Origin of the sequence: Legionella sp. (genome assembly GCF_047605385.1) — a bacterium.
Lineage (GTDB): Bacteria > Pseudomonadota > Gammaproteobacteria > Legionellales > Legionellaceae > Legionella.
Genome location: NZ_JASGFU010000003.1, coordinates 1 through 57,671 on the forward strand (window position 1 = coordinate 1; position 57,671 = coordinate 57,671).

The following is a 57,671-nucleotide window of genomic DNA, read 5'->3' on the forward strand; positions in this document are numbered from 1 at the left end:
CAAGGCCCAACCTACAACTCTATTTAAAAATCCTTAAGTTGACGCCATTACGTGAACTCTTTTCTTTATAGATAAGAGCTCACAATACTCATATTGCTTATTCTGGCCAATATTATCCTTGCGTAAACACACCCCATGGAGGAAATTCCACAATTCTATCTAAGCGTTTTGTGTTTTTTATACACAATCATGATCATAAAGATTGAGTATAAGCCTCAAGATCTATAATTTAATGTCGATACATTAGGCACAATGCTTATAAAATGTATGTAACAACAATAAGAAAAGGATCTTGTAATGGATAAAGTTGCTCAATTTAATATCGGAGATCTAGTAATCCACAAACACAGTCGTTATAGAGCGATTGTTATTGATGTTGACCCCTTATTTCAAGCTTCTGGCCGTTATAATCCACAAGCCCCGAAGCGCGAATTCGCTACACGACACCCTTGGTATCGCTTATTGGTCGATGACAGCAGTCAAATGACTTACGTTGAAGAATGCATGCTTATTGCCGATACCAGTAAATTGCCAATTAGCAATCCACATATTACCATGTATCTAAAAGAGAAAGGTGGATTTTATCAGAATCCGAAAATGAAACATTAATGGCTGTATTTATGTACTTCGCAAGCCAATCACCATTAATGCGATAAAACCAATCAAAACCAAAGCCAACACCCCCATGGTGAAAAAGCTTTTGCTTAAATTTTCACGGCTAAATTGATCCGGATTACCCTTAATTGACCGGTATAAAATAAATAAAATTAATCCTGCACCAATCAAACCAAGAATTTCATAAAATGTCTGCATGAAATAGCTCCTTATTTCATTTCAAAATTAAATGCATCAGAAAATAAATTTTCTACAGGCACACCATGTGCAACCAAAGCATCGCGGGTACTGTAAACCATATCAAAAGGACCACTAATCACTATTTGCCAATCCTCTAAATCCTTAAGGTGTCTTGCTAGAACAAAAGAAACCAAAGGCTCTGTGTTTTCTGTCGATAATGAAGAAAAATATTTAAAGCGACTCACATGTGCTTGCCAGCTGTTGACCTTTTCATCCATATACAAATCATTTTGCATGCGCGCACCCCAATACAATTCAAAAAGACGCTGATCGCCATTGGATAACAACTGCTCTACCATTGCTTTAATAGGAGCAAATCCAGTACCACCAGCAATAAATAAGATGGGTTTATACGCATCCAGACATTCTAGACTACACTCACCAAAGGGTAAACTAATGGTGACACTGCCATATTCTTTAATATGGGCAAACAAACGTTGGTTGTAAGGATTTTCAATACTATGCCGAATATGTAACTCATATTTATGCGAGCCCAAAGGAGCATTAGCAATCGAATAACTAAATGCCTCTTCCCCAAAGAGAACCTGCAAATATTGCCCGGCATGATAATTCACATATTCTTCTGGTGCTAACACCAATTGCATGATGCTGTCTGTTAACGGTGCAATTTGCTCCACATGCGCTTTAATGATTTTTTCACTCATTACTCTAACCCCAAGGCAGACCAATACTCATCCACTTTTTTTAAGATCTTTTCATCCATCACAATGGGATTACCCCATTCACGCTGAGTTTCACCAGGCCACTTATTCGTTGCATCCATCCCCATCTTCGAGCCTAAACCAGAAATCGGAGAGGCAAAATCAAGATAATCAATCGGCGTATTGTCCATCATTACTGTATCTCGTGAAGGATCCATACGCGTAGTCATTGCCCAAATTACATCCTGCCAATTACGTGCATCAATATCATCATCGCAAACAATAACAAATTTGGTGTACATAAATTGTCGTAAAAATGACCACACCGCCATCATGATACGCTTTGCATGCCCCGGGTATTGTTTTTTAATTGTTACTACCGCTAAACGATAAGAACAACCTTCTGGTGGCAGATAAAAATCAACAATTTCTGGAAATTGCTTTTGCAATAAAGGAATAAATACTTCATTTAAGGCCACACCTAAAATCGCTGGTTCATCCGGTGGGCGTCCGGTGTAGGTGCTATGATAAATCGGTTGTTCACGATGAGTGATACGCTCCACAGTAAACACAGGAAACGATTGGATTTCGTTATAATAACCCGTATGATCCCCATAAGGCCCTTCAGGAGCCTCTTGTCCTGGCTCTAAATAACCCTCCAGGACAATTTCTGCACTGGCTGGTACATGCAAGTCACTGCCAATACAACGAGTTAAACGTGTACGCTGGCCCCGTAATAAACCGGCAAAAGCATATTCAGACAAAGTATCCGGCACAGGCGTTACTGCTGCAAGAATTGTTGCCGGATCTGCACCTAACGTCACCGCAACTGGAAAACGCTCGCCAGGATAAGCTTGCTGCCACGCTTGATAATCTAAAGCGCCACCACGATGCGATAACCAACGCATAATCAGCTGGTTTTTATTTAACAGCTGCTGGCGATAAATCCCCATATTTTCTCGGGTCTGATGCGGGCCTTTAGTAGTCACGAGTCCCCAAGTAATCAAAGGTGCTACATCTCCAGGCCAACAGGTTTGAATGGGTAGCGTCGTTAAATCCACCTCATCTTTTTCCCAAACATAAGATTGGCATTCCGCGCCACTGACATATTTTGGTGCCATATTGAGTGCCTGTTTGAGCAAGGGTAATTTATTAAAAGCGTCCTTAAATCCCTTGGGAGGATCCGGTTCTTTTAAGGCAGCTAATAATTTACCTACTTCTCTTAAGGCAGTAATACTTTCTTCACCCATCCCCATAGCAACACGCTCAACGGTACCAAATAAATTGGTTAAAACCGGCATTTTAGAATTTAGGGTATTCGTGAAGAGAAGGGCCGGGCCACCAGCACGTAAAACCCGGTCACTGACTGCTGTCATTTCAAGATGAGTTGATACAGGATAAGTGATGCGCTTTAGTAAATTGCGCGACTCCAATTGCGCGATAAAGTCTCGTAGATCGGAGTATTTCATTAATCACTCCTCATAATATCTCAGATCGTCAATGTGTAAGAAAAACCTCTCCCAGGACGGGAGAAGCTATTGTTTAGAAGACTTCTATTCCTGGCGCTTCATGGCATCGAAGAATTCAGCATTGGTTTTGTGATTCTTCATGCGCTCAAGTAAAAATTCAATCGCATCGCACTCATCCATCGATTGGAGAATCTTACGTAAAATCCAAGTACGTTGTAATTCTTCTGGGCTTAATAAGAGATCTTCACGGCGAGTACCTGAGCGGTTGATATTGATCGCTGGGAACACTCGACGTTCAGCAATATTACGACTCAAATGGATTTCCATGTTACCAGTTCCTTTGAATTCTTCGTAAATTACCTCATCCATCTTAGAACCCGTATCAACCAGCGCTGTAGCAATAATCGTCAGGCTACCACCTTCTTCAATATTACGTGCCGCACCATACAGACGCTTTGGTCTTTGTAAGGCATTTGCATCCACGCCTCCGGTTAATACTTTACCTGAAGAAGGAATCACCGTGTTGTATGCACGCGCTAAACGAGTAATCGAATCAAGTAAAATAACTACATCACGTTTGTGCTCCACCAAACGCTTGGCTTTTTCAATCACCATTTCAGCCACTTGTACGTGACGATTTGCAGGTTCATCAAAGGTGCTTGCTACGACTTCACCTTTCACCGAACGTTGCATTTCGGTTACTTCCTCGGGGCGCTCATCGATTAATAATACAATGAGGTAACACTCTGGGTAATTTTTTTCAATAGAGCGTGCAATATTTTGCAGCATTAAGGTCTTACCTGCTTTTGGAGGGGATACAATCAAACCACGCTGCCCACGGCCAAAAGGTGCACATAAATCGACAACGCGAGCTGTTAAGTCTTCAGTACTACCGTTACCCTGCTCCATGACTAAACGCTCAGTAGCAAATAAAGGAGTAAGGTTTTCAAATAGAATCTTGCGCTTGGCACTATCTGGAGAGTCGTAATTGATTTCATCAACCTTCAATAAGGCAAAATAACGCTCGCTGTCTTTAGGTGGACGAATTTTTCCTGAAATTGTATCACCTGAACGCAAACCAAAACGTCTGATTTGGCTTGGTGAAACATAAATATCGTCGGGACCAGCCAAATAAGAGCCATCAGCAGATCGTAAGAAACCAAAACCATCAGTCAGGACTTCTAAAACACCATCACCATGAATATCTGCCCCTTTTAAGGCATGAGCCTTTAAGATAGCAAAAATAATTTCTTGTTTACGCATACGGGAAGGGTTTTCAACACCAATCTCTTGAGCAATATTAAAAAGATCGGCAATAGGCAATTGCTTAAGTTCGCTAAGATTCATACTTCTCACTTGATTTGTTATTTAGAATAGAGTTATCCGAAGAAAATTTATATTTAAGAACAGCAGCTAAGGATTCTGCTGCCTATGTAACATTTTATAGCTCAAGATGTCACATAAGGCAAACATTATCACAGCTTTACGTTAAGATCCAATATTTTTATTAAAGAATAAAAATATTTTAATTGTGGCTTTCAATAAAAGCACTTAACTGAGATTTAGTTAATAATCCTATTTTTACCGCTTCTACCTGGCCATTTTTGAATAAAATCAATGTAGGTATGCTCATTACACCAAACTTGGCAGGTACTTGTGGATTTTCATCGATATTAATTTTTGCAAAAGTAATTTCTTCTCCATGACTAGTTGCCATTTCTTCCAAAATTGGAGTTAATGCACGGCAAGGACCACACCACTCAGCCCAAAAGTCAACTAAAACGGGCTTGTTGGAATTAATTACTTCTTCATCAAAGCTCGCATCTGTTATTGTTTTAATATGATTGCTCATGGTAAACCTCTGTTATATAAAATTACGTTGACTAGGGCCTGTTGTTATTTTACCTGGTTAAGAAAAAATAACAAAAAGCTCCAGCCCAATTTACTATTATAGATCACCACCTACCGCTTGCAAAACACTTAGTGCCGTTATTGCTGCAGTTTCTGTACGTAAGATTCTTGGTCCTAAAGACAGGGGTTGAAAATCTTGACTTAGTGCTAATTGTACTTCAGCTTCACTAAATCCGCCCTCAGGCCCTATGAGTAGGGCAATCGTATTTTTTTGCACGTCATAAGCACGCCAATTGTTATCGGTTTCAGGTTCCAGAATGAGTTTTAAATCAGCCTGAGCTTCCTGCAAATACTCTTGCAAATATACTGGCTGATGCACTTTAGGGACAGTATTGCGCCCACACTGTTCACAAGCAGCGATGACAATGGCTTGCCATTGATGTAATTTTTTTGCCATCCGCTCTTTATCGAGCTTAACCACACAACGTGTAGTAATTATAGGGCGAATAGTGGCAACACCTAATTCGACTGCTTTTTGCATCACCCATTCCATCCGTTCGCCTTTAGAAATGGCTTGACCTAAATGAATGCTCAGTGGTGATTCAATGTTTATTGTAGTCACTGTCTCTACCATGACACTGACCTGCTTTTTTTTCACTGCAATAATGGTTGCGCCAAATTCACGATTATCCCCACAAAATAAAGTGAGCCTTTCCCCCACTTGCATACGTAAAACGACCCCCACATGTTGACTGGCTTCTGGAGATAATTCCAGCAATTGGCCACATTGGTATTCCCCAGGTTGATAAATACGAATTGTTTTCATAGTGATCTCTAAATGATTCAGCGCAAAAAACTCCATTATCACATGCCTTGGTTTATCAATGAAGACAACTGCTTAATCTGTTCCCACTGTGTAACATGCATAAAATAACAACATATAAAAATCTGCTACACTATTTTTATACCTTTTAGAAATAGAAAATCATGAAAATAGAAAATTTAGATGATGCACATCAAGCGTGGAATCGATTACAAAAAAAATATGAACATCTGGCTAATTCTTTATTTAAAGATAAACCTTTAAATAAAGAAAAAGTTCAACCAGCAGATTTAGAAAACAAACATCAAGCTTATGAGTTAGCTGCAAAAAAAATTCAACGATATTATCGTCAATTTAATGAAGAGCACCATTATTATACTAAAGTTAATCCTAAGGGCAGCCATTCTTCTCTATTTTTATATTTTTTAAATCCACAAAAAGAAAAAAAAGTCAATAAATTAATTGAGCCTACGTTACAAAAGCAATTATTGGAGAAGCTTGAAAAAGGTGATTTGAAAAATATTCCTTCTTATAAATACACACTAGCAGTCGCATTAGCTCTTTATGATTCTAATAAAATATCTATGCAGCAATTTTTTACTATTTTAGAGCGATATCAGCTATGCGAGATTCATCGTATATTACCTATTGAAAATACATATCCTATTTTAGATGCTCATGGCCAATTTACCCAAGAAGCAAAAAATTATCTACTTCCGCATTTTACTCAAGATCATACAAGAAGATCACCCAGAGACTTTATTAATAGACAACTAAAAACAAAGGAAGATATGGAAGCTTTTAGATTATTACTCTTAAAATTACCAAAATCCGAACAAACATTTAACCTAATAAAGGGAGAGGGTTTTAAACAACTAAACAGCTTAGATATTAATATAAATGAGGGCCGGTTAGCATTTGAGTTAGCAAAGAGGCAGACGATTTCTCATGACCCAGATACTCATCAAGTTATTCATTTATCATTTGGTGCCAGAGATGCATTAGGAATGGCAGAATATGGGGATCACTACGCACCTATTTTTCCGCGGTTAAATGAACAAAGCATTAATGATATAGAACATGGGGTACGGCATGGAATTAGGCCATCAGCAATGTTTTTCCCCCACACAATTCCTTACAAAAATATCCATGATTATGAAGCGATGACAAATTTTGAGGCCACTGAACATGATTACTATCATGCTCAAGGGCTTTCCTCATTAGATCCCGAAGTGAGAAAAGCGTTATTATTTACAGTGGATAGTTTACGTAGTTATATCAATTCTAAATGGTCAAAAGAAATATGGCTCTTGATTGATGCAGACTTTCTTCATCTCAAAGATAAAGATAAAAATACTCAATTTTATGATATAGTTGAATTTGTTTTTAACTGCCAAAAAACCTTAACTATTGCAGGAATTATTCTTTTAAATGATTTTCTAAATAATAAAAAATGGGAAGAAATCAATTTACCAATAGTTGCAATGTCTTCCACTCTTAGTGGAGAAAGCTTTCCATTCATAGAGTCAGTACTTAAGGGCGAAGATGATCTCATGATAAAAATAGTTAAGTGCCATATATTATCAACCTTTAAAGATTCACTATCTGAAAAAGAAATGGAAGCTATTGTTCAAACAAATTACTTAAATCCACAGAAACTTACTTTGGGTAAGTCCAAGAGTAGTGAAAATAAGAATGCTGTAATTATTCAAATGAATGGCCAAGAATTAAATTTAACTGAAATTAAAGATAATATTCTCCGCAATATTGAAATGTCGTCAACTCTCAGGTCTTAATGAATTGTCAACACATCTGAGATTTTAAGCTTCTATTTTACATGTAACATAAGAATTCAATGTGCTAAAATCCTTTCTTTTCTTAAGGAATCAAACAACCATGAGCACAACACGTATTGAATCAGACAGTATGGGAGAAATTGCTGTCCCTGCGAATAAATACTGGGGCGCACAAACCGAACGCTCGTTACATCATTTTAATATTGGTAAAGACCTTATGCCACGCGAAGTCACCCATGCTTTTGGTATTCTAAAAAAAGCAGCAGCCTTAACGAATCTTGAATTAGACAAGCTTTCTAAGGATAAAGCAGATTTAATCGTTAAAGCTGCTGATGAAGTCAGTAAAGGCTTGCTAGATAACCATTTCCCTTTGCATGTCTGGCAAACTGGCAGCGGTACACAATCAAATATGAATGCCAATGAGGTAATTGCTAACCGTGCCATTGAATTAGCCAATGGACAATTGGGAAGTAAGACACCCATTCATCCTAATGATCATGTAAACATGTCACAATCTTCTAATGACACTTTCCCAACAGCCATGCATATTGCTGCAGCGCTTGCCTTTAATGAAAAATTAATCCCCGCGATTAAAAATTTACGCGATACTTTTGCAGCTAAAATGATCGCGTTTAAAGACATCGTTAAAATTGGTAGAACCCATTTGCAAGATGCAGTACCTATTACTTTAGGACAAGAATTTTCCGGCTATGTCGCTCAATTGGATGCCTGCTTAAAACGCTTGCACGAGGTATTGCCCGAATTATATGAATTAGCTGCTGGTGGTACTGCCGTAGGAACGGGTTTAAATACTCATCCTCAATTTGCTGCCAAAGTAGCGCAACATATCGCCAACATTACGCAATTACCTTTTGTCACCGCCGAAAATAAATTTGCCGCTCTAGCAGCACATGAACCTTTAGTGCATGCCCATGGCGCCATGAAAACTTTGGCTTGCGCCTTAATGAAAATTGCCAATGACATTCGCTGGCTTGCTTCTGGTCCTCGTTGTGGTATTGGTGAGCTGATTATTCCTGAAAATGAACCAGGCTCCTCCATCATGCCCGGAAAAGTAAACCCCACTCAATGCGAAGCCATGACTATGGTTTGTACTCAAGTTTTAGGTAATGATACCGCTGTAGGTATTGCCGACAGCCAAGGAAATTTTGAACTAAATGTGTTTAAACCAGTAATCATTTTTAATGTTTTGCATTCATTAAATTTATTAACTGATAGTTGCCGTTCATTTCAAGAGTTCTGTGTTGAAGGAATTGAACCGAACCATAAGGTAATTGATTATTATTTACATCATTCGCTCATGCTAGTTACCGCCTTAAATCAGCATATTGGCTATGATAAAGCGGCAAAGATTGCTAAAACAGCGCATCATGATGATATTTCTTTGCAAGAAGCTGCTGTTAAATTAGGTTACTTAACGGCAGAACGTTTTGCTGAATTGGTTAAACCTGAGGAAATGATTGCACCCCAGTAAATAATTACATCGTTGTGGTTACCGCGGCATAATGGTAACCACAAACTTTAATCACCACGCCATAAATTCGTTTTCATCAGATCAAGAATCGCATCACCTTGACCATTAATAATCGCTTTCATCATATATAAGCTAAAACCCTTAACTTGCTCAGCAGCAAACTTAGGTGGCAAAATAAGCTCATTGCGATGTACTGCGACATCCATAACGATTGGCCCTTCATAGGCAAAAGCTTTATGTAACTCGACCTCTAAAGCGGAAGCACTCTCTATGCGAACCCCTTTAATACCAACTGCTTCAGCCATAACCGCAAAATTAGGATTATCCAACGTTGTACCATACTCTAACATGCCACCTACATGCATTTCCATTTCCACAAAACCTAAAGTTCCATTATTAAAAATGATCACCTTAATTGGCAATTTATGTTGCGCTAAAGTTAATACATCACCCATCAACATCGAAAAACCACCATCGCCACATAAGGCAATGACTTGCCGCTCAGGATATGCTGCTTGTGCGCCAATAGCTTGCGACAGGGCACTGGCCATGGAACCATGGTTAAATGAACCAAGCAAACGTCGTTTGCCATCCATACTCAAATAGCGTGCTGCCCATACCGTAGGTGTACCAACATCTACCGTAAAGATTGTGTCATCGTCGGCAACTTCACTGATTGTTTTTGCTAAAAATTGCGGATGTAGTGGCTTATTATCTTCCGTCTTATTAGCCAATGAATCTAATCCCTGCCGTGCTTTTTGATAATGAGCTCTGGCATTATCTAAATGACTGCTGTCTTTCTTCGTCTCAAGTAAAGGTAATAATGCTTTAATAGTACAGGCAACATCCCCAGTCGCCCCCACAGTCAAATCGACACGCTTGCCAAGTTGTTCTGCGTGCAAATCAATTTGGATGATTTGCGCTTTGTTGGGATAAAACTGACGATATGGAAAACTGGTACCTAATAGCAATAAGGTATCGCATGCCTCCATAGCATGATAACCTGAAGAAAACCCAATAAACCCTGTCATACCTACATCATAAGGATTATTCGGTTCAATAAATGGCTTGCTGCGTAAAGTATGGATGACTGGTGACTTCAAGATGTGACATAACTGCATCAATTCCTCATGCGCATTTGCAGCACCAATACCACAAAATAACGTTACATTTTTCGCTGCATTTAAACGATTCGCAATGTCTTTTAAAACGGGCATAGGAGGCACACTGTCAGACTGAACATAAGATAAGCCCGCACTCACAGCAGGATATATTGCTTTTTGCAAAGCCACATCACCAGATAAGACTAAAACGGCAACTCCTGATTTTGCTTTAGCTGCTTGTATGGCAATATTTAACAAGCGCGGCATTTGCTCTGCGCAGGTTACCACCTCACAAAAACAGCTGCATTCTTTAAATAAAATATTAGGATGTGTTTCTTGAAAATAATCGCTACCCACCTCAGGGCTAGGAATATGTGCTGCGATGGCTAATACCGGTGCCCCACTGCGATGAGCGTCGTAAAGACCATTAATCAAATGTAAATTTCCGGGCCCACAACTACCTGCACACACACTGAGTTTCCCAGTTAATTGCGCTTCAGCACCAGCGGCAAATGCTGCTGCCTCTTCATGGCGGACATGAATCCATTCAATTTCCTGATATTTTTGCAAAGCATTGGTAATACCATTTAAAGAATCACCCACAATCCCATAAATACGGCGAACACCCATATTATTTAATGTGTCAACCAACACTTCCGCAACATTTGCCATCCCAAGCTCCCTATGTCCTGTATTTTTATAATTTCAGTATAAAACAAAAAAGGAACCTTACTGCACTCCCACAGTTTGTGGGAGTATCAATGGATAAATTATTGAATTACTGGCAACTGGGGTGCCGCTTTACGCACTGGACCTGGTGTTGCTTTTTGAGTAGGATCCTTAGAAGCATAAGTTTTTTGTACTACCTTTTTCTTGTTTACAACTACCTCCTGAGATTGTGGTTTGTGGTGCTGATAATGCATATCAACATAATTTGAACGTGGTGTATTCCATAGACTGCAAGAGGTTAAACCCAAAGCTAAAGCCGCCCCCGCACACCATTTAACTGATTTATAATTTATCATATTTTGCTCCATGCTTCTGTTAATTAACTTATTAAATATAAATTATAAAAATCAAAATCACCACTTAAAAGAAGAAGATTTTATTATCACTACACTAGATTCATTTTGTTTTTGCAATCAACCTCCTATAATTAAATTCAATAACTCAAGACTAAAGGACTGCACACTATGATTTACCCAAACATACTCGGCACCATCGGACACACACCAGTGGTTAAAATTACACGCTTGGGACAAGACTTGGATTGTGAGCTTTATGCTAAATGTGAATTTTTCAATCCAGGCGGCTCAGTAAAAGACCGCATCGGCTATGAAATGGTAATCAATGCAGAACGAGATGGCTTAATTACGCCTGGCTACACGTTAATTGAACCCACATCTGGTAATACCGGTATAGGAATTGCCTTAGCTGGAGCAGTTCTCGGCTATAAGGTGATCATTACCATGCCAGAAAAAATGAGCCAGGAAAAACAGTCTGTGCTTGAACGTTTAGGAGCAAAAATTTACCGTACTCCCACTGAGGCAGCCTATAATGATCCAGATAGCCATATTTCTTTAGCCAAAAAATTGCAAACAGAAATACCAAATTCCTACATTCTCGATCAGTACGCCAACCCTAATAATCCTAATGCCCACTACCGTGGTACAGCGCAAGAAATTATTGATGATTTTGGTAAGGATTTACATATGATCGTTGCAAGTGTTGGTACAGGCGGTACGATCACTGGCATTGCGAAACGCCTTAAAGAATACAATCCCAATATCAAAATTATCGGCATCGATCCTGAAGGTTCTATTCTTGGTGGTGGCAACGAAATTAAACCTTATCATGTCGAAGGAATTGGCTATGATTTCTTTCCTGAGGTTTTAGATAATCAACTCATTGATCAATACATTAAAACCAATGACGCCAATTCATTTCGCGTTGCACGACAACTCATGCGTGATGAAGGTTTATTAGTTGGGGGGTCTTCAGGCGCTGCCATGTGGGGGGCTTTGCAGGCCGCGAAGTCTTTAAGTAAAGAACAAAAATGCCTGGTTATTCTGCCTGACTCGATTCGTAATTACATGTCTAAATTTGTTAATGATGAATGGATGAAGACCCAGGGATTTCTATAAGCACTGGAAAGAGGATTTTTAAGACAGTGCTGAGACAGGAGTTAGTTCATTATCAACATCAAAAATTTGCTCTAGAGTAAATACACCTGCCACCACCCCAGCAGATAATTTATCAACTAACCCCAGAGTCAATTTCTCTGGGTTAACCCTATTGCTCGTGGTAACTAGGCGTTCTGGATATTCCAGACCAAGGATAAATGTGATCTTGTATAATTCCTGTGACGATAAATCTGAGAATAAAGTAATATAACTTCTCATTAACTTTTCTTCGGGAAGCTCACCCAACCTTATCACCGTCAACAATTTATTTCTTATGTAGAGGCGCTCTTTAGCTAATTGCTCATCTGCTTCTTTAATCATTTTCTTAATCTCTACCAAAGTTCCTTCTTCTTGTTCAGCAGGAATAATTTTGGGCTTAATGGGAATTGCTAGTTTTCCAACATAAGCGTAGTCTTTTTGATTTTTAACTGCTGGATAATAATGAGTTTCTTGAATTTGAATTAATAAGGCTGATTGCGCAAATTCAAAACTTTTCTCTTGTTTCCTTAACTCTTTATCTTGATCTTTAAAGGAAAAAGTAATCCCCAGTCCCAATGCTTTTTCTAAAGCTCTTAGTGCCTGTTTATCGAGTGTAACTTTAGGGTTACGAAGCGTACTTTTTGGTGTTTCAGCGTCAAATTGTTTAAAAACTTCGCGATAATTTAAATTTAAAGGATCTGCAAAGAGTTCATCAACTGCGAATTGGCGTAACACATGAGCCTTGCAATCAACCAAATCTGCTGTACGAGAATTAGCTATTAAATTTCTCATATCATCTTTTGGTACGCTTAGACGTTCGGAGTTAATATGGTCGAAGTATTTCTTAAACCGCTCCAAAATTTTGCTTAAAACTTTGCTATCGACCGCTACCCCGCTTTTTAAATAGTCAATTAATGCTACGGCTGCTGCTTGGAATTGTTCACCACCGGTATTAATTACGATGTGACTTGCAGGAGCTTTAAAAAAAACGTTAGACCCCCTACTATGCGGCGCTCCCATAACTTATCCCCTAATAGACTACGATATGATTTGATTTTAATGAATCAAAATTAAGGAAATATTAACTATATAGTGCATATGAATACTTATTAATCATTATTTGCAAAATAAAGATCTCCCTATAAAATAAATCCATGCTTCATAATTCTAGACTATCTGTGAATTATTTACACATTTTTCATCTAAAGAAAAAAATAGGACATGATCAAGAAGATAATGAAATACATACCGATAAATTAAAGCATATCATTGAATTTATTGTATATTTTTAGATTGTAGAAACCAAAGTGCGTGAAGTGAAGAAGAAAAAAGCAAAATATTAAGCTATATTAAAAACGCTTAATTTCGAACTGTGAACAAAACTTAGCAGAAATACTGTAGCCTACGGTCTGTTTACATTAGTCGCAAAGGATACTACATTGCCACATTCAATAATGATGCTAATTTATCTAATCCTACTTATAGTGATATTGGTGATTTATATTCAAAGTAAAAGAAAACAACTTTATATTTATAAGTGGCAAAAAATGTTAAACCTGCAGGAGCATGAGCACACTTTTCAAGAGCTGTACCAAAATATTAATGGCTTTGCTTTATCCCATCATGCACGAAAAGGGCATGACACATTTGATTATGTTTATGGAGAGATCGAGTTTTTACCATTTTTGGCACTTTTATCGTTAGTTCCACTTGATGAGGAAACCGTTTTTTATGATTTAGGTAGTGGAACCGGTAAAGCAGTACTCGCCTGTGCAATGACCTACCCTCTACGTCGCAGTGTCGGCATTGAAATTCTTCCTGCCTTATATGAAAGTGCCTGTATGCAAGCGGCTCAATTAGCCAAAATTCCTCATTATGAGCGAAAAGCAAAAAAAATTACATTCATCCTTGGCGATTTTCTCGAAGTAGATTTAGATGCGGCCAATATTATATTTATTAATGCAACCGCCTTATTTAATCCAACCTGGGAAAAGATTTGTGCGCGTCTTGAACATTTACCTCATCTTAAAATAGTTATTACAACCAGCAAAGCCTTATGTAGCAAGCATTTTACCGTCGTGACTCAAACTAAAATACAAATGAGTTGGGGTGTAGTTTCAGCTTTTATACATGCTCGAAGAAAGAAAAAAGACTAACCTTCTTGAAAATATTGAATAATTTCTTACCCGAACTATACTTAATAAAACAAGGGCATTGTTAACACCTAAATCGGTATTGGTGACAGACTTTGGAACAGATGACAATCAAGGGGTGACTATGATTAAATCGGAATTAATCACAAAAATTGCAGAACAAATGACTCATCTGACTGAAAAGCAGGTAGCAGATGGCATTAACAAAATATTAGAATTAATGAGTAATGCGCTCATTAAAAATCAACGCATCGAAATTCGTGGTTTTGGCAGTTTTTCATTGCATTATCGTCCACCACGTAATGCCCATAATCCAAAAACAGGGGAAAAGGTAGTAACTCAGGCCAAATATAGCCCACACTTTAAACCCGGTAAAGAATTACGCGAGCGCGTTGATGCATCCCGTGTCCATCATGAATTGCCTACAGAAGAATGATAAGGCCTTGGCCAGGTGCAAATCTCCTGGGTATGTCAGGCCTTATTAGTTAAGTGCGTGGTAGAGTAACGCCTGTTTGGCCTTGATATTTACCGCCACGATCACGATAAGAAACAGCACAAACTTCTGTAGCCTCTAAAAATAACATTTGTGCTACGCCTTCGTGTGCATAAATTTTTGCAGGCAAGGTTGTAGTATTTGAAAATTCCAAAGTTACATGCCCTTCCCATTCAGGTTCTAAAGGAGTGACGTTCACAATAATTCCGCAACGCGCATAGGTGGATTTACCCAAGCAAATCGTGAGGACATTACGTGGGATACGAAAATATTCTACAGTCCTTGCTAAAGCAAACGAATTGGGAGGAATAATGCACACATCAGATTGTACATCGACAAAACTATTTTCATCAAAAGCTTTAGGATCGACTATTGCAGAATTGATATTGGTAAAAATTTTAAATTCATTGGAGCAACGAACGTCATAACCATAGCTGGACACGCCATAAGAAATAATGCGGCCACTGTTATTTTCTCGCATTTGACCAGGCTGGAATGGTTCAATCATTCCGTGCTCTTTCGCCATTTTTTCTATCCATTTATCTGATTTAATCGACATTAGAGAAACCTCTTTGCTTTCTACAAAAGCAGAGTTCTATCACAAAAAGCAAATAAAGAAAATGCCTTGTGGCACATTGAGAGACAAGATATTTATCACCACCATAAGTGAGTAGAGTACATTAATACACACAAGCTCTAGACAAGCGCAGTAAAATTCCTGTGCTTGGTACTATAAAACCGAACGCCAAAATAATAAATGTATATAACACGAACGAATTTTTTGTATTATCAATAGACACATCATTATTACTGCCCAAATATTTTTTCTTGACTGTCAAAAGATAGAGTAAAATGAGTAACCCAATAAAATAAAATGAAGTGAATACTAATCTGTCATAATATACTTCTTGAGCACTTGAGCCTCCTGATCTGGGAAAATTAAGGAAAAACAAGCTTGCAAGCCAAAGTTTAGCTGATTGTGAAAACTCTTCTCTTTCTTTCATGATACTTGTCCATAGTAACAATAAAGGAAAAAGTAATATTGAAAAATAATAAATCCAACCTAGAGGACTTATTACAAGCATCATTACGAGAGTGAGGCAAAAAGGTTGGTGGTTAATTATATCAAGATCAGTCTTGGGAGTCAGAAACCATAAATACCCCATTAGACAGATACATACTGCGAGAATATAAGTGGGCATAATCCACTCAATAAGTTGCATCTCAGAAAAAATACGATGAATAACCCCTAAAACAGAAGTATTCCAATCATGTTGGTACCAGGAAATACTAGTCATTCCATTGTAAAATTGCTTATATACCGTTGCTCCATAAGCAAGAATGGGCATAAGAAAACATAAAGCGATGGTTAATAACATAATAACAAATAACTTGGTACGACCTTGTCTTAAAACATAAAAAAGCAATAATCCAGGAAAGAACTTTAACGCAATAATAAATCCCCATAGAATTCCAGCGTGATACTCATAATTTTTTAGGTAAAAATAATAACCAAGCATAATACATAACATTAATAGACCACCTATTTGAGTGGTGGATAAACACATTAAGCTCGAAAATAAAAATAAATATCCTATAAAAAGATCCCTCCAATTTTGCTTAATAAAATTTTGCGAAAAAATGTTTCTAAACGTAATCCATGCTCCAATTAGACCTAAAATAATAGAAAGAATTAACCAAATTTTAAGGGCAACGGGATAAGTAAAATAAGACAGGGGAGAAATTAATAATAACATAATAGGGGGATTTAAATTAATGATAATTTCTCTTTCTATAGGAAGAAAGCTTGACATCATTATTTGATAAGGATTATTCCCTTGTTTTGCTGATAATGCTGAAGAGTAAAAAGAAGTAAAGTCATCGTTATATTGGCAAGTAATTATGGAATAAAAAAGAACACCATATACAAAAATAATGAAACTAAAAACAATGGGTCTTAAATATAAAAAATTAATTTGGGCGTCCATGGCTATTAACCTTAGTAGGAAATAATGACACAATTATTATGATTTTTTCAATAAAAACAACCGTAAACGTTCATGAAAGGCATGCAAACATGGATGACAAACTCTTAATTTAATGACAGGAAGATTACTGGCCTCTTCTGACATAACCATTTGCTAACTATTCTTTTTCATTGCTATACTCGTCAAAATATCACCTAATTCCATGGGCATCGGAAAAACAATAGTTGAATTATTTGTACCGGCAATCGCAGCCAACGTTTGCAAATAACGTAACTGCATGGCTTGTGGTTGCTGCGCTAAAACCTGCGATGCTTGCAATAATTTCGCTGAAGCTTGCAGTTCCCCTTCGGCATGAATCACTTTAGCACGACGCTCACGCTCGGCTTCCGCTTGTTTAGCAATGGCACGGATCATACTTTCATCCAAGTCCACATGCTTGATTTCTACATTTGAGACTTTGATGCCCCAATTATCGGTTTGTGCATCAAGAATTTTTTGCACATCACTGTTTAAACGTTCACGTTCGGATAACATTTCATCCAGCTCATGCTGGCCCAATACCGAGCGTAAAGTAGTTTGTGCGAGTTGACTTGTCGCTTCATAATAATTTTCTACTTGAATAATCGCATTTTCTGGAGCAACCACTCTAAAATAAAGCACTGCATTAACCCGCACCGAGACGTTATCTTTAGAAATAACGTCCTGACTGGGTACATCCATCACAATGGTACGCAAATCAACGCGAACCACTTGTTGAATAATAGGAATAATTAATACCAATCCCGGACCTTTAACCCGCCAGAAACGTCCCAGCATAAAAACGACTCCGCGTTCATATTCTCTAAATATTTTAATCGCAGAAGCCAATAAAAATAGAAACGCAGCGATGATTATTCCAAGAAACAGTGTCATGATTTTCTCCTTAGTCCTATTACTCTTCTTCCACATCAAGAGTCAAACCTTGATTACCTACAACTGTTATTGTTTTGCCGGCAGCAATAAAACACGAAGCACGTATATTCCAAATTTCGCCATTAATTAGGGCTTGTCCGCTTAAATTAATATCTCCCAAAGTTTTACCTTTAGCGCCAAGCAATGAGGCAAATCCATGACGCACTTTTTGACGACGTACTCGTACTACCATGCTTAAAATAATAATAAAGATCAAAATATTGACTAAAGCCATAGCCCAAATCACCGACCAGGCAATATGATAGGTTTGCGAATGAGTATTAATGAGCATAATAGAACCCAGCACAAAAGCAATTGTTCCGCCTACACCTAAGGAACCAAAGCTTGGTAAAAATACTTCGGCAATAATAAAGCCTATCCCTAAAATGATAAGGCAAAAACCCACATAGTTTATGGGCATTAATTGTAAAGCATACAAAGCCGTCAGCATAGCAATAGTGCCCACCACGCCAGGCAAAACAAAACCAGGATTAACCAATTCAAAAAAAATTCCATAAACTCCTAAGAGCAACAACATATAGGCTATGGTAGGATCGGTAATCATTGATAAGAAATACGTACGCCAATCTGGACTGACAACTTCAATATCTGGATTATTGGTATTCAGCGTGATTTGTTGGTTATTTTGCGTTACCGTTACCCCGTTAAGCTGAGATAATAAATCATGCTTATTGAGAGCAATATAATTGATTACATGCTCTTTAAGTGCTTCTGATGCGGTCAACGTTTTTGCGTTTAATACGGCTTCTTGTGCAAACGCAGAGTTGCGGCCACGTAATTGTGCCAAAGCACGAATAGTTGCCACAGCATCATTATTGATTTTCTTTTCCATAATGGTTGGTTGTTTTTCACCTTTACCAATATTACCCAAGCGTTCATCGATATGCACAGGGCTTGCAGCACCTAATTGGGTTCCTGGAGCCATAGCGGCTAGCGTACTTGCATATAGTAAGTACGTTCCTGCACTTGCTGCGCGTGCACCTGTGGGGCTTACATAAGCAACTATAGGTACTTTTGATGATAAAAATTTCTGCACCATGATCCGCATAGATTCTTCCAATCCTCCTGGAGTATCAATAGTGATTAAAATCAAATCTGCTTGTTGTGATGTATCTATGGTGCGTACTACGTAATCTGCAGTTGCTGGTCCAATAGAACCTTTGATACCTAATTCTACGATCTTGGCTGCGGATGCGCTTGAAGTTGCAAGAAGCAAGGTAACAACCATGCGTATCAAATAACGGGATATGGTGCTGGAACTTTGCCTGTAACTTAAGCGACACATTCCTTAATCCTTGCGTGAGAGTCCTATGAATAAAGATAGCACAGATAATGTCGGGCCTTGGCCCGACCTACGTCACAATCATTATCACACGTGGGTTGAGCCTTGGCTCAACTTCTACTAGAAATAAACCCCAATTTGCGCCGAAACAGTATCCGCAGACTTACCAGTACCTAGCGTTGGAGCATTAACAGTACCTGCTGGGGCAGCACCATTAGCATATTGGGATCTGGAGTAATCCATATCATGTCGATATTCAAGACTTTCTACCGTATCTTTCCAAATAGAAATATTAAACACACCAATAAGTCGCTGATGTGGTAAATTCAAAGCCAATGCCTCTTTGGTCCATTGATAACCAACACCGATTGATGAAGGTTTATTAAAGGTCTTGAAGGTCATATCAATTTCAGTTTGGATTGCTTGTGGTCTTGCACCACGTCCATTAAAACTTAAATCTTTCTCTCTAAATGATTGGATTGTACTTACCCATTCTGCAGCAAAATTAAAACGATCATAGCCTAAGTTACCATAGATATCTATCGCTTGTGTTTTTCTAACGCGCTCATTTCCATGAAGCAAGGAACCAAAACCACCAAAAGTACCTGGGCGTGCAGCGGTATTTTGCATGCCAGCAGAATCAGCAATTGAACTAATATAACTGGTACCAACCTCACCGGTAATCTCATCATGGGCAAAAGTATAACCTAAATTCACTCCGCCAACACCTGATTTACCTAAGTTAGTATCGCTGCGATAAATATAGGTTGCAGCAAATGGACCGGTATTTTCTTGTGACTTATACCCCAGAATGAAAGGCCGTGTTTTGGTGCGCGCCAAATTCATCGTCAAAGGTGCACTAATCATGGAACTGGAATAACGCCCAAAAGGCACATACAATTGACCTGCGGTAAAATACAGTGGAGTCTTATCTAAATTACCAATGTTCACAAATCCTAAGTTTAGGTTAAACACAGAATTATTAATGCGTGGACCAATTTCTGGCGGGCTACCATCATAGGCAATGGACATATACGCTTCGACATTTTGGTTAAGCGCTGCAGCCACGGCCAATTCACTTGAACCCAAGTCCAAATCAGTAGTTGTCTCACCCATGTAATTGCTGTTAATCATACCAATAGGTTCTGCTTTACCACTGATGGCAATGATAGGACGTTCAGGAATAGGATAACCTATGTTTTTATAGGCATCATACAAACGCCGTCTTTGTTGCATCAAGCGAATATCGCGGTTAATGCTGGAAATGTTAACAATATAGTCCGAACCATCAAATGCTGGTCTTGCTCCCAAATAGGGAGAGGTAATTACCGGAGTTCCTGCAATATAGGTAATGACGCGGCCATCTGCTACTAGAGCTGTTGGATAAAAGCCAATGGACTCAGGGTGCTCTTGGGGAGTATGTACAGTAAGTGTTGACGAATGGTATTTAACCATTTTTGTTTCTTTGTGCTGATGCTTTTTCTCCACGGAAACTGGTTCTTGTTTTCTTACTGAAGCGATATCCTTTTTATCTGTCCTATATGTTGTTCGTTTAGCAAGGTGCTTTTCCTGATGAGAATCCAATTTTTTTTGCAATGCAACTAATTGCGACTGTAACTGCTGCGTTTGCTTTTGTAAAAGTTCGATTTGACTTTGTAACTGCTGATCATTTTCCGCATAGAGTGGCGATGAAAAACAGACTAAAGCCAATACTATTTTTTTTAACTTCATGCGGGTACTCCTGTTTACAATTTTTACTTCCACACAGAATGTGGCCGGAGAGTATAGCGCGGCTAATTTGTACTTACTAGAGTTTAATTATGAAAAATTGATAAGCAAGCTGAACTTTGTAGAAGCGAGAATTTTTGCAGTGATTTAATAACGTTGAATTTCAGGGACAGGCATTGATGCCTGCCCCATACTCACAGTGAGTCGTTTACGATTATACATCACCTATAAGTCGCATACCAAAATATGGGCCAAATAATCCATAGTTCACTGAAGCAACGTTAGGTGCAGCCAATATTTGGAATTGCTGTGTGCTTAACACATTGAAATAATTAATAACCTGATAACCTGCATCCAGGTTTACAATCATGCCTTGAGCAAAATTATACGTATAATTTAATCCTAGTTTTGCTTCCAGACTGGGTACAATTGCTTTCTTACGCGCATAAGCTTGCGCTTCAATTAAACCAAAATTACTAACAACAATGCCTTCATGATAACGTGCTGTCCCATAAAGCAGAGAACCCGCACCATTAGCAACAATGCTTAAGCCATTGTAGAGATCATAAGTGTAATTAACACCAAGAGTAGGACCAAAACCTTTATAGTCAGTATTATTGAAAATATTCAATGGCGAAGTAGTTAAAGCAACGACTTCCGGATTAGTAATATAGGTTTGCGCCATTGATTGAATATTTGCATATTGCATGCCTGCATAAATACGCATTTTGTTCTTCATGCTAAAATCAACATGCTGACCCATAACAACATTTACTTGATCAAAATGATCGCTGTTTTTAAAGAGTGATGGAATGGCTACAGGGCTCAAAGGTAAAAATGCAATAATGTTTGCATGATTTGCATTGCTGTGGAAGTGAGTCCAATTAACAGTAACATCATTTCCAGTGCTGAAATAATAAGAACCTTCTAAACGATAGCCCCAATCCCAGGAATTACCAACATCTTTAATGTAAATAGTACCAACCTGAGGAGAGAACTGATATTGATAGGTTTTTTCAGCACCATAAAGTGATCTTAAATACAGAGCATCTGCACCTAGCTCCCATTTACTTGCTTCACATGGAACGGTAACATTCCCTGGAACGCAAACAGGTCCCATGGTTCCAGCATTTGCTAAACCACTTGCCGCTAATCCAAGTACAGCTATTGTTGTTTTCTTTAACATAAATACTCCATTAGAAAGAAAAAAGCCCATCATCAAGAATGACGGGCTTTACTTAAAAGCTTAGTCAGTTAAGAAATTAAACATTTCCAACATATTTCAAGCCGAAGTAAGGACCAGAAGCACCAAAATCGCTTGTCGTCAAGCCAGCGATGCTAATCATATTGACTGGGCTGAAGTAGTTAAACCACATATATCCAGCATCCAGGGTCAAGTCACCTTGAGCCATAGCATAAGTGTAATCAGCACCCAATTTTGCTTCTACCTCAGGAACGATTGCAGTTCTAGAACCGTGAAGTGGAACAATAGTAGTTAATCCGAAACTGGTAATTCCACCATTATTGAACTTGGAAGTACCAACTAATACAGCAGCAGCACCTTTAGCATAAATGCCTACGCCATTACCGAATTCATAGTTCATATCCAAACCAGTACGTGGGCCAAAACCGTTGTATTGAGTAGTTAAGTTAAAGCTATCTTCCACAAAAGTGCCTACGCCAGTTGGAACAGCAATGCTTATAAGTGATGAAGGCTTAACACGTGCGAATTGAAAACCGCCGTGGAAACGCATTTTCTTGTTCGCGCTAAAATCAACGAACTGACCGAATTCACCGTTTACTGCATCCCATCTCATTTTATTTTGCGCTAATACATTTGTAGCACCAACAAAAATCGCTGGATTAATAAATACGTTGTTTGTATTAGAATCTAAGTGATACCAAGTAACGGTCACATCATTGCCAGTATTAAAATGGTAAGAGCCTTCTAATTGGAAACCCCAGCTCCATTGACCACTTAGGTCATTGAATACGGAAGCGTTATTTACGCTAGGATAATAAGAAAAACCGTTGTTGGTAGTTGTTTGCAAATACAACGCTTGTCCACCGATATCCCATGCCATTCTTTCGCAAGGAACGGTAACATTACCTGGGGTGCAAACTGGTCCCATGGTACCAGCGAATGCAGTACTGCTCGCTAGAGCAAGTACAGCTGCCGCTGTTTTATTCAAATTTAACATACTTATCTCCACTTTTTTATTATTAAATCCTTCGTTACTTATTTCTAAGAAAAACCATAGATAACAAGCAACTGTACGTATTTTACCTAAGCAGTGAACGTACGATGCCAAATTATCCTGATCAAGCTTGACAAAGTCAACACCTCACCTAAATTTCTTAGACAGCAAACGATTAAATATTGCCCACATACTTTAAACCAAAATAGGGGCCGGAAACACCAAAATCAGTGCTTTCTGTTTTTCGGTTAAGTTCTTGATTTATTTGTATATTTGATAATATATTCTGGTTGCTCAATGTATTAAAGTAGTTAAACCACACATAGCCAACATCAATAATAATATCACCATGTGACCATAGATATGTGTAATTTCCACCTATTTTTGCCTCCATTTCAGGTACGATCATTGCCCTTGAGCCAGATGCTGAAATAGGGATTAAAACTGGTTCAACTTCCATATCATCAAGTACAACCGGAGTAAGTCCTTTATCTTTAAATTTAGCTCTTCCTACCAACAGCGATGTCGCTGTTTTGCCATATATACTGAATCCGTCACCCAGCACATAAAACAAATCAAGTCCTATACGCGGGCCAAAACCATTATATTCGGTATTAAATGCTGTGAGAGACACAGGATTTACCAATCCTTCAGGAGCAAAAGAAAAAGAATCATCAGCGTAGCCTATAACTGCATTAACGTTTGATGTAATTCGAGAATATTGGATACCACCATGAAAGCGGATTTTGCTGGCTTCACTAAAATTGGCATATTGACCAAATTCTACCTGTAGCGCATCCCATTGATTATTTAAATCTAATTGCAAATTAATTGGATTAAACAATCCCAAAAGATTAAGTCCAAAATGCCTGTTTTTTGCATGCAAATGGTACCATGTAATTGCCAGATCATTACCTGTATTAAAGTAATAAGCGGTTTCAAGTTGAAAAGCCCAATCCCAATGTCCCGTCAGATCTTTGTAAATTCCATTAGCTCCTGTCGGATAGAAAGAAAAATCTTTATTGAATGCAGTCTGCAAATATAAACCTTGAACACCAACATCCCAAGCTTCATGTGCGCAGGGGACAGTCACATTACCTGGTGTGCAACTAGGGCCCATAGCTCCTGCAAAGAGGCTACTACTTCCTAAAAATAGAATTGTTAATGCTGTTTTTTTTAAAACGCACATCCTTTTCTCCACATCACTATCTACTGAGCTTGCTGTAATTATTTTTGCTAAATGGCTGGCTCTTGGCATACATTTTTTTGAGGCACTGCATGCAAGAGAGGGAAGAGTATCTATATTGATTGAAGTCAAGTCAAGGAAATTAATCATCTTTTTCAAAGAGATACATTTTATTTACTCATTAGATTTATTTTTTGAACACATTTATCGGCAGAAGAAAATTCACCCCATATACAAGAATGGGGTGGAAATAGAGGAAGATTATGCTAATAGTTTAATTAAATATTAGCTACATACTTTAACCCAACATAAGGACCACTAGCAGCGAAATCATGAGATCTGTACTCACCATCGATACCTTGACCTAGAACGTTGAAGTAGTTGAACCACATGTAACCAGCATCCAAAGTTAAGTCGCCTTGAGCCATAGCGTAAGTGTAGTTAGCACCTAACTTGGCTTCTAACTCAGGAACAACCGCTGTTCTTGAACCGTGATAAGTAGTATAGATGTCATATATATTATTGAACTTAGTAGTACCAACAAGCAAAGAAGTAGCTGCTTTACCGTAAATTCCAAATCCATTCCCAAATACATAGTTCATGTCCATGCCAGTACGTGGACCGAATCCATTGAATTGGGTGCTGTATCTGTCAGCAGAATCTACAATAGGAATGTAGTTAGTTAACGTTGACTTGATACGAGCGAATTGGAAACCCCCATGAAAACGGATTTTTTTGTTCGCGCTAAAATCAACAAATTGACCTAATTCACCGTTAACTGCATCCCACTTTTGATTGATTCTTGTGTTAACAAAGGGATCAAAGAAATGGTTCGTAGTATCCAAATGGTACCAATTGATATTGATATCATTACCAGTATTGAAATGGTAACCAGCTTCTAATTCAAAACCCCAGTTCCATTTACTGCTGGCATCGCGGTAAGTATAGTCAGTAAACGTAGGACGGTAAACACCAGTGTTGGCAGTTTGTAAATCTAATGCATAGCCACCAATTTCCCATGCACTATGTTCGCAAGGAACAGTGACGTTACCTGGAGTGCAAACTGGACCCATTGTGCCTGCAAATCCGGCACTGCTACCTAAAGCAAGAACTGCTAATACAGTTTTTTTCAAACTAGACATGCAAAGTCTCCATATAAGTTATTATTAAGTTCCTATTTTGTTAACGACAACAATATGTTCATTAACAAAACATGCTTGCAATTATTTGTCGCAAAGCATGAAAAGATGAGCAGTATCTCGATCGTAGGAATATAAGTCAAGAAATTTAGTAAAAATCCAATATATTACACAAAGATGCTTTTTAGAGCATGGTGCATTATTTTGATCATTCCTAATGGATTGGCTGAGAAATTACTTTAGCTAACTTTTTGAATGGCTTTAAAAAAACTCACCCCGATTACGGTTAGTAATCGGGGTGATTAAGTGGGAGATTAAGCAGATTATGGCAACTAATTAAACGTTACCTACGTATTTCAAACCAACGTAAGGACCAGAAGCACCGAAGTCAGTCACTCTCTGCTCAGCAATACGTGGTGCATCACCCATTGCATTGAAGTAGTTGAACCACATGTAACCTGCATCTACAGATAAATCACCTTGTGCCATAGCGTAAGTGTAGTTAGCACCTAACTTAGCTTCAAGTTCTGGAACAATTGCAGTTCTGGAACCAGAGTAGAAAGTAATGGCAGAAGGAGTTGTAATGAATGGAGGTACATCACCGTTGAACTTAGTAGTACCAACTAAAATAGCTGCTGCTGCTTTAGCATAAATACCAAAACCGTATCCAGCGAAGACGTAGTTCATGTCAATACCAGTACGTGGACCAAAACCGTTGTACTGAGATCTTCTTGCAACGCTAAACACTTCAGTACCTGTTGCTGGAACAAATTCAGAAAATGCTCTGTTATTTTTAACACGAGCAAATTGGAAACCACCATGAAAACGGATTTTTTTGTTCGCGCTGAAATCTACAAATTGGCCTAATTCACCGTTAACTGCATCCCACTTGTGATTGTTAAAACCAAAGAACTGATCACCAGCAACATCTGTGAAACCAAAACGATGGTTACCAGAATCTAAGTGATACCAAACAAGTGTTGCATCATTACCAGTGTTGAAATGATAAGAACCTTCCAACTGGAAGCCCCAATTCCAACGACTGTGATCACGATATACACCATCGAAAGTAGGTAGGAATGCAGCGTATTCATTATCATTGTTGTTGATGATTTGTAAATCGATAGCTTGTCCGCCGATGTTCCATGCTGTACGTTCACAAGGAACAGTTACATTTCCTGGAGTGCATACAGGCCCCATAGTACCTGCAAATACGGCACTGCTACCTAAAGCGAGTACTGCTGCTGTTGTCTTTTTCAAACTTAACATGCTAAGTCTCCATCTATATTTTTTTTATTATTAGGTTTGCATTTTTTTATTGATAACTTACGGCTCAAAAGTTACCAGCAGCATGCTTTCGTCGCTTTGGTTCGAAGCATGCAACACCATGAGTATGGCTCCGAAAAAAAATAAATCAAGCAAAGTTTGAAAAAAAATTTTAATATTTTTCAAATAGATGCTTTTTTTGCTCATGCAATCTATTTTTTAATCAAATTGATGATTACTCTTCTATTTGCAGCACGACCTTCATCTGTATCATTTCTGGCTACTGGATGTTGTTGGCCCATCCAAGTGACCGATAATTGTTCTTCTGGTACACCAAGTGTCACTAAATAATTTTGCACAGTTTGTGCACGCTTCTGTGAAATTGCATTATTATAACCCTTACGCCCAGTCTCATCTGTATAACCCACAATGCGGATCACTTGGATCTGCTTGTCTGCTGCGACATATTGCGCAATTCGACGTAATTGTGCCTTATCGTCCTCACTTAGCTCACGACCATCAGGCGCAAAATGGAGTATGCTATCTTTTACTTTATCATAACCAAATGGCAATAAGTTCCCCACACAATGTTGATAACGAGCATAAGGTTTTTGAAAACCAATGGGGGTAAGTGCAACAGTAACCCCAAAACCTATATCTGACTCATAATTAAATGTGGTTTCATACCCTCGTGATAAATAAGTTAATAATTTTAATGTTGAATCAGGCTTAAGAAAAACGCTATACGGGCCTGGATTAATATTCATTGTTCCCACTAAAAGAATAGGATCTGCAGGTTTCCACATTGGCGGTCTGGCCACAATTTCCGCAGGCAAAGGTCGTGTTACTTGATTCCACTGACGTAAAACAAAATGAGGTTGACGAGCAGCATATTGTTCAAAATATCCCACTCCATAATTGGGAATGGTGAGTACCAGCCCACATCGAATTGGGTTACCGCTCATGCGCCAGGTTTTGTCTCCCATAGGTAAGGCAAAATTGATGTGTCCCATTGCGAAGGTTGCACTGATTGAAAGAGCATAACCAGCAGCAATACGCTTTAAAAATACATACCGATTAACTTTGGATTTCATTTTTAATAATCCTAATGATCTAATTCATGTTATCCTTGGATATCGACGATGTTAAAATAATCTTTAATTATGAACTCTCTGACCATTATTAAGCCAGATGATTGGCATGTCCATCTGCGCGACAACGAGTTATTGCAACACACTGCAGCAGCCAGTGCACAACATTTTGCACGTGCTTTAGTTATGCCTAATCTCAAACCCGCATTGACTTCTTTATCAGTGCTTACGGCATATCGTGAAAGGATCCTCGCTGCATTACCGGCGGATACACAATTTTCACCCTACATGACTTTTTACCTAAACACGACTGTGGATGCTACTGACTTAGAGCAAGCAACAGTAAATAAGTTTGTTTTAGGTGCCAAACTATATCCTGCCGGTGCAACTACCAATTCGGAAGCAGGAGCTAAATCCTTAAAAGAGCTTTATCCTTTATTGGAAGTACTACAAAATAATAATCTGGTACTGCAAATTCATGGTGAAGTCACTCATAGCGATATTTTTGAGCGCGAAGCCTTATTTATTGAAGAGAGTTTAAAGCCATTAGTACATAACTTCCCAAAATTACGCATTGTTTTAGAGCATATTTCTACTAAAGCCGCAGTTGATTATGTCATTGAGGCACCGCATACCGTTACCGCAACCATCACAGCGCATCATTTGTTGTATAACCGTAATCAACTATTGGCAGGTGGAATTAAGCCTCATTATTATTGTTTACCGATATTAAAACATGCGGCTGATCAAAAAGCCCTCCAACAAGCTGTATGCAGTGGTAATCCTAAATTTTTCGCTGGAACTGACAGCGCACCACATGAGATTAACAACAAAGAAAATGCCTGTGGCTGTGCGGGAATTTATTCTGCTCCTTTTGCTTTAGCAATGTACACTCAGTGTTTTGATGAGCTACAGCAATTACCTAAGCTCAATAATTTTATGAGTCGTTTTGGTGCAGAGTTTTATCAATTACCAATAAATCAACAGCACATTGAACTCATTAGAAGCTCGCAAATCATTCCCAAATGCTTACCTTTGGGTGCTGGCCATGTTGTACCCATGGCTGCTGGCGAAACCATTCACTGGAGTATCCATGCCACTAAGTAATCCTGCATTATCCCTAACGATGAAAGAGCGTTTTCGCGGATTTTTACCAGTCGTCGTTGATGTTGAAACCGCAGGCGTTGATCCGCAAAAAAATGCATTATTAGAAATGTGTGTTGTTATTTTACATATGGATGAACATGGGCATTTACAACGTGGTAAAAGCCATTTTGAGCATATCCTGCCTTTTTCAGGCGCAGAATTAGATCAAAAATCGCTGGATTTTAATCATATCGATCCATTTCAACCTTTACGCTTTGCTGTGGATGAAAAAAAAGCTCTAGAATGCTTGTTTAAGCCTATTTTTTCTGCACTTAAAAAGAATCGCTGCCAACGTGCTGTGTTGGTTGGTCATAATGCTTGGTTCGATTTATTGTTCATTAAAGAAGCAATCAAAAGAACCGGGCTTAAATCACCCTTTCATGCGTTTACTTGTTTTGATACGGCCACACTAGGTGGTTTTATTTATGGACAAACAGTGCTTGCCAAAGCGCTACAATCAGCAGGGATTATATTTGATGCAAATGAAGCCCATTCAGCAATTTATGATGCGGAAAAAACTGCAGACTTATTTTGTCACATGGTGAATAAATGGCGCATGACACATGAGCAATGAATGTTTATGGCAATCGCACCCAATTTTGAAGGGTATTAAAAATCAAACAGTTCGCACAAGCACTCAAACACGTGAACGTTCACGTGTTTGAGTGCGATTGATGAATGTTGGGCCATCTAAGCCCAACATATAGAAATAAGAAAATTATAAGTCACCAGAATATTCTGATAGGTACTCTGCAACACCTTCGGGGGAAGCTTTCATACCTGCTTTACCTTTGTTCCAACCTGCAGGGCATACTTCGCCTTTTTCTTCAAAAAATTGTACTGCATCAATGGTACGGATGATTTCTTCGATATTACGACCAATTGGCAAATCATTAACGATCTGGGCACGCACCATACCTTTAGTATCAATGATAAATGCACCACGGAAAGCAATACCAGCGGCTGGATGCTCAACACCGTACGATTGACAAATGCTGTGGGTTATGTCGGCAGCCATAGTATAGCGAACAGGACCGATCCCCCCTTTGTTTACTGGAGTATTTCTGTATGCATTATGAGTAAAATGTGAATCAATAGATACACTAATTACTTCAACATTACGACTCTTGAATTCATCAATACGATGATCTAACGCAATCAGTTCAGAAGGACATACGAAAGTAAAATCCAAAGGATAGAAAAATACCAGCCCGTATTTACCTTTAATGTGCTCATGCAAATTAAATTTATCAACAATTTCACCGTTACCCATTACGGCAGCAACAGTAAAATCAGGAGCTTTTCGCCCGACTAATACACTCATTCTAAGATCTCCATTAAAGTACAGAAATTAGTTCTGCACCGATTATTATTGTTATGTAGAGCTAACTTCTTGTAATTATGCAGCAATTGCATCACGTAATATGGTTTCGAGTTCACCTTGCTGAAATAATTCGGCAATAATATCTGAACCCCCAATAAGTTCACCTTTAACATACAATTGCGGAAATGTAGGCCAATCAGACACTTGTGGTAATGTTTGACGGATGTCTGGATTTGCAAGTACATCTACATAGGCAAAATCAACATCACAAGACTCAATGCATTGCACCGCACGTGCAGAAAACCCACATTGAGGCATCTTGGGAGAGCCTTTCATATACAGTAAAATAGCATTTTCGGCGATTTGCTTTTTAATTTTTTCTACAGTATCCACAATCTTATACCTTTAAAAACGAATAAAACGTCAATTATGGCGAAAAGCTGGCAAGGTCGCAACCTATAAATTATTAGCGAGCAAGGCATTAAGATTAAAGTTTGTAATATTTCAAGATCTTATTCGCGCATCAAATTTTAATCTAACTGACCCAATAACAATCATTTTAGCACAAAAACCATATAGAAAATGTTTTACAGTCAACATTGAATATCGTAACTATCCTGCTAAACTTAGGACAAATCAAAATCCAGGAGATAATAATGACATTTACACTGCCCAAACTGCCTTATGCTATGGACGCACTAGCACCACAAATTTCTAAAGAAACTCTTGAATACCACTATGGCAAACATCACCAGGCCTATGTAAATAATTTGAACAAATTAATCCCAGGTACGGAATTTGAAACAATGTCTCTTGAAGAGATCATCAAGAAATCTACAGGCGGCATTTTCAATAACGCGGCACAAATCTGGAATCATACGTTTTACTGGCATTGCTTAAGTCCCAATGGCGGAGGCGAACCTACTGGTAAACTTGCTGATGCCATTAATAAGCATTTTGGCTCATTCAATGAATTTAAAGAAAAATTCACGCAAGCTGCAGCCACAACCTTTGGTTCCGGTTGGGCCTGGCTGGTACAAGATGCTTCTGGATCCTTAAAAATCATGAGTACCAGCAATGCGGGCACACCAATGACTGAGGGCTTAACTGCGTTATTAACCTGTGATGTCTGGGAACATGCTTACTACATTGATTATCGTAATGCGCGTCCTGATTATATCGCTGCATTTTGGTCTTTGGTACACTGGGATTTTGTATCTAGCAGCTTAAAATAAGTGTCATGATGCACTGCCTTCTTCAGCACACCCGCCGCTGAAGAAGTGTGTTTTTGTAAGAAGGAAATAACAATGGCTTTAATTACAAGCTACAATCCTATGCCGGTTACTTTTACTCATGGCAAAGATGTTTGGTTATATGATGAACAAGGAAATGAATATCTCGATGGCCTAAGCGGAATAGCTGTATGTGGATTAGGCCATGCTCATCCTGATGTCACCAAAACAATTCAGGAACAAGCAGCAAAGCTGTTGCATACATCCAATACTTTCCACATCAAACAACAAGAATTACTGGCTGAAAAACTCACGTCAATGGCAAACATGCAACAAGTATTTTTTGCCAACTCAGGTGCCGAAACCAATGAAGCAGCAATCAAGTTAACTCGCCTTTTTGGTCACAAAAAAGGCATCGAAACACCATCCATTATCGTAATGGAACGTGCCTTCCACGGCCGTACCATGGCCACTTTAACTGCTTCTGGAAATCGTAAAGTGCAAGCCGGTTTTGAGCCATTAGTCCCCGGCTTCATTCGTGCGCCATTTAATGATTTAGAAGCAATCCATACTATTGCTAACAACCGTGAAGATGTTGTTGCAATCATGTTGGAGCCAATTCAAGGTGAGGGAGGCATTTACGCCGCTGAAGAAACTTATCTACGCGCCATTGCCAAATTATGTGAACAACATGATTGGATGCTTATTTTAGATGAAATCCAAACAGGTAATGCACGTACTGGTAAACTGTATACCTGCATGCATTATGATATTCAACCTGATATTTTAACTACGGCCAAAGGATTAGGAAATGGCATACCTATTGGCGCTTGTTTAATGAGCAAAAGAGCGGTTGATTTATTCAAGCCTGGTAACCACGGTTCTACCTTTGGTGGTAACCCTCTAGCTTGCGCCACAGCATTGACGGTTTTAGAAGTAATTGAGCGCGATAAAATTTGCGAAAAAGTAAACAAAAACAGCCGCTTGTTGATGGAGCAGTTAACACATAACCTGGGTAATCATCCCCATGTTAAAGCAATCCGCGGCAAAGGCTTTATGATTGGCATAGAATTAGATAGACCAGCTACGGATATGCGTACATTAGGTCTTGAAAATCGCCTTATTTTTAATGTGACTGCCGATACGGTTATTCGTTTATTACCACCATTAATTATTAATGAAAAAGAAATTAATGAATTAGTAGTCCGCCTCACGAAAACCATCAATCAATTTACACAAAATTAAATAACACTTTTAGGTAAATGTTTTTGGCGTGGCTTTTTAATGATGCATCGGGGCATATACTCACATTTTCTGCTTCATTCCTGGACCAGTTCCGGCTAATATAAAGCTACTGTTCCTAAACCAGATGACTATGCGCTATACAAGCCTTCTTGATCATTTACTATCTGAACTAGATACCGCTCTACGTACACTCTTGCCTCCTAGCAAAAGAGGCAGTGCCCGTAGCTACCCAGCACAAAATATTGCGGAAAGTGGTGCGCTTACACCGCAAGAAAAAAAACACATTGCTGGCTTAATGAGGGTAAATCATGCTGGGGAAGTATGCGCGCAAGCGCTTTATCAAGGGCAAGCATTAACTGCGCAATTAACCCATATCAAACAGCAAATGAATCAAGCTGCAGCTGAAGAAATCGAGCACCTGGCTTGGTGCGAACAGCGCTTGCAAGAACTAGGCTCCCAACCAAGCATCCTTAATTTTTTTTGGTATGGCTGCTCGCTTTTGCTCGGAGCTTTAGCTGGAATTGCAGGAGATAAGGTAAGCTTAGGTTTTGTTGCAGAAACTGAACGACAAGTAACTGCTCATCTACATCATCATTTAAATCAATTACCGGCGTATGACCAACGCTCCCAAGCAATTTTACAACAAATGCAAGAAGATGAAACCCAACACGCAACCGCAGCTATAGATGCGGGGGGAATAGAACTTCCCTATCCCATTAAACAATTAATGAGCATGATCTCCAAATTAATGACAAAAAGCAGCTATTATATATAAAATAACAGACAATTCTTTTTCTTACTTATAATCAGAAAGAGATAAAGGTTCGTTTATATGGATGCTGCTCTATTTACGCTGTTAGTTATCGTCGTTGCGCTTATATTCGATTTTATTAATGGCTTTCATGACGCAGCAAACTCCATTGCAACTATTGTTACCACTAAAGTGCTTACCCCCAAACAAGCAGTAATATGGGCAGCTTTTTTTAATTTCATTGCTTTTTTAGTGTTTAATTTGACGGTAGCTCATACTATAGGTGAAGGATTAATTGATTCGCATCTGGTTGATTCCCATTTTATTCTAGCTACCTTACTAGGCGCCATTTGCTGGAATTTAGTAACCTGGTATTATGGATTGCCTTCGAGTTCTTCTCATGCCCTAATTGGCGGCTTGGCAGGTGCAGCTATTGCCAAAGGTGGTTTTTCGGCCTTGAAATTGGCTGGTTTTATCAAAGTAGCGCTAGGAATTTTTTTATCTCCCATACTTGGATTATTAATCAGTTTATTTCTTACCCATGGTTTACAACAAATAGTGCCTCCGAGTAAGAAAGCCAAATTTAAACTGTTGTTTTGTGGCATACAATTAACAACTTCTGCCATGCTAAGTTTGTCACACGGTAGTAACGACGCGCAAAAAACTATGGGGATTATCACCATTTTACTGTTTTCTTCTTCGTGGATTCACGGCGATTTTCATGTACCACTTTGGGTAGTGATTTCGTGCCAAACCGCCATCAGCCTTGGCACCTTAGCGGGAGGATGGCGTATTGTACACACTATGGGCACCAAAATAACCAGACTTAATACCTTAAAAGGTTGCGCGGCTGAATCAGGAGCCGCAATTTCTCTATTTCTAGCAACCTATTTAGGTATCCCGGTATCCACAACGCACACAGTTGCCGGAGCAATTACTGGTGTCGGCTTAACTGATGGCATCAAAGGTGCTCACTGGAGTGTTATCGGCAAAATATTCTTTTCATGGTTACTTACCATTCCTGCAGCGGCAATTGTTACCGCTACATTGCTTTTATATGGTCTATGCTAGATCGCTGTGGGTGCAACTATAGGCAAAATAAACAATTAAACCAATTAGCATCCACAGTATAAAACGCAGCAAAGTAAGCCAAGGTAAACTAATCATTAAATAAAAACAACTTAATGCCCCTAAAATAGGAATGTAGGGCATTCCTGGAGTTTTAAAGGGTCGATGCAATTTAGGGTGTTTATAACGTAAATATAAAACACCAACACAAACAATAATAAAAGCAAATAAAGTACCGACATTAACCAATTCGGTCAAAACATCTAAAGAGATAAAAGCTGCCAAAAGTGCCATGATGGTTCCGCACAACAAGATGATTCGTGCCGGTGTCCTTCCAACCGTACTGGTTTTTGACATTGCTTTTGGCAATAAACCATCGCGCGACATCGCTAAAAGCACTCGCGTTAAACCATAAAATAAAACCAACATCACGGTTGTTAACCCCGCAATTGCGCCAATACTAATGACACCCGCGGCAGTTTTATAACCTAGAGCTAACAAGGCATGACTAATCGGTGAGGCCACATTCAAGCTTGAATAATGTGCAATACCAGTTAACAATCCCGCTACAATAATATACAAAAGAGTACAAATAATTAAGGAGCCAATAATGCCAATGGGTAAATCCCGCTGAGAATTAACCGCTTCTTCTGCAGCAGTAGAAACCGCATCAAAACCAATATAGGCAAAAAAAATTAAAGACGCTCCTTTGAATACTCCAGCCCAACCAAAAGGCATAAATGGCAACCAATTAGCTACTTGGATATTGCCACAGGCGATCACAATAAACAGTAAAATGACTAATAGTTTAATCGCCACCATCAAATTATTGACTCGCGAGCTCGATTTCACTCCTAAAATCAATAACATGGTCAAGAACATGATAATAAACACAGGTAAGATATTCATCACTCCACCTTGAGCAGGACTATATCGTAGCAAATGTGGAAGAGGTAAATGGATTGTTTTTAAAAAATCAGCAGCATAACCACCCCAGCCAACGGATACTGCCGATACAGAAATGGCATACTCAAGCAGTAAATCCCAGCCAACAATCCAGGCGATTAACTCACCAAATCCAGCATAAGCATAACCATAGGCACTGCCACAACCACCAATGGTTGAGGCTAATTCAGCATAAGATAAAGCAGCAAAAGTGCAAGCGAGACCGGCAATCATATAGGAAAAAACAACAGCTGGACCGGCATGAATTGCCGCAACAATGCCGGTTAGGACAAAAATACCAGCGCCAATCACAGCACCCACGCCAAAAAAAATCAAATCAAATGCAGTAAGACATTTTTTCAGATTTGATTCCTCTTCTATTAAGGCATCGATCCCTTTTTTCCGAAAAAAGTCCATGTTAATATGCCCTCAATTTTGCAACCTTTATTATTTAAGCAAAAGTTTTGCCAAGAAGAAGTAGATAAAATAAAATATATGGTTCTGCTTTAAGTATTTGTTAGAGCATTGCCATAGGTTAATACTGTAAATGAGAAACATAATTGTCTGCCTTTTAATGCTTTGCTCATACAATGCATTCACCGCGCCAAAACATCAAGATTGCAACAAATACTGGCTTCCTATTTTTAGACCATTATGTGAACGACTTCACCGCTCTTGGGAAGAAGGAAAGACCGATCTCTATATTTCTGGATATGCTTGGCATAATCGCTTTACCTACAGTCGTGAATGGTTGCATACAAAAAAATACAATGAACTGGCGTGGGGTGGAGGCCTGGGTAAAAGTATGTTTGACGAGCGCGGAAACTGGCATGGCATTTACGCCTTTGCTTTTCTAGACTCGCATAAAAATGTGGAGCCAGTAATTGGCTATGCTCGCCTCTTTGTCACCCTCTTTACATCAAACATTAAAGCAGGTGTGGGTTATTCCTTTTTGATTACTGCACGTCCAGACATCATGCATAATATTCCTTTCCCAGGAGCCGTACCTTGGGCTGGAATTTTTATCAACAATATTTCTTTAAAAGCAGCCTATATTCCTGGTTCTTCTAGCAATGGTAACGTCTTATACATGGTTGGTACTTATACCTTTGATACCTGAATCATTTTCCTTCCACTAAATTACTTTTTTAGTCAATAGTGTGCTATGTTTTGTAAGAATAAATCTAAGGAACTCTTAAAATGAAACCATTTATTGAGCAAGCACAAATATATGCCAGCTACCATAAAAAACAAATAACACGTTATATACATTTTGCAGGAGTACCTCTAATTGTACTGTCATTGATGATCCTATTAGGATTTGTACAAATCATTATCCCCAACGTATTTGCCAGTAACCTGGCCTGGTTTGCGACAATCGCTCTACTTATTTACTATTTTCTGCTGGAATGGAAACTGGCTTTAGCCATAACACCCATCCTCCTTTTTCTCTTATGGATTGCACATTGGTTTAGCGAAAATGGCCCCACCACCTTAGGTTTATGGACCTTTATTTTAACCTTTGTCATTGGCTGGGCCTTGCAATTCTATGGTCATTATCTTGAAGGCAAAAAACCTGCATTTTTGGATAATTTAAATCAAGCACTGATTGCACCATTATTTCTGGTCGCCGAACTTTTTTTCATGGCGGGCTATATGAAACCCCTGCGGGCACAAATTTATGGAACAACAGACATTGAAGAGCATGATGTATAGAGGGCATCCCAACGCAAGGATTAAAGATGAGCGCTTGGAATCGACTAGCCATTAGCCTTCGTAAGGAAGCAGAGTAGTTTGAACGGCGAAAGGCTTAAGGCAAGGCAAAGTGCCAGTGCATGGCTTTCGATAAGCCTTCCAACATCAATTCACCGCGGATGCTATTGCCTTTAGCGTTTACTCGTGGGCTTAAAACTACAATCCCTGCTTTTCCTGGAACCACAGCAATGGTGTAACCTGAAACACCGCTTTTAGCTGGCATACCGGTTTTCACCATGTGTGTGCCAGTTTCATCATATAAACCACAAGTTGCCATAATTGCTAATGTAATTTTACAGGTTTCAGCAGAAATTACCTGTTCTCCAGTTTCTGGATCACAGCCACCATTCGCAAGTAAGGTTGGCAAGAACAACATTTGTTCCAACAAAGCCTCATAAGAACATAGAGTAAAATACAAGTCCAATGTCTCAGAAACGTCCGTACCCAGATTATTTCTGCTTTTTAGCAAATAAGCCAAGGAACGGTTACGATTACCTGTTCTTTTTTCGGAAGCAAAAACTAAAGGATTAATGCTTAATCGTTGTTTAAATAGTTTTTGCACCCAATGTTCTAACCAACCAAATTGCTGCTCCCCAGTACCAGGGATATGAGAACACAAAGTAATGGCACCTGCGTTAAGCATAGGATTTGACGGTTTAGGGCCAAATTGCTCCAAACGGGTAATTGATGCAAAATCATCACCTGAAGGCTCAACCTTAACCCACTCAAATAATTGCTCATCACCAAACTCTTCAAGTAAGCCAATTAATGGGATCAATTTACCTGTACTTTGCAAAGTGACTGGCTGAAGAGAACCATTGCTGTAAGAAAGCATACTCCCTTCTAATGGCTGTACTGCAATTGCCGTTAATTCTTGATTCACATTAGCTAACTCAGGAATATAATTTGCCGTTTTTCCTTCCTGGTTGCGCTCGGCAATATGCACTAGCTCTTCTAATAAATTGATTGTAAGTAATTTTGCGGACATGAAACTATTTCGATTGAAAAAGGGGCTATTATGATAAATTTAGCACATCAAGACAAATGTTTTATTATAAAAAGGGCGTTATTACATGATTTTGTAGAGTCTTCATCCAATATTTGCATCATTATGCTTGAGATTTTGTAACCACCCCTCGACTTGTTCGAGGAGTCCATGAGTCGAAGTACGAGACAGTCGATTGACATAATTTTCTAACTTACTTGAAAAAAAAAAGTAACTCCCCAGGTATTTAATTGAGCTCACCGGGCTTCCCCTCTCCACCGCGCGCAGCGTGGGGGAGAGGGATCAAGGGTGAGCTCAATTAAATACCTGGGGAGTTACAAAAAAAATACAAATATGATCAAATACATGGATGAAGCCGCCATCGTCGCTTACCATTGAGTCTTTACTTAAGATTATTGCAGCACAGACTGAGCAAATAGCACGGCTTGAAGCCCGTATAAGGAGTCGTGTGGAATAACCACAGATTGTTCGCAAAAGAAAATAGACAATAAATAATAAATGCTGATGAGGTTTATAGCCTCATCAAGCCTATAAATTGAGGGAACGACCTTAAAGAAATGCAACAAGCTATGGCTATTTTTAGGGATAATTTCAGGATTCTGCCTTGGATTATTTTGTTTCGCTTTCTGTGTGTATGGACTCTCACATATAGGAAGTCACCAAAGCACTTTTAAGTTGGATTCACAATCAAAATGAAAAATGAAGAAAAACGTATGCAATTTAAAATAGGATGTTTTTTTGGGGCTTGTGCTATTTGGTGTGACCCTGATGGTCACCTTAATTCTTAATTGAAAGTCATTTCTTGGTTTGGGTCCTTTGGGGCAATGAAGTACTACTTACGTTAATGACTGTGATCCCAGGCCTGCGTGATTTGAAAACAATAATGGATTTTCTGATTTCGTTTAAAATCCTGGTCAATCGTTTGTGCACTAATATCTTGTACAGAATACTTTTCTCTAAGTTCAGCATTTAACTTAAATTGGCGAAAATTAGTCGAAAAATAAAGAATGCCACCCGGATTTAATAAACGCATTGCCGAATTAATTAAAGAAGCATGATCGCGTTGAATATCCATAGTATCCGTCATACGTTTGGAATTAGAAAAACTCGGAGGATCTAAAAAGATGACATCAAAACGATCGCGGGTTACACGTAACCATTCACGGCAATCATAGTGCACAAATTGATGTTTGGATAAATCTAAATGGTTAAGGCGGAAATTATCTTCTGCCCATTGCAAATAAGTATTTGATAAATCGACATTCGTAGTTAAAGCGCCAGCTAAAGCCGCATGCACGCTTGCAGAGCCGGTATAACAAAAACAATTTAAAAAGCGTGTACCAGGTGTTAATTTAGCAAAACTTAAACGTATAGGGCGGTGATCTAAAAATAATCCGGTATCCAGATAATCATAAAGATTTACTCTTAATTTCGCAGCGCCTTCAGTGACAATCATCGCGTTACGCGTTTGCGCCATTTTTTGATACTGATTGCTCCCCTTTTGTTGCTTACGCTGTTTTATTACTAATTTATCGGCAGTAATTCCTAAAGCACGTGGCACCACCTGCAAGACTTCCAAACTATGCTTTTCTGCTTTATGTACAGGCACACTAGCCGGGGGAGCATACTCTTGTAAAACGGCTTGATCATTATAAATATCAATAGCGTACGCATATTCAGGCAAATCTGCATCATAAACACGGTAGCAAGAAATATGATTTTTCTGCGCCCATTTATGTAAATGACGATAATTTTTTTGCAAACGATTTAATAACATTTGCGCATTATCGGATAAAGGACCACTAGCCGTTCCTTTTAATTCATTATTGGCGCTGAGCTCAAAACAATACAGCTTACACTCTATGGCTCCATTATATAAGGTGTATTGCTTATTCGAACGCAAACCTATGGCCTTAGCCAAGACTGAATTGGAAGTAATGACGGCTGCTTTCCAGCCTTTATAGTGCTCATATAAATTCTTTCCTAATTGTTGGTACTCTGGCACCAATTGAGTGGTATCCCCTAAACGCTCGCCATAAGGAGGATTACAAACAACAATGCCTTTTAGGCCCATATCAACTGCAGTGTAAGACTCTTTCAAAGGCAGATTTTTAAATACCACTAAAGGCGCCACTCCAGCCCGCTCAGCATTCGCCTTAGATAAGGCAATCGCCTTATTATCCTTGTCAGTTCCTAATAAAGTAATAGGTAGAGGCTTTACTTGTGCTAAAGCGTCTTCGCGTAGTTTTTTCCATAAAGTTTCTTGATGCTGCACCCAATACCGTAGGGATTGATCTTGACGTATTAAACCAGGCGCCACATGAGAAGCCATCATTGCTGCCTCGATCACTAAAGTACCGGAGCCACAAAAAGGATCATGGAGCATATATCCTTGTGTTGCTAAATCAGGCCATTTCGCTCGGAGTAATAATGCAGCTGCGACATTCTCTTTAATCGGTGCATTTCCTGTCTGAGTACGATAGCCGCGTTGATGTAGGCTATAACCTGTTAGATCAAAACTTACTGTCAATTCATCATTTTTTAAATAAGCGTGGATAAGAATTTGTGGTTTTTCTTTATCAATGGAGGGGCGTGTACCATTTAAACGACGAAAATGATCCACAATTGCGTCTTTAACCAATTGTGCTCCATACATAGTATTACGAATATGTTCTGAAGAACCATGAAATTCGATGGCTAAAGTTTTATCATGCGAAAAAACTGTTTGCCAGTGAAACTCGGTACATAAATGATGCACGGCTTGCTCGTTGCGGACATAACCACTAAATAGTATTAGCTGTACACGGTTAGCAATACGTGACCAAAGGCATAATTGATAAATCGTCTGCAAACTGCCTTCACCAAACACTCCTTGCGGACTCACACGGGTTACTTTAAGTCCTAAGACCTTGACTTCCTCTTCCAGCAAATACTCAAGCCCGCGTGGACAACTGATAAACAGGGAATAATTCATAGAATATATGTCCTTAAATAACGAAAAAGTGCTTTAGCAGCACCAGCATTTTTTCCTTTCTGTTGCTCATCAACTGCTTTTTTAATGAGTTGCCTTAATTGTTGTACTTCTTCTGGTTGGTAAGTTGCAATAAATTCCGTAAGGGCTGGTTTACCTTCATTAATTAAACGCTCTCGCCAAACTTCAACTTCATGAAACGACGCCGTGACCGCACTTTCCTCGGCAATAATACGCTCATAAGCCACAATAATCTCTTCGAATTCTGCGGCACGCATTAATTTACCAATCAACTGTGCCTGTCTTCTTTGAGCACCATGACTTTTAATTGATTTTGCATCAATAATAGCTTTATACAGGTTCTCAGGAAGAGGCAATAAATCCAGCTTTGCCAAACTAAGATCGATAAATTTTACACCTATTTTTTGCAAATAATCAGCGTCTCTTTTTTTTTGGGATTTACTGACTGGCTCGTCCATACTACTACTTTAAATGATAAAAATGAGGCTGATTATACTATAGAAGCCTATTCAGCCGCTACCAGCGAATCAGAAATCTGGGATTGGTTATAATTCTTTTCGGGGCGAAAACGTAGATAAGTTCTCGCGACTGCAATAAAATTATATACCAAGATGCATAAGAGTAATAAATGCAACCAAGCAACAGTTAAGTATTTAAATAAAGGAATCGTGATTAAAACCCCAACACAACCGGCAAGACTGAGAATCAAAGTTTTCTTTAATGGAATTTTATTCTGTTGTAGAAATACCAAAGTAGTCAAAGGTTGTTGCATAGCTCCAGCAGTAGTCATAATTGGGAAAGCAACAGCAGGAGAAATGTTCATTAAAAACAATACACCTTGCACCATAACAAACAGCCCTACACCAACAGAAGTCAATGCCCCACAAACTACTAAAGCAAAAAAACCGATCACTAACTTCCAAGAAGATAAAGAAGTCAATTCTCCACCAATGGGTAAAAGGCTAAATTGATGTGCAATCAATAAAACAATAATTAAAGCAAATGCCCAAAGCATGGCTAAACGGATGGCTTGCTTACTAAGTCGACTCACCACAAAACCACCAAGCAAACCACCCACACAAGTTCCCGTAACTAAGGTGAGAAGCGTTGTAAGGTCAACATCAATTAAGCGCATAAAGAATAAAGATTCAATCGTTCCAGGAACAACCTGAGCACCATTATTTACAGCAGGCATTTCATCATCGCGAAAAGTATTCATTAACTTCGCCAAAGTTACGTTAACGGCAAAACTTCCAACTCCTATGGTATCTGCAATAAACGCAACCACACCACTGATTGAGAGCTTAATATATTCGGAGATAGAAAGTTTTTCTGAAGGTTGGTGCCTAAGCTTAATTACCATTACGGCAACAGAAAGTAAGCTCAATATGAGTATACCAAGAATAACGAAATCTATAATCATTCGATCTCAACCTCAATGAAAAATTAGCTAATAATTGCAACGCATTAGAGCGGCAGGGCAATTATATACTAATTATTTTGATCAGCAAACAACATCTAGATTAAAAATAAGTCTTTATGAATTATGTATATACATTCCACCTATTACTAAAGTATACTTAATGAGTTCCTCACGGTTGTCCATACTTCCTACCTCATTGTGAAAAATGATGCAGAAAATCTCTTTTTTAACAAAATGTCAATGTTTTTTTAATGGGACAGCCCTGATGCCTCAATGAAGGGTGTTGCCGAAGAACAAAAAAAGTACTGAGTCGTTGCCTCAAAAAGGGTGTTGCTTTTGAGAGATTTTATTGCAGTTAAAAAATAATTGTTATTGAGCCTGGTGGGTATGTGGGCGAGAAGCCTGTGAGTGTGGTCAATAGCTGTGGATAACATTTTTTCGTTATCCATAGCTTTGTCCACAAGTCCCGAAGGGCACAGGCTGGTCCGAAGGACTCGTCCATCATATCCATAGGCTTTATTTCCATCAGTGCTCGATTGCTTCATTAAATGGCCTTTCTCTGTTTTGTATTTTGAACATTCACTTGCTTAAATAGTAATTTTAGCTTCTTTTGAATGTTTTTTGTAAATAAAATGGGCCAAGTGTAATAAATTTATCCTTAAGCGTTTTTTTCTGCTCTAAAGTAAGGCCATTTGATGCCATTAATCGTTGATAAGGAGTGTGTGCTTTGTCATACTTTTTCTTAATCCTTGATTCAATGCGTACTTTATCAACCAGTTTAATACAGGGGTAGAAAAAATTAAAAAGCAATGATAGTTCATTAGCATATAAATCATTCATGAATTTTACTAACTTGGGATTATCAAAGCGATGATACCCAAAGACTTGTCGCACATGAGTCCAGTTTTTTTGCTCAACATGGGCATTATCGTTACTATGATAAGGTCTTGAGCGTGTAAATTGAATAGAACGCTGTTTTTCAGGGTGATCAGTAAAATAACGAACAAGATGCCAATTGAGAAACTCTGATCCGTTATCACAATCAAAACCTTTTATTTCAAACGGTAAATGGGTTTCTATATCTTCAATCCCCTCCATGATCCCAGCCGCTCCTTTGTTCCATGCAGCACGCATCTCTGTCCAGCCACTAAAAATATCAGTGAGCGTTATCGACCAGACAAAATCACCCATCAACGAAGTACCACAGTGCGCGACAGTATCTGCTTCCATAAAACCAACTTGTTTGGAGTCCCACTGATTGGTGCTAATCGGAATATGTTTCCTTAAAAGGCTTCCAGGTTTCGTTCCACTTAAACCCTTCCCATAACGTACTTTAATGGGTTTTAGTAAACGATCAATCGTGGCAGCACTCATTGATAGAAGTTGAGTTGATATGTCTTCCAACAAAGGTTCATGATGCTTCTGATAATGGGGCAGCCATAAAGGAAGCGCCCTTTGTAAGCGCTTACCACACATTTGATCCGTTGCCAGCCATATTGTTTTAAGCGGTTCCAATAATACTGCAGGTTCATATGTTTTCTTTTTTCCTGGTTTCTTCGGTTTTCTATCAGAAATTGGTGCTTGTCTCAGCAAACGAGCTGCTGCTTTTCGGTGATAAACATGGGTTTCACAAAATTCATCCAATATACGCTTTTTCACCGCTCGATTTCCTCGACGATAACGCAAACGCTCTGTTTTTAAATATAAATCCATACAAATTGCTCCCATTCTTGCTTCTCCCTTCGGCAACAGCAATATTGAGGCAACGATGCAATTTACATACTTATTTAAAGGGGTCTTCGGCAACAGGTAATTTGAGGCAATTCGTACCTTGTGAAATGGATACTTTGAAAGTAATTTGTGATAAACACCAGTTGCTTCTCATTGAAGATTGCGCCGAAGCATTTGGTACTTATTATAAAGGACGCCACGTAGGTACCTTTGGAGATATTGCGACTTTTAGTTTTTTTGGCAACAAAACAATTACCACCGGTGAAGGGGAAATGGTCGTTACTCAAGATAAAGAGCTCATGGCGAAAGCATGTCATCTCAAAAGCCAGGGTGTATCCACTACCACTGAGTACTGGCATGATGTACTAGGTTTTAATTATCGTATGACGAATATTTGCGCAGCCATTGGTTTGGCACAATTGGAACAAGCAGATGATATTTTAGCTAAAAAAAAGACAAATTGCGCAATGGTATGAAATGGGACTACGTGATTTACCGTTAGAAATGCATGCCGAGATTGAAAATACCCGCCATTCTTATTGGATGTGCTCTATTTTAGTAAATAACAAGGCTTATCGGCAGTTGCTGAGAAGCTATTTAGCACAAGTAGGTATTGAAACAAGACCTGTATTTTATCCGGCCCATACCTTGCCACATTGTAAAAAAGAGGGTTATTTTCCTCAGGCAATAGATATTAGTGAACGAGGTATTAATCTTCCAAGTTTTCCTGGATTAAGCTTTACGGATGTAGAGAAAATAACCACAGCAATAAGAACCTTTTTTAGAGAAGTTAGAAAGTTATAATTTATGAAAAAAGCAGCAGTTAAATTAAATTCTTATTTCAATGGAATCTGGAAAGCACGTTATTTTTTGATTCATTTAGCGCTTGCCGATCTTAGAGCCAAGTGGCGGCGCTCTTCTATGGGTATATTATGGTCTATCCTGCAACCTCTGGGTATGACACTTCTTTTAGCGCTAGTATTTAGTCGATTGTTCCATACTGATATTGTCCTTTATGTACCGTATATTTTATCTGGTTTACTCACCTGGGAATTTATTGCTTCCTCTTTAACAGGAGGTTCTTTGGCTTTTGTCCAGGCCGATGCCTATATCAAACAAATTAAACATCCTTTGGCCATTTATACTTTAAGATTAATTGTAAGTAATCTAATTACATTCACATTAGCTGCCTGTGTGTTATGGGTATGGGCAGGATATGTAGCACCATATCATATCAATTGTTCTTGGTTAGCTGTCCTTAGTTTTTTCCCCTTAATTGCTATGATTACCTGGCCTTTGGCTACTTTATTAGCTTATTTTGGCGCACGATTTCGTGATATCCCGCATGCTATGGGCTTAATTTTGCAGGCATCTTGGTTTGTTTCTCCTGTTTATTTTGAAACAGCGATGTTTCGTAATAAGGTGGTCTTGATGCATTGATTGATTATAATCCAATTTATCATTTGCTGCAGATTATTCGTGCTCCGATCATGGAAGGCCATTGGCCCACCATCCATAATTATCTATTTTGCCTGGGAACTATGGTATTTTTCACTTTGTTAGCAATAATAATAGGTTGTAAAGTAGAGCCTAAGGTGGTGTTCTACCTATGACAACTAGCCAAATTATTTTAGAGGAGGTTAATCTCCTTTATGCCTCAATGGCATATAAAGAACGCTCCTTTAAATCTCTATTGAGTAGAAGGCTTCGTCCCTCTATCAATAAACCGAGGCTAACAGACATTCATGCTTTGAAAAATATATCTCTCACTATCCAGCAAGGTGAACGTGTCGGTTTGATCGGCCATAATGGCGCTGGCAAGTCATTGTTTCTTAAAACGATTGCAGGCCTTTATCCTATTTCTTCAGGCAAATTAACTACCCACGGACAAATTCGCTCCTTATTTGACTTAAGCCTGGGTTTTGAACCCGATGCCACAGGGCGAGAAAATATTCTCTATCGTGGATTATTGCTTGGTTTGACGCCACGATTTATTCGTACCAAAGAAGAAGAAATTATCGGGTTTGCCGAGCTAGGTGAATTTATTGATTATCCTATCAAAACCTATTCAGCCGGTATGCAAATGCGTTTAGCGTTTGCTATTTCTACAGTCGTAGGAGGAGACATTCTTCTTCTGGATGAGGTAATAGGTGCTGGAGATGCCAATTTCATGATAAAAGCAAAACAGCGTATCGAAGGACTCATCAATCAAGCGCAAATTATTGTTTTAGCATCGCATGATTTTTCTTCCTTACAATCGTTGTGCAAACGCGGCATTGTACTTCATCACGGCAATGTTGTTTTTGATGGATTGATTGATAAAGCCATTTATCATTACAAGCATATTAATGGATTAGATTAAGTTATGAAAGAAAAACCTGTTCGTGTTATGTGGTTATTAAATGATTCAACATTCCGATGCTTTGAAATAGACCAATTGGCAGGACTAGGTATTACCGAAGTATTTGCCCCAAAATCATATCCCGTCGACAAATCTAATTTGTCTACGGATGTGGATTATTCTTTAGATGCCAGTCTTTCTATTCCTGAGAAAGATTTGGCACTGTTAAATGCCCAAAACTGGTATGAAAATCCAAGTGAAGAAGCCTGGCGAATTGCCAATGAATATTTTGATGTTGCGATTATTGGTTTTTTCTTGCGTCAAATTGAAGCAACTAGTCGTTTTTTCCTAGGCTCCATTGTATTGAGGGCTTTTGGTTTAAGTAGTGGCACTAATTATACGCAATTACTTTATGAGCTTGCAGGCTCGCAATGTATGGCAAAGCTAATGAAAGCGAGTCATCGTTTTTGGTTCGGCGCAGGATATGAGCATTTAAAAGACATTGAAGGGCAATTTTTTCAGGCAAAAAACTGCTATCTACCTGTTGGACTGAATAATACCACGATTAGAACTGATTGGACTGGACAAGAAAAACGTATTTTGTTTGTCCACACACCGGTACCTCAGATTACTATAAACAGGTATACGAGCACTTTATTCATAATTTTGATGGTTTCGATTACACTATTGTCGACACGCAGTCTATTGCTGTAACTGATCCAAATGTTGTGAGTTTTGTTGAGCAAGAGCAGTATGCGGCTATTATGCGTACTCATTGTGTGATGTTTTACTCGTCAACCGAATCTCATCATATTCACTATCATCCTTTTGAAGCAATACAGGCAGGCATGCCATTACTTTTTATGGCAGGGGGCATGCTGGATAAATTAGGAGGAGGGAATTTGCCGGGACGCTGTAAGTCAATTAAAGAAGCACGGACAAAAATTAAACGAATTTTTAATCATGATAAACTATTTATTGAACATCTGCGCTTAACTCAAGCAGTTCTTTTAGAGGCAATGAAGCCTGAAAACTGTAAAGAAACTTATAAAAGAAACTTCAATCTGATTCTCGATGAATTAGCAACTTATCGTCATTCGTTAGCCAAACATTCAAAACCACAAAAGCGTATTGCAGTTATTCTTCCTCTTACTTATTCCGGAGGTACTTTAAGAGGGATGAATCTGCTAATTAAAGCCTTACTTGTCGGAAGCAAATTAGATAATGAGGACGTTGAGATAATCATTGCCCATCCTGATAATGAGCGGCTGTATAACGATGATACTTACAGCGACGTTCCTACTACTTTTCGCCGTGTATTCCACTGGAAAATGTTAGATAAAGAGGCTGCTTGTAGAGCAATGATCTATGCAGGCCATGGAGAATGGCAGGCTACAGAAACTAATTATATTGTTCCTGATGACGGTATTAACTACCTCCTGGATTGTGATCTTTGGCTTATTATTTCGGATCGATTAGAACATCCATTACTTCCTCTACGACCTTATGTATTGATGATTTATGATTATCTTCAACGTTATATTCCATGTCTTCCACAAGATATTAATATGGCTTTTTTATCTGCTGCTCATCACGCTCAACGGATTATGGTTACTACTGATTTTACAGCACAAGATGCGATACAATACGCAGGGCTTAAACCTGAAAAGGTATTTAAGGTGCCTTTTCTAGTTCCTAAATTTAAAAACTTAACATCCAATCTCGATACTAGCATAGAAAATCCTTATTTCATTTGGACAACAAATAAGAGTTTGCATAAAAATCATGTGAATGCTTTTCTTGCCCTTCAGGAATATTATGAACGTTGGGGAGGCAATTTAGAGTGTTATATTACAGGGTGTGAGACCAAGAAGTTACTTGATAATGAAAGTCCTCATCTTCGTCAAGTTTATGATATTTATCAAAATTCTTCTACATTAAAAAAGAAGGTAAAGATACTTGGCGAACTTTTTGATGCAACCTATCAACAAAAATTAAAACACGCAACGTTTCTTTGGCATGCTGCTCAAATAGATAACGGAACGTTCAGTGTACTTGAAGCAGCTCAATTTAGTGTTCCTTCTCTTTCTAGCGATTATCCAGCCATGCGTGAAATTAATGCACTATTTAAGATCGGTTTAGCCTGGATGAACTCAGATAATCCCAGGCAAATGGCAGCACAGCTAAAATGGATGGAGGAACATCATGGACAACAACGTTCGCTATTAGCTAACAACAAATTAAGTGAGACTCTTTCATTTAATAATCTAGCAATTGAGTATTGGAAGGTAGTTAGAGAATGCTTATAAGAAACTATGGAATTTATTTGGCTTATCCACCCACAGTTGATTTACGTTATGAGGGATTAGGGCGTCACCTAACTGCTTTTTTGAAAGGCGCAGCTCAACGTAAAGATGTTCGGTTTGTTATTGTTTGCCCATGCTGGAGCAAAGTAGGGTTAATTGAATTATGTATCAGTGAAAAGGTTCCTCTGGAAAGTTTTGATATCATTACGCCAACGAAATACCCATTATCTTTAAAATGTTACGAACTTTATCAACAATATAAACAACGGCCTGTAAAAACCTCTTTTTTTACTCGTCTAAAAAAACAATTATCTAAGTTATCACTCATTACGATTACAAATCTACAATATCGCTTATTTGTTTCCCGAAATATCCTGGAATTTATCCTCCTTGTAAGTTTATTTCTATTAGGATCGCCATTTGTACTTTTAAGCTTTCTGCTATTCATGACTATGAAAAAAGGATCGCACATCATAATGCAATTTAGCAAAAAGTTCTCTCTAGGACGTGCTACATCAAAGTTTAAAAGAATGTTAATTAGCCCTAAAACAAATGCGGAAGTTCTTGATCTCTATCAACATATTGCCCAAAGAGAAATTAGCTTAATGTTAAAGTTGATTAATGGCATGCCATAAATTAAGGCTTGGTATACCCCAACAGCATTTTGGCCTTCATTTAACCAAATTAAAGCTCCTGGTTTAATTTGCGTTCCTGATGTTGTTTTAACAGAGTTTCCGGTAGGATTTTCAGGTGAGCGAGGGTTTTTGAAAAAGTTTAAGCAAGTAGAGGAAACTATCTATGGAGGTAAACATTTTGTCACTTATAGCGAGCATATTAAAAAAAGTACATTAATGTCGCATTACCATAAATCAGCAAAAAACATTCATGTGATTCCTCATGGATCGATTAATTTGGCTTCTTTGGTAACCATAGAAAGAGGTGATGATTATGAAAAAGCGCAAGCGTCTTTGCTTTATTGTAAAAAACTATTGGCGGGAATATTTCTAAAATCCTCATCCGAGTATGTACGTAAGTTTAGTAATACCTCTGTAAAATTTTTGTTTTATGCGAGCCAATTTAGGCCTTCAAAAAATGTATTAACTCTTTTACGTGCTTATAACTATCTATTACGGAAACGTTATATTGATCATAAACTGATTTTGACAGGTACATTTAATACACTAAAAGAAATCCCAGACTATATTAAAAAGCACCAATTGAGTCATGATGTTTTATTACTTACGAATTTGACGAGTAATGAATTAGCTGCCTGCTATAAATTAGCAGACCTTACTGTAAATCCCAGTTTAAGTGAAGGTGGCTGTCCTTTTACCCTTACGGAATCCTTATCGGTAGGCACACCAGTTATTATGGCAAAAATTTCGGTTACTACAGAAATTATTATCGATAAGGATTTGCAACAGCTTATGCTATTTGATCCTTATGACTGGCGTAATTTGGCAACGCGTATTGAATGGGGATTAGCTAATCGACAAACATTACTTGAACAGCAACTACAATTATATACAACCTTAGCACAACGAAACTGGCAGCATGTTGCAGATGAGCACATTATGATTTTAGATAAATTATCTAACATGAATGACGAATTAAATATTCACTCATTAGCCTCTTATAAGGAGACTCCTTGCTTAGAGCTCCAAAACGTGCGCGATAGTGCAAATATTTAGTCACCGTTCACGTAATGGCGTCAACTTAAGTCCACCACGTCATCTCGAGCGTTAGCGAGAGATCTCCGAATATCGGAGAGTCCTCGTCGCAAGCGCCTCTGAATGATGACTACGCTATGGAGCAATTCTGGGTGTCAATACCAACTCTGGCAAACACTTTTTTTACTTTATTTACATCCACAGCTAAGTCACGTGCACTGTAGAGCACGCCACAAGCGCCTTGTTCGAAATCTGTGGTGGGAGTCCAATACTTGCTATTTGCCATGATCATTAGATGGTAGGTTTTTTTAATGCTAATTTCTTTGGCTAATAAATAAAATGCCTTGTTAAAAATACCGCTGGCAGTATGGACAATAAAATTTTGTTGGTATTGTGGGCCTGGTAATTGCTCAGCAAAGCGAAGCACATCTTCATAACTAATAGCACAATAAGCACCGTGACTTTGAGCTAGAGTCTTATCAAAACAATCAGCCGAATTACCATCCGCAGAAGGATAATCCATAAATCGTAACGCCTTACCAAACGAGTCACGCACGATTGTTTCACCAATTCCCCAAGTCACTGTATTCGGTTCTAAATACATTTTATTATACAGTTCGGGGGACTTTTCCAGTAAATAGGCCCTAGCTACTTGTCCTGCCATATCGGATAATGATTCATTTAATGCCCCTGACTGATCATGATATTCAAGGTTTGCATGTTGTTCGGTAAAACCATGGGTAACTTCATGCCCAGCAATATCTAAAGACACCAAAGGATAAAAAGCTGAGCCATCCCCAAAAGACATCGCGCCACCTTCCCAAAACGCATTATCATAACCTTGGCCAAAATGCACACGCATGATTAATTGTGAGGGGGCTCCGTCAGGAGTTTGTAAGGCATTGACACCATACCAATTGCGATACATATCAACAATGACATGACCGAAAAAATACGCATCATTTATTGGCGAAAAAGCACCATTGATAAAATCGCCTTGATTGTTATTACATGGATATTCAAAGGAATTGATTAAAAGATTCTCCCAGTCCCATGCAAATCCTAAATTAACCAATTTAACTGCAGGAGTTTCCATAACGCAGGTTGTTCCTTTTTGGGTTACTTCCAAGGCTGGCAAGCCGTCTTTACCGTACCAATACTCATGTACCTTTTCATTACCACCAGGCCCACCATCAGCAAATTGTTTTACATTATTCCATTGCTTATGGATGACTCCGGTGTGCGCATCAATAATAAAAAAAGGCCACGCGGGCTTACCATCTGCTTCTGTACTTTTAAATGAAACCAGGTATGTCAATTGAGGTTCATTATTCACCTCGACTCTAATTTGTAACTCGACTTTCTCTTCATGCATCGGTGTTTGCGGATTAAAACCTTGCCAGGATATTTTTGCAGTATTTAATGCTTGTTGTTGAGTGATCGCAGGCTTGGTATTGAGATGAATGTCTGTAAGTAAATGACCATTCACTTGCGCGGCATGATTGGCTTCGTTGGTAAGAGTCACCTGCGCCCCCACTACAGTGAGTCCGCGATAAAGTTGCTGATAACGAGTGATCGTTTTGCTGTCTTTTTGTGTTTGGTTGACCTCTTGTAATGTGGATGTATTCACAACTCCACTGACCATGGAACGCGCCTTATTTTTGTGCTTTTGTGTTAGCACAAAGGAGTTTAAACTACTTAATGGGGCTTGATATAAATTAAGTACTTCGGTAGAAAAAGCTTGATGGGAAAGAAAAAATAAGGGAAATATTACAAGTTTTCTTAACATAAAAATCAGCCACAAAGAAATTAAGAAAAAAATTAGTATACACAAAATAACCTAGTCACTCAATATTTGCTCAAAATCAGACAGATGAAACATCTTTTTATTATTGCAGTGGGAATGAAAACAGACTTGCACAAGTTTCATAAACAACGATAAGTACGATCCTCTTGTAGATTATTTTCTCCCTCTTTTTTTAATGGCTCATTGTTCCGATTTGAGGAAATCTTATCATGCGGCTTTTTATAAAAAATACTATAGTCCACATGGGCACTTAATCTGTTGTTTGGATTTTTCTTAAAAGCCACTATCCCGGCTTTCATTCCCATTTCGTCTGCAGTGGAACCGTTGTTAAGTGTAAAATCAATCGAAGTAATATTGGTGGGAAGCGAGTCGCTTCTTGGACCTATTAATGACCCATTATGTAGACGGCCCAATGTAATATCTTCTCCAAGAATGTATTCATTAATACGCAAATCGGCTACGTCGCTGTTACTTGAAGCACGATTAATTAGAAAAGGATAGAAATATATAATATTCCCAGTGATCGTATTACCTCCAGAATGACTTTCAAATTTATAAAAACTTTGCCAAAATTCGCTATTGGTTTCTCCCATTCGCGCAGCATACATATTTTTTAGGATAGGCCTTAACCGCTGTAGCCAACGATAGAGTAAATTAACTCCTTCTCCCTTGTGCTTCTCATTTAATACTAATTCTCTAATTAAATTATCACCAAGCCTCCCAATTTTACACCAATCCTCTTTGGTACCTTGCAAAACAAATTGTGGTATAAAACAAAGTGTAGCTATGCTAAAAGTAACATAGGCAGAACAAGCTCCCATCAACGTTACCGCCTTCACTTTTTTATCTATTTCAGTAGTTTGGCTATAGTTCTGCAAAAGAAGGCTGATTAACTTGGTATTTTTAATCCACTGACGAAGTTTTTCTGCAAAAGCGAATGGTACATTGTCCCAATCTATCTGCTCATTCAGGAACGTTAAATTAATTTCTCGCTCATTAGAAATTGGCTTCATCGACTTTTTAAAATCATTAGGGTATTTTTGAAGGAAACGAGCTACTCCTTGCATAATTAATAGATGAATATCATCAGGCCTTAGTTCAATAGGTTCATGCTTGGCAAAAGCAGTGTGCACCATGGAACCAAAAGCAGAACCAAAAGATTCATAGACCAAGTTATTCATTAACGCTTTATTATCGTTATATGGATTCGTGAACGAATGAATAAAATTTTCAGAGAGGATATGAGGATGCAACTTTCTTTGAATTTGATCTAAATGTGTAACGACTAAGGAGTGTTTATTGCACTTTATTTTGTCCATATAGTCATGAAAATTTAAGATGGCAAAGGTGTCATTTTCATCCAACTCTACAGTGAACTTGAGTGATGGATTTTTTATCTTTTGATCATTGGAACAAGAAGTAAACTCTCGATTGGGTGCGCTTATTAACGTATCTAGCCGCTCTCGTTCAAATTTTCCCCTAAAAACATCAATAAGTAACTCTTGAGTTAATAAGCCATAGGTATACAGGTCATCAACCAGGATCTGTTGCTTCCAGGGAAGTGTTTTATACCCCTCATAGTTTCCTTTAGTGAGTAGACTCGTTTTTATTAACATCCAAATGGCATCAATATGAGCCTTAACCACGTTAATTTCATCAGAAAAGCCCGCTTGCTCCATTTTAATTAATAAGGGAATAAGAAAAGTTATAGATTCAGTCTTGTCTGATAAAATCAAATCTAAATATTTGGGATTTCTGATATTTGCATCTTGTAATGCTTTTAAAGGAGCTGCTTTCCGCTCCGGCTTTAGCTGAGAGCGCACCCAGTTTAATGTGTGCTCTAATTTTCCAAAATAATTTCCTGCCACTATAACTTCGGCAATCTTATCAGAAGAATACTGCCAGTCTTTACCATTCTCACTCCAAACGATTGCTGAGGCAGATTCATCAGTTAATATTTTATTTTCATAAAGTATCTTTAATCCCTTTATAATTTCTTGAATATTAGTCAATCGCTTATTTAAAATTTTATAGACTAATTTGGATGATAGTACAGCTAATAAATCATTGTCTTGAAACGTTACCAATGCATTGGTAACAACACGAGTTTGAAAATAATTCTGCATTAAGAGGTTATAGCTTTTCATATTAAGGAGATCTTTCGCTTCTAATAAAAAAAGACTTTCCTGCAACTCAGAAAACAATGCGTATGTTATTTGTGGATCATTCCCAATGCACTGAGCAATTAATGAAATAACTTCTTTTCCCCAGATATTTTGTTTTTTTAGGGCCACTAACAGTTCAATTAATTGAGGAACATGTTGTCTTACCTTTAAAAGCTTTAAAGCAGTGGAAAACATTACGCCTTCATCTTGTAATCTTTTTACATGTTTTGGGTCAATTGAATAAGTGTTTGATCGCAGGGAATCACGTACTTTTTCATCTTCTATCCATTTTGGATCTAATACCACTAATAGCTCAGTGAGCTTTTTACAACTGCCAGAGTGGCTAATAAGCTCCCAATTTTTTTCATTGAGTTTGTTACACTCTTGCAATTTTATAATAGCGGCCATTAACTCCTTATAGGGACGTCCACCACATATCTCACCACAGAGTGTGTCAATCAAGTATTCTTCATTCTTATCCATTTTTTCAGTGTATAGATCTGAAATCGTGCTAATAAGCTCATATCTGTCATTTACTGTAAGTTCACGCTCTGGATAGCTCAGAAGTTTTTCTTCAAGAGCATTAATAAGAGGAGAAAATCCTGTCCAGTATCTTTTTATTAAGCTGGCATTTTCTTTAAATCTTTTAATTTGGTGAGAAAGTATTTTTGTGTTCATGCAATCATCTGCCAAGTACCAAATAGAACTAAGAAAATATTATATACACTCCAATAAACACTGAGTATATTTTTTAGAGAATTAACTGAGAAATTAATGAAAGAAGAAATTAAAAAATGACATATTACTTAAAACTTCCCTCTGCGAAAATCATCTAAAGCTTGCATGACTTCTATTTGTGTGTTCATGACAAAAGGACCATGACGGGCAATAGGTTCATGTAGTTTTACTGCGGCAATTAACAGGCATTGACTGTCTTTTTCACCAATCATGGTCAACTTTTTTCCGGAACTTAATTTGGCCAGCACACCTTGAGAAACTACTTGTTCTCCGATTAAAACCGCTCCGACAATAACCAGTACCACAGCCTGATAATTATCGGGAATATGTTGAGTCATGTGCACCCCTAAAGGTAAACTGATATCAAAAAATAAAGGCTCGGTCGCAATGCCATTAATTGGCGAGGTAGTTCCCTTATCAGTACTTCCTGCAATGACTTTAATCTCTACACCGGAATCGTTTTTTTCAACAGGAAGTTGCTTGCTTTGCAACTCTTGATAACGAGGTTCGCGCATTTTTTCTGCAGCAGGTAAATTCAACCACAATTGTAATCCATGCAAACAGCCGCTTTTTGAAGAAGGCATTTCTGAATGCACAATCCCTCTTCCTGCAGTCATCCATTGCACATCACCCGCACCAATAACGCCTTTATGGCCTTTATTGTCTTCGTGAGTAATGCTTCCATCCAATAAATAAGTTATGGTTTCAAAACCACGATGAGGATGAGGTGGAAAACCGGCCATAAAATCTATGGGATTATTGCTGTCAAAATAATCAAGCAGCAACAATGGCTCAAAGTCATTGGTTCGTTCTACACCAATATAACGGTGCAACTTCACTCCCGCACCTTCGCGAATCATTACCCCATTAGTTAACCGCTCGACTTTAATATTGCTCATGGCGGTACCCCCTTTCACACTCGGAAACTCTCCATTAATTGCATGACTCTGGTTGCTGTTTAAGCATAGCTCAAAAAATATTATTTTTCTATTTTACGCCAAAAGGATTGCAAAAGAATATGATAATTATCAATAAGATAATTAATTTACTAGTAGATATGCAGGACAAATGCAAAAAGGCCCCAGATCCGGGCCTTTTTCATTAATAAAATCAACTACTCTTGGGCTTGTTCATGGCAGCTTTTGAATTGCGCTTCCATTTTATCATGCATTTTTTTCATCATATCTTTAAATTGCGCTTTTTGTTGATCGTTAAGAACAGCAAAAATTTGGCTTTTCGCATTTATTTTTGCTTTTATTATATCGCCAATCATTTTTACTTTTTTATCAACCAAATCATTCACTGCAGATTGATCCATATTTGGAGAAGTAACTTGCGCATTGATTTGCTTACTCAAATCTTTCATTTGTTCACGGTTTTGTTGCATACTGGTCTTCAGTGAATCGATAATTGGCTTGACTTTTTGTTTTTGTGAATCATCCAAGTTTAAAGACTGGACCATTTTGTCCATACCTTCACCACAGCCAAACGCATGAGCCATTGCAGTAGAGCCAAATACTAAAGAACAAGCCAATGCGAGTGTTCCTAACAATTTCTTATACATGATACCTTCCTTAGTTAAGTTTAAAATCATAAATAAGTATAGCTGGAAATTAGAAATTTGCTCACAGTTTATTGACTTTCGGGAGTATCGCGTTATGGATTCATATTAATTAATGCTACACATATGCTACATTTAACCTAATAGATTTAAAAAGAGACAAGGAATGATGGTTAAGAAAATTAGGCCGATTAAATTAAGTAAATCGGTTTTAAATACTATTTTCATCCTGGCACTTTTGCTATTTAGCATTATGAGCATTTCCTCCTATAAAGAATTAAGAAATCTGGTGGGGGCTAATGAGTGGGTCACTCATACATATGAAGTAATCAGAAAAATGGATACTGCGCTTTTTTCTCTCTCTGAAATAGAATCCAAACAACGAAGTTATTTAGTTACCGGTGATAAAAATTATCTGGCAAACATCAATATAATAAAACCCCAAATTAATAAAGCGATAAAAGAATCTTATGCTTTAACTACAGATAATATTAGACAACAAGAAAGACTTAATGAGTTTTCTAAACTTATTGACGACCGACTTGCTCTTTTAAATCAGATAATTGCTTTAAAAGATGCAGATAAATTTAATACTCCTGAAGGAGAGAAACTCTTTAATCACAGTGAAGAAGCTTCAAATCAAATTAAAGACTTAGGAAAAGAAATTAAAGCGGTAGAAGAGGTGTTATTATATGACCGGACTATAGATACTTTACATCAAGCCTATATAAGCAGAATGTTTCTTATTTGGGGCGG

General features: G+C 38.3%; 55 protein-coding genes (1 of these 55 running past the window's edge). 23 read left to right on the plus strand and 32 right to left on the minus strand.

The window, feature by feature from the left end; genetic code table 11:
* The first annotated feature begins 297 nt into the window (after nucleotides 1–297).
* Nucleotides 298–609: a heat shock protein HspQ gene (hspQ, locus tag QM652_RS01255; protein ID WP_415072336.1), complete on the plus strand. Its 312-nt coding sequence runs from the start codon at nucleotides 298–300 to the stop codon at nucleotides 607–609.
* Nucleotides 610–618: 9 nt separating this feature from the next.
* On the opposite strand, the gene QM652_RS01260 is transcribed toward hspQ, so the two are convergent.
* The 6 genes from QM652_RS01260 to QM652_RS01285 all read right to left on the minus strand — a co-directional run bounded on the left by QM652_RS01260 (nucleotide 619) and on the right by QM652_RS01285 (nucleotide 5,663).
* Entirely contained in the window at nucleotides 619–813 is a 195-nt protein-coding gene (locus tag QM652_RS01260) for a hypothetical protein (RefSeq protein WP_415072337.1), read from the minus strand.
* A gap of 11 nt (nucleotides 814–824) precedes the next feature.
* Nucleotides 825–1,520, minus strand: coding sequence for an NAD(P)H-flavin reductase (locus QM652_RS01265; protein ID WP_415072338.1), 696 nt, complete (start codon nucleotides 1,518–1,520; stop codon nucleotides 825–827).
* Nucleotides 1,520–2,986: a 4-hydroxy-3-polyprenylbenzoate decarboxylase gene (ubiD, locus tag QM652_RS01270; protein ID WP_415072339.1), complete on the minus strand. Its 1,467-nt coding sequence runs from the start codon at nucleotides 2,984–2,986 to the stop codon at nucleotides 1,520–1,522. The genes QM652_RS01265 and ubiD overlap by 1 nt, the downstream gene beginning before the upstream one ends.
* A gap of 84 nt (nucleotides 2,987–3,070) precedes the next feature.
* Entirely contained in the window at nucleotides 3,071–4,333 is a 1,263-nt protein-coding gene (gene rho / locus QM652_RS01275) for a transcription termination factor Rho (RefSeq protein WP_415072340.1), read from the minus strand.
* Nucleotides 4,334–4,511: 178 nt separating this feature from the next.
* Entirely contained in the window at nucleotides 4,512–4,838 is a 327-nt protein-coding gene (gene trxA, locus QM652_RS01280; protein ID WP_415072341.1) for a thioredoxin, read from the minus strand.
* A 96-nt stretch (nucleotides 4,839–4,934) separates the two neighbouring features.
* The gene (locus QM652_RS01285) at nucleotides 4,935–5,663 is read right to left on the minus strand and encodes a 16S rRNA (uracil(1498)-N(3))-methyltransferase (protein WP_415072342.1); all 729 of its coding nucleotides are present in this window, start codon (nucleotides 5,661–5,663) and stop codon (nucleotides 4,935–4,937) included.
* Nucleotides 5,664–5,824: 161 nt separating this feature from the next.
* Here QM652_RS01285 and QM652_RS01290 point away from each other — a divergent pair, with 161 nt between their 5' ends.
* Entirely contained in the window at nucleotides 5,825–7,456 is a 1,632-nt protein-coding gene (locus QM652_RS01290; RefSeq protein WP_415072343.1) for a hypothetical protein, read from the plus strand.
* A 100-nt stretch (nucleotides 7,457–7,556) separates the two neighbouring features.
* On the plus strand, nucleotides 7,557–8,948 hold the full coding sequence (fumC, locus tag QM652_RS01295; protein ID WP_415072344.1) for a class II fumarate hydratase: 1,392 nt from the start codon (nucleotides 7,557–7,559) through the stop codon (nucleotides 8,946–8,948).
* Nucleotides 8,949–8,995: 47 nt separating this feature from the next.
* On the opposite strand, the gene poxB is transcribed toward fumC, so the two are convergent.
* Nucleotides 8,996–10,723: a ubiquinone-dependent pyruvate dehydrogenase gene (gene poxB, locus QM652_RS01300; RefSeq protein WP_415072345.1), complete on the minus strand. Its 1,728-nt coding sequence runs from the start codon at nucleotides 10,721–10,723 to the stop codon at nucleotides 8,996–8,998.
* 98 nt (nucleotides 10,724–10,821) lie between these two features.
* Nucleotides 10,822–11,076 carry a hypothetical protein gene (locus QM652_RS01305; protein WP_415072346.1) on the minus strand — a complete coding sequence of 85 codons (255 nt, stop codon included), beginning with the start codon at nucleotides 11,074–11,076 and terminating at the stop codon, nucleotides 10,822–10,824.
* Between the two features lie 168 nt (nucleotides 11,077–11,244).
* On the opposite strand from QM652_RS01305, the gene QM652_RS01310 reads away from it, so the two are divergent.
* Entirely contained in the window at nucleotides 11,245–12,195 is a 951-nt protein-coding gene (locus QM652_RS01310) for a pyridoxal-phosphate dependent enzyme (RefSeq protein WP_415072347.1), read from the plus strand.
* An 18-nt stretch (nucleotides 12,196–12,213) separates the two neighbouring features.
* Here QM652_RS01310 and QM652_RS01315 read toward each other — a convergent pair whose 3' ends face one another.
* Complete coding sequence (locus tag QM652_RS01315) at nucleotides 12,214–13,233, minus strand: hypothetical protein (protein WP_415072348.1); 1,020 nt, start codon at nucleotides 13,231–13,233, stop codon at nucleotides 12,214–12,216.
* Between the two features lie 527 nt (nucleotides 13,234–13,760).
* Here QM652_RS01315 and QM652_RS01320 point away from each other — a divergent pair.
* Together QM652_RS01320 and QM652_RS01325 are read left to right on the plus strand one after the other, a co-directional pair.
* A complete protein-coding gene (locus tag QM652_RS01320; protein WP_415072349.1) occupies nucleotides 13,761–14,369 on the plus strand; it encodes a hypothetical protein in 609 nt (202 codons plus the stop codon).
* 121 nt (nucleotides 14,370–14,490) lie between these two features.
* Nucleotides 14,491–14,802 (plus strand): integration host factor subunit beta, encoded by a 312-nt coding sequence (locus tag QM652_RS01325; protein WP_415072350.1) that lies wholly within the window; start codon nucleotides 14,491–14,493, stop codon nucleotides 14,800–14,802.
* Between the two features lie 49 nt (nucleotides 14,803–14,851).
* Here QM652_RS01325 and dcd read toward each other — a convergent pair whose 3' ends face one another.
* The 11 genes from dcd to QM652_RS01380 form a co-directional block, all read right to left on the minus strand.
* On the minus strand, nucleotides 14,852–15,418 hold the full coding sequence (gene dcd / locus QM652_RS01330) for a dCTP deaminase (RefSeq protein WP_415072351.1): 567 nt from the start codon (nucleotides 15,416–15,418) through the stop codon (nucleotides 14,852–14,854).
* Nucleotides 15,419–15,539: 121 nt separating this feature from the next.
* A complete protein-coding gene (locus QM652_RS01335; RefSeq protein WP_415072352.1) occupies nucleotides 15,540–16,847 on the minus strand; it encodes a glycosyltransferase family 87 protein in 1,308 nt (435 codons plus the stop codon).
* Between the two features lie 153 nt (nucleotides 16,848–17,000).
* A complete protein-coding gene (locus tag QM652_RS01340; protein ID WP_415072353.1) occupies nucleotides 17,001–17,759 on the minus strand; it encodes a slipin family protein in 759 nt (252 codons plus the stop codon).
* Between the two features lie 19 nt (nucleotides 17,760–17,778).
* Entirely contained in the window at nucleotides 17,779–19,104 is a 1,326-nt protein-coding gene (locus QM652_RS01345; RefSeq protein WP_415072354.1) for an NfeD family protein, read from the minus strand.
* A gap of 117 nt (nucleotides 19,105–19,221) precedes the next feature.
* Nucleotides 19,222–20,832, minus strand: coding sequence for an LbtU family siderophore porin (locus QM652_RS01350; RefSeq protein ID WP_415072355.1), 1,611 nt, complete (start codon nucleotides 20,830–20,832; stop codon nucleotides 19,222–19,224).
* Between the two features lie 211 nt (nucleotides 20,833–21,043).
* Nucleotides 21,044–22,015 (minus strand): Lpg1974 family pore-forming outer membrane protein, encoded by a 972-nt coding sequence (locus tag QM652_RS01355; RefSeq protein WP_415072356.1) that lies wholly within the window; start codon nucleotides 22,013–22,015, stop codon nucleotides 21,044–21,046.
* A gap of 76 nt (nucleotides 22,016–22,091) precedes the next feature.
* Nucleotides 22,092–23,030, minus strand: a complete 939-nt coding sequence (locus QM652_RS01360) for an Lpg1974 family pore-forming outer membrane protein (protein WP_415072357.1) — start codon at nucleotides 23,028–23,030, stop codon at nucleotides 22,092–22,094.
* A gap of 172 nt (nucleotides 23,031–23,202) precedes the next feature.
* Nucleotides 23,203–24,363, minus strand: a complete 1,161-nt coding sequence (locus QM652_RS01365) for an Lpg1974 family pore-forming outer membrane protein (RefSeq protein ID WP_415072412.1) — start codon at nucleotides 24,361–24,363, stop codon at nucleotides 23,203–23,205.
* A gap of 128 nt (nucleotides 24,364–24,491) precedes the next feature.
* Complete coding sequence (locus tag QM652_RS01370) at nucleotides 24,492–25,355, minus strand: Lpg1974 family pore-forming outer membrane protein (RefSeq protein ID WP_415072358.1); 864 nt, start codon at nucleotides 25,353–25,355, stop codon at nucleotides 24,492–24,494.
* A 333-nt stretch (nucleotides 25,356–25,688) separates the two neighbouring features.
* The gene (locus tag QM652_RS01375) at nucleotides 25,689–26,621 is read right to left on the minus strand and encodes an Lpg1974 family pore-forming outer membrane protein (protein WP_415072359.1); all 933 of its coding nucleotides are present in this window, start codon (nucleotides 26,619–26,621) and stop codon (nucleotides 25,689–25,691) included.
* A 209-nt stretch (nucleotides 26,622–26,830) separates the two neighbouring features.
* On the minus strand, nucleotides 26,831–27,712 hold the full coding sequence (locus QM652_RS01380) for a flagellar protein MotY (protein WP_415072360.1): 882 nt from the start codon (nucleotides 27,710–27,712) through the stop codon (nucleotides 26,831–26,833).
* 69 nt (nucleotides 27,713–27,781) lie between these two features.
* On the opposite strand from QM652_RS01380, the gene pyrC reads away from it, so the two are divergent.
* Entirely contained in the window at nucleotides 27,782–28,816 is a 1,035-nt protein-coding gene (pyrC, locus tag QM652_RS01385) for a dihydroorotase (protein ID WP_415072361.1), read from the plus strand.
* A complete protein-coding gene (gene rnt / locus QM652_RS01390) occupies nucleotides 28,803–29,429 on the plus strand; it encodes a ribonuclease T (protein WP_415072362.1) in 627 nt (208 codons plus the stop codon). Before pyrC ends, rnt begins: the two co-directional genes overlap by 14 nt.
* Before the next feature lie 144 nt (nucleotides 29,430–29,573).
* Here rnt and QM652_RS01395 read toward each other — a convergent pair whose 3' ends face one another.
* The gene (locus QM652_RS01395; RefSeq protein WP_415072363.1) at nucleotides 29,574–30,179 is read right to left on the minus strand and encodes a peroxiredoxin; all 606 of its coding nucleotides are present in this window, start codon (nucleotides 30,177–30,179) and stop codon (nucleotides 29,574–29,576) included.
* A gap of 75 nt (nucleotides 30,180–30,254) precedes the next feature.
* Nucleotides 30,255–30,572 (minus strand): Grx4 family monothiol glutaredoxin, encoded by a 318-nt coding sequence (gene grxD, locus QM652_RS01400; RefSeq protein ID WP_415072364.1) that lies wholly within the window; start codon nucleotides 30,570–30,572, stop codon nucleotides 30,255–30,257.
* A 263-nt stretch (nucleotides 30,573–30,835) separates the two neighbouring features.
* Here grxD and sodB point away from each other — a divergent pair, with 263 nt between their 5' ends.
* The 4 genes from sodB (at nucleotide 30,836) to QM652_RS01420 (ending at nucleotide 34,478) form a co-directional block, all read left to right on the plus strand.
* Nucleotides 30,836–31,414: a superoxide dismutase [Fe] gene (sodB, locus tag QM652_RS01405; protein WP_415072365.1), complete on the plus strand. Its 579-nt coding sequence runs from the start codon at nucleotides 30,836–30,838 to the stop codon at nucleotides 31,412–31,414.
* Between the two features lie 72 nt (nucleotides 31,415–31,486).
* Nucleotides 31,487–32,656 carry an aspartate aminotransferase family protein gene (locus tag QM652_RS01410; protein WP_415072366.1) on the plus strand — a complete coding sequence of 390 codons (1,170 nt, stop codon included), beginning with the start codon at nucleotides 31,487–31,489 and terminating at the stop codon, nucleotides 32,654–32,656.
* Nucleotides 32,657–32,786: 130 nt separating this feature from the next.
* Nucleotides 32,787–33,431 carry a 2-polyprenyl-3-methyl-6-methoxy-1,4-benzoquinone monooxygenase gene (coq7, locus tag QM652_RS01415; protein ID WP_415072367.1) on the plus strand — a complete coding sequence of 215 codons (645 nt, stop codon included), beginning with the start codon at nucleotides 32,787–32,789 and terminating at the stop codon, nucleotides 33,429–33,431.
* Between the two features lie 57 nt (nucleotides 33,432–33,488).
* Entirely contained in the window at nucleotides 33,489–34,478 is a 990-nt protein-coding gene (locus tag QM652_RS01420; protein WP_415072368.1) for an inorganic phosphate transporter, read from the plus strand.
* Here the strand turns inward: QM652_RS01420 and QM652_RS01425 are convergent.
* A complete protein-coding gene (locus tag QM652_RS01425; RefSeq protein WP_415072369.1) occupies nucleotides 34,470–35,837 on the minus strand; it encodes an amino acid permease in 1,368 nt (455 codons plus the stop codon). The genes QM652_RS01420 and QM652_RS01425 overlap by 9 nt on opposite strands.
* 130 nt (nucleotides 35,838–35,967) lie before the next feature.
* Here QM652_RS01425 and pagP point away from each other — a divergent pair, with 130 nt between their 5' ends.
* Together pagP and QM652_RS01435 are read left to right on the plus strand one after the other, a co-directional pair.
* The gene (pagP, locus tag QM652_RS01430; RefSeq protein WP_415072370.1) at nucleotides 35,968–36,540 is read left to right on the plus strand and encodes a lipid IV(A) palmitoyltransferase PagP; all 573 of its coding nucleotides are present in this window, start codon (nucleotides 35,968–35,970) and stop codon (nucleotides 36,538–36,540) included.
* A gap of 80 nt (nucleotides 36,541–36,620) precedes the next feature.
* Nucleotides 36,621–37,136, plus strand: a complete 516-nt coding sequence (locus QM652_RS01435; protein ID WP_415072371.1) for a DUF962 domain-containing protein — start codon at nucleotides 36,621–36,623, stop codon at nucleotides 37,134–37,136.
* 94 nt (nucleotides 37,137–37,230) lie between these two features.
* On the opposite strand, the gene glsA is transcribed toward QM652_RS01435, so the two are convergent.
* The 5 genes from glsA to QM652_RS01460 form a co-directional block, all read right to left on the minus strand.
* Nucleotides 37,231–38,163: a glutaminase A gene (glsA, locus tag QM652_RS01440; RefSeq protein ID WP_415072372.1), complete on the minus strand. Its 933-nt coding sequence runs from the start codon at nucleotides 38,161–38,163 to the stop codon at nucleotides 37,231–37,233.
* 859 nt (nucleotides 38,164–39,022) lie between these two features.
* Entirely contained in the window at nucleotides 39,023–41,155 is a 2,133-nt protein-coding gene (gene rlmKL, locus QM652_RS01445; protein ID WP_415072373.1) for a bifunctional 23S rRNA (guanine(2069)-N(7))-methyltransferase RlmK/23S rRNA (guanine(2445)-N(2))-methyltransferase RlmL, read from the minus strand.
* Nucleotides 41,152–41,631 (minus strand): ribosome biogenesis factor YjgA, encoded by a 480-nt coding sequence (yjgA, locus tag QM652_RS01450; protein ID WP_415072374.1) that lies wholly within the window; start codon nucleotides 41,629–41,631, stop codon nucleotides 41,152–41,154. The genes rlmKL and yjgA overlap by 4 nt, the downstream gene beginning before the upstream one ends.
* A gap of 47 nt (nucleotides 41,632–41,678) precedes the next feature.
* Nucleotides 41,679–42,596, minus strand: coding sequence for a sulfite exporter TauE/SafE family protein (locus tag QM652_RS01455; protein ID WP_415072375.1), 918 nt, complete (start codon nucleotides 42,594–42,596; stop codon nucleotides 41,679–41,681).
* A 600-nt stretch (nucleotides 42,597–43,196) separates the two neighbouring features.
* Entirely contained in the window at nucleotides 43,197–44,309 is a 1,113-nt protein-coding gene (locus QM652_RS01460; RefSeq protein WP_415072376.1) for an integrase, read from the minus strand.
* 125 nt (nucleotides 44,310–44,434) lie between these two features.
* On the opposite strand from QM652_RS01460, the gene QM652_RS01465 reads away from it, so the two are divergent.
* The 8 genes from QM652_RS01465 (at nucleotide 44,435) to QM652_RS01500 (ending at nucleotide 50,665) form a co-directional block, all read left to right on the plus strand.
* Entirely contained in the window at nucleotides 44,435–44,803 is a 369-nt protein-coding gene (locus tag QM652_RS01465; RefSeq protein ID WP_415072377.1) for a DegT/DnrJ/EryC1/StrS family aminotransferase, read from the plus strand.
* Nucleotide 44,804: 1 nt separating this feature from the next.
* On the plus strand, nucleotides 44,805–45,131 hold the full coding sequence (locus QM652_RS01470; RefSeq protein WP_415072378.1) for a DegT/DnrJ/EryC1/StrS family aminotransferase: 327 nt from the start codon (nucleotides 44,805–44,807) through the stop codon (nucleotides 45,129–45,131).
* A gap of 3 nt (nucleotides 45,132–45,134) precedes the next feature.
* Entirely contained in the window at nucleotides 45,135–45,767 is a 633-nt protein-coding gene (locus QM652_RS01475) for an ABC transporter permease (RefSeq protein ID WP_415072379.1), read from the plus strand.
* 169 nt (nucleotides 45,768–45,936) lie between these two features.
* Nucleotides 45,937–46,689 carry an ABC transporter ATP-binding protein gene (locus QM652_RS01480; RefSeq protein ID WP_415072380.1) on the plus strand — a complete coding sequence of 251 codons (753 nt, stop codon included), beginning with the start codon at nucleotides 45,937–45,939 and terminating at the stop codon, nucleotides 46,687–46,689.
* 3 nt (nucleotides 46,690–46,692) lie between these two features.
* Nucleotides 46,693–47,382: a hypothetical protein gene (locus QM652_RS01485; protein ID WP_415072381.1), complete on the plus strand. Its 690-nt coding sequence runs from the start codon at nucleotides 46,693–46,695 to the stop codon at nucleotides 47,380–47,382.
* A gap of 14 nt (nucleotides 47,383–47,396) precedes the next feature.
* Nucleotides 47,397–48,977 carry a glycosyltransferase gene (locus tag QM652_RS01490; protein ID WP_415072382.1) on the plus strand — a complete coding sequence of 527 codons (1,581 nt, stop codon included), beginning with the start codon at nucleotides 47,397–47,399 and terminating at the stop codon, nucleotides 48,975–48,977.
* On the plus strand, nucleotides 48,968–49,609 hold the full coding sequence (locus QM652_RS01495; protein ID WP_415072383.1) for a hypothetical protein: 642 nt from the start codon (nucleotides 48,968–48,970) through the stop codon (nucleotides 49,607–49,609). The genes QM652_RS01490 and QM652_RS01495 overlap by 10 nt, the downstream gene beginning before the upstream one ends.
* Nucleotides 49,610–49,738: 129 nt before the next feature.
* Nucleotides 49,739–50,665: a glycosyltransferase gene (locus tag QM652_RS01500; protein ID WP_415072384.1), complete on the plus strand. Its 927-nt coding sequence runs from the start codon at nucleotides 49,739–49,741 to the stop codon at nucleotides 50,663–50,665.
* A gap of 109 nt (nucleotides 50,666–50,774) precedes the next feature.
* Here QM652_RS01500 and QM652_RS01505 read toward each other — a convergent pair whose 3' ends face one another.
* From QM652_RS01505 to QM652_RS01520, 4 genes are all read right to left on the minus strand, one after another.
* On the minus strand, nucleotides 50,775–52,433 hold the full coding sequence (locus QM652_RS01505) for a M4 family metallopeptidase (protein ID WP_415072385.1): 1,659 nt from the start codon (nucleotides 52,431–52,433) through the stop codon (nucleotides 50,775–50,777).
* A 137-nt stretch (nucleotides 52,434–52,570) separates the two neighbouring features.
* Nucleotides 52,571–55,294 carry a DUF4419 domain-containing protein gene (locus QM652_RS01510; protein WP_415072386.1) on the minus strand — a complete coding sequence of 908 codons (2,724 nt, stop codon included), beginning with the start codon at nucleotides 55,292–55,294 and terminating at the stop codon, nucleotides 52,571–52,573.
* Between the two features lie 128 nt (nucleotides 55,295–55,422).
* Complete coding sequence (locus QM652_RS01515) at nucleotides 55,423–56,253, minus strand: pirin family protein (RefSeq protein WP_415072387.1); 831 nt, start codon at nucleotides 56,251–56,253, stop codon at nucleotides 55,423–55,425.
* A 215-nt stretch (nucleotides 56,254–56,468) separates the two neighbouring features.
* Nucleotides 56,469–56,918: a Spy/CpxP family protein refolding chaperone gene (locus QM652_RS01520; RefSeq protein ID WP_415072388.1), complete on the minus strand. Its 450-nt coding sequence runs from the start codon at nucleotides 56,916–56,918 to the stop codon at nucleotides 56,469–56,471.
* Nucleotides 56,919–57,081: 163 nt separating this feature from the next.
* On the opposite strand from QM652_RS01520, the gene QM652_RS01525 reads away from it, so the two are divergent.
* Nucleotides 57,082–57,671, plus strand: the beginning of a protein-coding gene (locus QM652_RS01525) for a diguanylate cyclase (RefSeq protein WP_415072389.1). The gene runs 1,522 nt beyond the window's last position; only the first 590 of its 2,112 coding nucleotides appear in the window; the start codon lies at nucleotides 57,082–57,084; the stop codon falls past the right edge of the window.

What these genes read in the sequence shown, in the direction of transcription:
- hspQ (WP_415072336.1), top strand. Translation starts at nt 298, where the DNA reads ATGGATAAAGTTGCTCAATTTAATATCGGAGATCTAGTAATCCACAAA.
- QM652_RS01260 (WP_415072337.1), bottom strand. Translation starts at nt 813, where the DNA reads ATGCAGACATTTTATGAAATTCTTGGTTTGATTGGTGCAGGATTAATT.
- QM652_RS01265 (WP_415072338.1), bottom strand. Translation starts at nt 1,520, where the DNA reads ATGAGTGAAAAAATCATTAAAGCGCATGTGGAGCAAATTGCACCGTTA.
- ubiD (WP_415072339.1), bottom strand. Translation starts at nt 2,986, where the DNA reads ATGAAATACTCCGATCTACGAGACTTTATCGCGCAATTGGAGTCGCGC.
- rho (WP_415072340.1), bottom strand. Translation starts at nt 4,333, where the DNA reads ATGAATCTTAGCGAACTTAAGCAATTGCCTATTGCCGATCTTTTTAAT.
- trxA (WP_415072341.1), bottom strand. Translation starts at nt 4,838, where the DNA reads ATGAGCAATCATATTAAAACAATAACAGATGCGAGCTTTGATGAAGAA.
- QM652_RS01285 (WP_415072342.1), bottom strand. Translation starts at nt 5,663, where the DNA reads ATGAAAACAATTCGTATTTATCAACCTGGGGAATACCAATGTGGCCAA.
- QM652_RS01290 (WP_415072343.1), top strand. Translation starts at nt 5,825, where the DNA reads ATGAAAATAGAAAATTTAGATGATGCACATCAAGCGTGGAATCGATTA.
- fumC (WP_415072344.1), top strand. Translation starts at nt 7,557, where the DNA reads ATGAGCACAACACGTATTGAATCAGACAGTATGGGAGAAATTGCTGTC.
- poxB (WP_415072345.1), bottom strand. Translation starts at nt 10,723, where the DNA reads ATGGCAAATGTTGCGGAAGTGTTGGTTGACACATTAAATAATATGGGT.
- QM652_RS01305 (WP_415072346.1), bottom strand. Translation starts at nt 11,076, where the DNA reads ATGATAAATTATAAATCAGTTAAATGGTGTGCGGGGGCGGCTTTAGCT.
- QM652_RS01310 (WP_415072347.1), top strand. Translation starts at nt 11,245, where the DNA reads ATGATTTACCCAAACATACTCGGCACCATCGGACACACACCAGTGGTT.
- QM652_RS01315 (WP_415072348.1), bottom strand. Translation starts at nt 13,233, where the DNA reads ATGGGAGCGCCGCATAGTAGGGGGTCTAACGTTTTTTTTAAAGCTCCT.
- QM652_RS01320 (WP_415072349.1), top strand. Translation starts at nt 13,761, where the DNA reads ATGTTAAACCTGCAGGAGCATGAGCACACTTTTCAAGAGCTGTACCAA.
- QM652_RS01325 (WP_415072350.1), top strand. Translation starts at nt 14,491, where the DNA reads ATGATTAAATCGGAATTAATCACAAAAATTGCAGAACAAATGACTCAT.
- dcd (WP_415072351.1), bottom strand. Translation starts at nt 15,418, where the DNA reads ATGTCGATTAAATCAGATAAATGGATAGAAAAAATGGCGAAAGAGCAC.
- QM652_RS01335 (WP_415072352.1), bottom strand. Translation starts at nt 16,847, where the DNA reads ATGGACGCCCAAATTAATTTTTTATATTTAAGACCCATTGTTTTTAGT.
- QM652_RS01340 (WP_415072353.1), bottom strand. Translation starts at nt 17,759, where the DNA reads ATGACACTGTTTCTTGGAATAATCATCGCTGCGTTTCTATTTTTATTG.
- QM652_RS01345 (WP_415072354.1), bottom strand. Translation starts at nt 19,104, where the DNA reads ATGTGTCGCTTAAGTTACAGGCAAAGTTCCAGCACCATATCCCGTTAT.
- QM652_RS01350 (WP_415072355.1), bottom strand. Translation starts at nt 20,832, where the DNA reads ATGAAGTTAAAAAAAATAGTATTGGCTTTAGTCTGTTTTTCATCGCCA.
- QM652_RS01355 (WP_415072356.1), bottom strand. Translation starts at nt 22,015, where the DNA reads ATGTTAAAGAAAACAACAATAGCTGTACTTGGATTAGCGGCAAGTGGT.
- QM652_RS01360 (WP_415072357.1), bottom strand. Translation starts at nt 23,030, where the DNA reads ATGTTAAATTTGAATAAAACAGCGGCAGCTGTACTTGCTCTAGCGAGC.
- QM652_RS01365 (WP_415072412.1), bottom strand. Translation starts at nt 24,363, where the DNA reads ATGATTAATTTCCTTGACTTGACTTCAATCAATATAGATACTCTTCCC.
- QM652_RS01370 (WP_415072358.1), bottom strand. Translation starts at nt 25,355, where the DNA reads ATGTCTAGTTTGAAAAAAACTGTATTAGCAGTTCTTGCTTTAGGTAGC.
- QM652_RS01375 (WP_415072359.1), bottom strand. Translation starts at nt 26,621, where the DNA reads ATGTTAAGTTTGAAAAAGACAACAGCAGCAGTACTCGCTTTAGGTAGC.
- QM652_RS01380 (WP_415072360.1), bottom strand. Translation starts at nt 27,712, where the DNA reads ATGAAATCCAAAGTTAATCGGTATGTATTTTTAAAGCGTATTGCTGCT.
- pyrC (WP_415072361.1), top strand. Translation starts at nt 27,782, where the DNA reads ATGAACTCTCTGACCATTATTAAGCCAGATGATTGGCATGTCCATCTG.
- rnt (WP_415072362.1), top strand. Translation starts at nt 28,803, where the DNA reads ATGCCACTAAGTAATCCTGCATTATCCCTAACGATGAAAGAGCGTTTT.
- QM652_RS01395 (WP_415072363.1), bottom strand. Translation starts at nt 30,179, where the DNA reads ATGAGTGTATTAGTCGGGCGAAAAGCTCCTGATTTTACTGTTGCTGCC.
- sodB (WP_415072365.1), top strand. Translation starts at nt 30,836, where the DNA reads ATGACATTTACACTGCCCAAACTGCCTTATGCTATGGACGCACTAGCA.
- QM652_RS01410 (WP_415072366.1), top strand. Translation starts at nt 31,487, where the DNA reads ATGGCTTTAATTACAAGCTACAATCCTATGCCGGTTACTTTTACTCAT.
- coq7 (WP_415072367.1), top strand. Translation starts at nt 32,787, where the DNA reads ATGCGCTATACAAGCCTTCTTGATCATTTACTATCTGAACTAGATACC.
- QM652_RS01420 (WP_415072368.1), top strand. Translation starts at nt 33,489, where the DNA reads ATGGATGCTGCTCTATTTACGCTGTTAGTTATCGTCGTTGCGCTTATA.
- QM652_RS01425 (WP_415072369.1), bottom strand. Translation starts at nt 35,837, where the DNA reads ATGGACTTTTTTCGGAAAAAAGGGATCGATGCCTTAATAGAAGAGGAA.
- pagP (WP_415072370.1), top strand. Translation starts at nt 35,968, where the DNA reads ATGAGAAACATAATTGTCTGCCTTTTAATGCTTTGCTCATACAATGCA.
- QM652_RS01435 (WP_415072371.1), top strand. Translation starts at nt 36,621, where the DNA reads ATGAAACCATTTATTGAGCAAGCACAAATATATGCCAGCTACCATAAA.
- glsA (WP_415072372.1), bottom strand. Translation starts at nt 38,163, where the DNA reads ATGTCCGCAAAATTACTTACAATCAATTTATTAGAAGAGCTAGTGCAT.
- rlmKL (WP_415072373.1), bottom strand. Translation starts at nt 41,155, where the DNA reads ATGAATTATTCCCTGTTTATCAGTTGTCCACGCGGGCTTGAGTATTTG.
- yjgA (WP_415072374.1), bottom strand. Translation starts at nt 41,631, where the DNA reads ATGGACGAGCCAGTCAGTAAATCCCAAAAAAAAAGAGACGCTGATTAT.
- QM652_RS01455 (WP_415072375.1), bottom strand. Translation starts at nt 42,596, where the DNA reads ATGATTATAGATTTCGTTATTCTTGGTATACTCATATTGAGCTTACTT.
- QM652_RS01460 (WP_415072376.1), bottom strand. Translation starts at nt 44,309, where the DNA reads ATGGATTTATATTTAAAAACAGAGCGTTTGCGTTATCGTCGAGGAAAT.
- QM652_RS01465 (WP_415072377.1), top strand. Translation starts at nt 44,435, where the DNA reads ATGGATACTTTGAAAGTAATTTGTGATAAACACCAGTTGCTTCTCATT.
- QM652_RS01470 (WP_415072378.1), top strand. Translation starts at nt 44,805, where the DNA reads ATGGGACTACGTGATTTACCGTTAGAAATGCATGCCGAGATTGAAAAT.
- QM652_RS01475 (WP_415072379.1), top strand. Translation starts at nt 45,135, where the DNA reads ATGAAAAAAGCAGCAGTTAAATTAAATTCTTATTTCAATGGAATCTGG.
- QM652_RS01480 (WP_415072380.1), top strand. Translation starts at nt 45,937, where the DNA reads ATGACAACTAGCCAAATTATTTTAGAGGAGGTTAATCTCCTTTATGCC.
- QM652_RS01485 (WP_415072381.1), top strand. Translation starts at nt 46,693, where the DNA reads ATGAAAGAAAAACCTGTTCGTGTTATGTGGTTATTAAATGATTCAACA.
- QM652_RS01495 (WP_415072383.1), top strand. Translation starts at nt 48,968, where the DNA reads ATGCTTATAAGAAACTATGGAATTTATTTGGCTTATCCACCCACAGTT.
- QM652_RS01505 (WP_415072385.1), bottom strand. Translation starts at nt 52,433, where the DNA reads ATGTTAAGAAAACTTGTAATATTTCCCTTATTTTTTCTTTCCCATCAA.
- QM652_RS01510 (WP_415072386.1), bottom strand. Translation starts at nt 55,294, where the DNA reads ATGAACACAAAAATACTTTCTCACCAAATTAAAAGATTTAAAGAAAAT.
- QM652_RS01515 (WP_415072387.1), bottom strand. Translation starts at nt 56,253, where the DNA reads ATGAGCAATATTAAAGTCGAGCGGTTAACTAATGGGGTAATGATTCGC.
- QM652_RS01520 (WP_415072388.1), bottom strand. Translation starts at nt 56,918, where the DNA reads ATGTATAAGAAATTGTTAGGAACACTCGCATTGGCTTGTTCTTTAGTA.